Annotated in this window: 50 protein-coding genes (2 of these 50 running past the window's edge); 26 read left to right on the plus strand and 24 right to left on the minus strand. The window is 72.1% G+C overall.

Annotation, left to right across the window (positions count from 1 at the left end; all coding sequences use genetic code 11):
* The 3 genes from ACW9J6_RS11415 to mraY all read left to right on the plus strand — a co-directional run.
* A protein-coding gene (locus tag ACW9J6_RS11415; RefSeq protein WP_457116594.1) for a UDP-N-acetylmuramoyl-L-alanyl-D-glutamate--2,6-diaminopimelate ligase crosses the window boundary here: on the plus strand, positions 1–842 show its 3' portion. Its footprint begins 616 nt before the window's first position; 842 of the gene's 1,458 nt are visible here — the last part of the coding sequence; its start codon lies beyond the left edge, outside the window; the stop codon is at positions 840–842.
* A complete protein-coding gene (locus ACW9J6_RS11420; protein ID WP_457116595.1) occupies positions 839–2,302 on the plus strand; it encodes a UDP-N-acetylmuramoylalanyl-D-glutamyl-2,6-diaminopimelate--D-alanyl-D-alanine ligase in 1,464 nt (487 codons plus the stop codon). The genes ACW9J6_RS11415 and ACW9J6_RS11420 overlap by 4 nt, the downstream gene beginning before the upstream one ends.
* 86 nt (positions 2,303–2,388) lie before the next feature.
* Positions 2,389–3,474, plus strand: coding sequence for a phospho-N-acetylmuramoyl-pentapeptide-transferase (mraY, locus tag ACW9J6_RS11425; protein WP_457116596.1), 1,086 nt, complete (start codon positions 2,389–2,391; stop codon positions 3,472–3,474).
* A 240-nt stretch (positions 3,475–3,714) separates the two neighbouring features.
* On the opposite strand, the gene ACW9J6_RS11430 is transcribed toward mraY, so the two are convergent.
* From ACW9J6_RS11430 to hslV, 3 genes are all read right to left on the minus strand, one after another.
* On the minus strand, positions 3,715–4,836 hold the full coding sequence (locus ACW9J6_RS11430) for an aminotransferase class V-fold PLP-dependent enzyme (RefSeq protein ID WP_457116597.1): 1,122 nt from the start codon (positions 4,834–4,836) through the stop codon (positions 3,715–3,717).
* 14 nt (positions 4,837–4,850) lie between these two features.
* Complete coding sequence (hslU, locus tag ACW9J6_RS11435; protein ID WP_457116598.1) at positions 4,851–6,164, minus strand: ATP-dependent protease ATPase subunit HslU; 1,314 nt, start codon at positions 6,162–6,164, stop codon at positions 4,851–4,853.
* A gap of 66 nt (positions 6,165–6,230) precedes the next feature.
* Positions 6,231–6,761, minus strand: a complete 531-nt coding sequence (hslV, locus tag ACW9J6_RS11440; RefSeq protein WP_457116767.1) for an ATP-dependent protease subunit HslV — start codon at positions 6,759–6,761, stop codon at positions 6,231–6,233.
* A gap of 613 nt (positions 6,762–7,374) precedes the next feature.
* Between hslV and ACW9J6_RS11445 the strand changes: the two genes are divergently transcribed.
* The 6 genes from ACW9J6_RS11445 to ACW9J6_RS11470 all read left to right on the plus strand — a co-directional run bounded on the left by ACW9J6_RS11445 (position 7,375) and on the right by ACW9J6_RS11470 (position 14,531).
* On the plus strand, positions 7,375–8,034 hold the full coding sequence (locus ACW9J6_RS11445) for an exopolysaccharide biosynthesis protein (RefSeq protein ID WP_457116599.1): 660 nt from the start codon (positions 7,375–7,377) through the stop codon (positions 8,032–8,034).
* Positions 8,035–8,278: 244 nt separating this feature from the next.
* Positions 8,279–8,752, plus strand: coding sequence for a hypothetical protein (locus ACW9J6_RS11450; RefSeq protein WP_457116600.1), 474 nt, complete (start codon positions 8,279–8,281; stop codon positions 8,750–8,752).
* A gap of 127 nt (positions 8,753–8,879) precedes the next feature.
* Complete coding sequence (locus tag ACW9J6_RS11455; RefSeq protein WP_457116601.1) at positions 8,880–11,327, plus strand: heavy metal translocating P-type ATPase; 2,448 nt, start codon at positions 8,880–8,882, stop codon at positions 11,325–11,327.
* A 57-nt stretch (positions 11,328–11,384) separates the two neighbouring features.
* Entirely contained in the window at positions 11,385–12,263 is an 879-nt protein-coding gene (locus tag ACW9J6_RS11460; RefSeq protein WP_457116602.1) for a CorA family divalent cation transporter, read from the plus strand.
* A gap of 1 nt (position 12,264) precedes the next feature.
* On the plus strand, positions 12,265–14,121 hold the full coding sequence (locus ACW9J6_RS11465; protein WP_457116603.1) for a hypothetical protein: 1,857 nt from the start codon (positions 12,265–12,267) through the stop codon (positions 14,119–14,121).
* Positions 14,118–14,531 carry a hypothetical protein gene (locus tag ACW9J6_RS11470; RefSeq protein ID WP_457116604.1) on the plus strand — a complete coding sequence of 138 codons (414 nt, stop codon included), beginning with the start codon at positions 14,118–14,120 and terminating at the stop codon, positions 14,529–14,531. The genes ACW9J6_RS11465 and ACW9J6_RS11470 overlap by 4 nt, the downstream gene beginning before the upstream one ends.
* 152 nt (positions 14,532–14,683) lie before the next feature.
* Here the strand turns inward: ACW9J6_RS11470 and ACW9J6_RS11475 are convergent, their stop codons facing one another.
* Together ACW9J6_RS11475 and ACW9J6_RS11480 are read right to left on the minus strand one after the other, a co-directional pair.
* Positions 14,684–15,787, minus strand: coding sequence for an ATP-dependent DNA helicase (locus ACW9J6_RS11475; RefSeq protein ID WP_457116605.1), 1,104 nt, complete (start codon positions 15,785–15,787; stop codon positions 14,684–14,686).
* 9 nt (positions 15,788–15,796) lie between these two features.
* Positions 15,797–17,584, minus strand: coding sequence for a cation:proton antiporter domain-containing protein (locus tag ACW9J6_RS11480; protein ID WP_457116606.1), 1,788 nt, complete (start codon positions 17,582–17,584; stop codon positions 15,797–15,799).
* Positions 17,585–17,724: 140 nt separating this feature from the next.
* Between ACW9J6_RS11480 and ACW9J6_RS11485 the strand changes: the two genes are divergently transcribed.
* A complete protein-coding gene (locus tag ACW9J6_RS11485) occupies positions 17,725–18,831 on the plus strand; it encodes a glycosyltransferase family 61 protein (RefSeq protein WP_457116607.1) in 1,107 nt (368 codons plus the stop codon).
* Between the two features lie 61 nt (positions 18,832–18,892).
* On the opposite strand, the gene ACW9J6_RS11490 is transcribed toward ACW9J6_RS11485, so the two are convergent.
* Positions 18,893–20,182, minus strand: coding sequence for a cystathionine gamma-synthase family protein (locus ACW9J6_RS11490; protein WP_457116608.1), 1,290 nt, complete (start codon positions 20,180–20,182; stop codon positions 18,893–18,895).
* A 241-nt stretch (positions 20,183–20,423) separates the two neighbouring features.
* Here ACW9J6_RS11490 and ACW9J6_RS11495 point away from each other — a divergent pair, with 241 nt between their 5' ends.
* The 3 genes from ACW9J6_RS11495 (at position 20,424) to ACW9J6_RS11505 (ending at position 23,098) form a co-directional block, all read left to right on the plus strand.
* The gene (locus tag ACW9J6_RS11495; protein ID WP_457116609.1) at positions 20,424–21,632 is read left to right on the plus strand and encodes an ATPase; all 1,209 of its coding nucleotides are present in this window, start codon (positions 20,424–20,426) and stop codon (positions 21,630–21,632) included.
* Positions 21,629–22,285, plus strand: coding sequence for a hypothetical protein (locus tag ACW9J6_RS11500; RefSeq protein ID WP_457116610.1), 657 nt, complete (start codon positions 21,629–21,631; stop codon positions 22,283–22,285). Before ACW9J6_RS11495 ends, ACW9J6_RS11500 begins: the two co-directional genes overlap by 4 nt.
* Positions 22,286–22,624: 339 nt before the next feature.
* Positions 22,625–23,098 carry a serine hydrolase gene (locus tag ACW9J6_RS11505; protein WP_457116611.1) on the plus strand — a complete coding sequence of 158 codons (474 nt, stop codon included), beginning with the start codon at positions 22,625–22,627 and terminating at the stop codon, positions 23,096–23,098.
* A 19-nt stretch (positions 23,099–23,117) separates the two neighbouring features.
* Here ACW9J6_RS11505 and cysC read toward each other — a convergent pair whose 3' ends face one another.
* From cysC to ACW9J6_RS11550, 9 genes are all read right to left on the minus strand, one after another.
* Positions 23,118–23,666: an adenylyl-sulfate kinase gene (cysC, locus tag ACW9J6_RS11510; RefSeq protein ID WP_457116612.1), complete on the minus strand. Its 549-nt coding sequence runs from the start codon at positions 23,664–23,666 to the stop codon at positions 23,118–23,120.
* A gap of 248 nt (positions 23,667–23,914) precedes the next feature.
* The gene (locus ACW9J6_RS11515) at positions 23,915–25,837 is read right to left on the minus strand and encodes a response regulator (RefSeq protein WP_457116613.1); all 1,923 of its coding nucleotides are present in this window, start codon (positions 25,835–25,837) and stop codon (positions 23,915–23,917) included.
* Positions 25,834–27,564 carry a response regulator gene (locus tag ACW9J6_RS11520; protein ID WP_457116614.1) on the minus strand — a complete coding sequence of 577 codons (1,731 nt, stop codon included), beginning with the start codon at positions 27,562–27,564 and terminating at the stop codon, positions 25,834–25,836. The genes ACW9J6_RS11515 and ACW9J6_RS11520 overlap by 4 nt, the downstream gene beginning before the upstream one ends.
* Positions 27,561–28,628, minus strand: coding sequence for a chemotaxis-specific protein-glutamate methyltransferase CheB (gene cheB, locus ACW9J6_RS11525; RefSeq protein WP_457116615.1), 1,068 nt, complete (start codon positions 28,626–28,628; stop codon positions 27,561–27,563). The genes ACW9J6_RS11520 and cheB overlap by 4 nt, the downstream gene beginning before the upstream one ends.
* A 403-nt stretch (positions 28,629–29,031) precedes the next feature.
* Positions 29,032–31,329, minus strand: a complete 2,298-nt coding sequence (locus ACW9J6_RS11530) for a hybrid sensor histidine kinase/response regulator (RefSeq protein ID WP_457116616.1) — start codon at positions 31,327–31,329, stop codon at positions 29,032–29,034.
* A 39-nt stretch (positions 31,330–31,368) separates the two neighbouring features.
* Positions 31,369–33,045: a methyl-accepting chemotaxis protein gene (locus ACW9J6_RS11535; protein WP_457116768.1), complete on the minus strand. Its 1,677-nt coding sequence runs from the start codon at positions 33,043–33,045 to the stop codon at positions 31,369–31,371.
* A gap of 27 nt (positions 33,046–33,072) precedes the next feature.
* Positions 33,073–33,642 carry a chemotaxis protein CheW gene (locus tag ACW9J6_RS11540; protein WP_457116617.1) on the minus strand — a complete coding sequence of 190 codons (570 nt, stop codon included), beginning with the start codon at positions 33,640–33,642 and terminating at the stop codon, positions 33,073–33,075.
* Positions 33,639–35,039, minus strand: a complete 1,401-nt coding sequence (locus ACW9J6_RS11545) for a CheR family methyltransferase (protein WP_457116618.1) — start codon at positions 35,037–35,039, stop codon at positions 33,639–33,641. Before ACW9J6_RS11545 ends, ACW9J6_RS11540 begins: the two co-directional genes overlap by 4 nt.
* Entirely contained in the window at positions 35,027–35,518 is a 492-nt protein-coding gene (locus ACW9J6_RS11550; protein ID WP_457116619.1) for a chemotaxis protein CheW, read from the minus strand. Before ACW9J6_RS11550 ends, ACW9J6_RS11545 begins: the two co-directional genes overlap by 13 nt.
* Positions 35,519–35,871: 353 nt before the next feature.
* On the opposite strand from ACW9J6_RS11550, the gene ACW9J6_RS11555 reads away from it, so the two are divergent.
* From ACW9J6_RS11555 to ACW9J6_RS11570, 4 genes are read left to right on the plus strand one after another with little or no spacing between them, the layout of a single operon-like run.
* The gene (locus tag ACW9J6_RS11555; RefSeq protein WP_457116620.1) at positions 35,872–37,650 is read left to right on the plus strand and encodes an acetolactate synthase 3 large subunit; all 1,779 of its coding nucleotides are present in this window, start codon (positions 35,872–35,874) and stop codon (positions 37,648–37,650) included.
* Between the two features lie 17 nt (positions 37,651–37,667).
* A complete protein-coding gene (gene ilvN, locus ACW9J6_RS11560) occupies positions 37,668–38,210 on the plus strand; it encodes an acetolactate synthase small subunit (protein WP_457116621.1) in 543 nt (180 codons plus the stop codon).
* A 60-nt stretch (positions 38,211–38,270) separates the two neighbouring features.
* Positions 38,271–38,552 carry a BrnT family toxin gene (locus tag ACW9J6_RS11565; protein ID WP_457116622.1) on the plus strand — a complete coding sequence of 94 codons (282 nt, stop codon included), beginning with the start codon at positions 38,271–38,273 and terminating at the stop codon, positions 38,550–38,552.
* A complete protein-coding gene (locus tag ACW9J6_RS11570) occupies positions 38,534–38,926 on the plus strand; it encodes a helix-turn-helix domain-containing protein (protein WP_457116623.1) in 393 nt (130 codons plus the stop codon). The genes ACW9J6_RS11565 and ACW9J6_RS11570 overlap by 19 nt, the downstream gene beginning before the upstream one ends.
* On the opposite strand, the gene ACW9J6_RS11575 is transcribed toward ACW9J6_RS11570, so the two are convergent.
* Both ACW9J6_RS11575 and ACW9J6_RS11580 read right to left on the minus strand, forming a co-directional pair.
* Positions 38,898–40,610: an AMP-binding protein gene (locus ACW9J6_RS11575; protein ID WP_457116624.1), complete on the minus strand. Its 1,713-nt coding sequence runs from the start codon at positions 40,608–40,610 to the stop codon at positions 38,898–38,900. The genes ACW9J6_RS11570 and ACW9J6_RS11575 overlap by 29 nt on opposite strands.
* A 50-nt stretch (positions 40,611–40,660) precedes the next feature.
* Positions 40,661–41,428 (minus strand): SDR family oxidoreductase, encoded by a 768-nt coding sequence (locus tag ACW9J6_RS11580; protein WP_457116625.1) that lies wholly within the window; start codon positions 41,426–41,428, stop codon positions 40,661–40,663.
* Between the two features lie 217 nt (positions 41,429–41,645).
* Here ACW9J6_RS11580 and ACW9J6_RS11585 point away from each other — a divergent pair, with 217 nt between their 5' ends.
* From ACW9J6_RS11585 to ACW9J6_RS11610, 6 genes are all read left to right on the plus strand, one after another.
* A complete protein-coding gene (locus ACW9J6_RS11585; protein WP_457116626.1) occupies positions 41,646–42,848 on the plus strand; it encodes an acetyl-CoA C-acyltransferase in 1,203 nt (400 codons plus the stop codon).
* 242 nt (positions 42,849–43,090) lie between these two features.
* Positions 43,091–45,166, plus strand: coding sequence for a 3-hydroxyacyl-CoA dehydrogenase NAD-binding domain-containing protein (locus tag ACW9J6_RS11590; RefSeq protein ID WP_457116627.1), 2,076 nt, complete (start codon positions 43,091–43,093; stop codon positions 45,164–45,166).
* A gap of 273 nt (positions 45,167–45,439) precedes the next feature.
* Positions 45,440–46,648 carry a pimeloyl-CoA dehydrogenase large subunit gene (pimC, locus tag ACW9J6_RS11595; RefSeq protein ID WP_457116628.1) on the plus strand — a complete coding sequence of 403 codons (1,209 nt, stop codon included), beginning with the start codon at positions 45,440–45,442 and terminating at the stop codon, positions 46,646–46,648.
* A 287-nt stretch (positions 46,649–46,935) separates the two neighbouring features.
* Entirely contained in the window at positions 46,936–48,084 is a 1,149-nt protein-coding gene (locus ACW9J6_RS11600) for an acyl-CoA dehydrogenase family protein (RefSeq protein ID WP_457116629.1), read from the plus strand.
* Positions 48,085–48,152: 68 nt separating this feature from the next.
* Positions 48,153–49,250: a CobW family GTP-binding protein gene (locus tag ACW9J6_RS11605; protein ID WP_457116630.1), complete on the plus strand. Its 1,098-nt coding sequence runs from the start codon at positions 48,153–48,155 to the stop codon at positions 49,248–49,250.
* Positions 49,251–49,389: 139 nt separating this feature from the next.
* Complete coding sequence (locus ACW9J6_RS11610) at positions 49,390–50,343, plus strand: hypothetical protein (protein WP_457116631.1); 954 nt, start codon at positions 49,390–49,392, stop codon at positions 50,341–50,343.
* A gap of 55 nt (positions 50,344–50,398) precedes the next feature.
* Here the strand turns inward: ACW9J6_RS11610 and ACW9J6_RS11615 are convergent, their stop codons facing one another.
* From ACW9J6_RS11615 to ACW9J6_RS11625, 3 genes are read right to left on the minus strand one after another with little or no spacing between them, the layout of a single operon-like run.
* Positions 50,399–50,962 (minus strand): DUF4865 family protein, encoded by a 564-nt coding sequence (locus ACW9J6_RS11615; protein WP_457116632.1) that lies wholly within the window; start codon positions 50,960–50,962, stop codon positions 50,399–50,401.
* On the minus strand, positions 50,959–51,393 hold the full coding sequence (locus tag ACW9J6_RS11620) for a cupin domain-containing protein (protein WP_457116633.1): 435 nt from the start codon (positions 51,391–51,393) through the stop codon (positions 50,959–50,961). The genes ACW9J6_RS11615 and ACW9J6_RS11620 overlap by 4 nt, the downstream gene beginning before the upstream one ends.
* Complete coding sequence (locus ACW9J6_RS11625) at positions 51,390–51,950, minus strand: tautomerase family protein (protein ID WP_457116634.1); 561 nt, start codon at positions 51,948–51,950, stop codon at positions 51,390–51,392. Before ACW9J6_RS11625 ends, ACW9J6_RS11620 begins: the two co-directional genes overlap by 4 nt.
* On the opposite strand from ACW9J6_RS11625, the gene ACW9J6_RS11630 reads away from it, so the two are divergent.
* From ACW9J6_RS11630 to ACW9J6_RS11640, 3 genes are all read left to right on the plus strand, one after another.
* A complete protein-coding gene (locus ACW9J6_RS11630; protein WP_457116635.1) occupies positions 51,898–52,896 on the plus strand; it encodes a LysR substrate-binding domain-containing protein in 999 nt (332 codons plus the stop codon). The two genes, ACW9J6_RS11625 and ACW9J6_RS11630, sit on opposite strands and share 53 nt — an antisense overlap.
* A gap of 175 nt (positions 52,897–53,071) precedes the next feature.
* On the plus strand, positions 53,072–53,428 hold the full coding sequence (locus tag ACW9J6_RS11635) for a type II toxin-antitoxin system RelE/ParE family toxin (RefSeq protein WP_457116636.1): 357 nt from the start codon (positions 53,072–53,074) through the stop codon (positions 53,426–53,428).
* Positions 53,425–53,721, plus strand: a complete 297-nt coding sequence (locus ACW9J6_RS11640) for a helix-turn-helix domain-containing protein (protein WP_457116637.1) — start codon at positions 53,425–53,427, stop codon at positions 53,719–53,721. Before ACW9J6_RS11635 ends, ACW9J6_RS11640 begins: the two co-directional genes overlap by 4 nt.
* A gap of 111 nt (positions 53,722–53,832) precedes the next feature.
* On the opposite strand, the gene ACW9J6_RS11645 is transcribed toward ACW9J6_RS11640, so the two are convergent.
* From ACW9J6_RS11645 to ACW9J6_RS11660, 4 genes are all read right to left on the minus strand, one after another.
* Entirely contained in the window at positions 53,833–54,147 is a 315-nt protein-coding gene (locus tag ACW9J6_RS11645) for an HPr family phosphocarrier protein (RefSeq protein WP_457116638.1), read from the minus strand.
* 70 nt (positions 54,148–54,217) lie between these two features.
* Positions 54,218–54,619 carry a PTS sugar transporter subunit IIA gene (locus ACW9J6_RS11650; RefSeq protein ID WP_203158957.1) on the minus strand — a complete coding sequence of 134 codons (402 nt, stop codon included), beginning with the start codon at positions 54,617–54,619 and terminating at the stop codon, positions 54,218–54,220.
* An 89-nt stretch (positions 54,620–54,708) separates the two neighbouring features.
* Positions 54,709–55,170, minus strand: coding sequence for an HPr kinase/phosphorylase (locus tag ACW9J6_RS11655; RefSeq protein ID WP_457116769.1), 462 nt, complete (start codon positions 55,168–55,170; stop codon positions 54,709–54,711).
* On the minus strand, positions 55,167–55,917 hold the final stretch of the coding sequence (locus tag ACW9J6_RS11660; RefSeq protein ID WP_457116770.1) for a stimulus-sensing domain-containing protein. Its footprint extends 953 nt past the window's final position; the window shows 751 of its 1,704 coding nt (coding positions 954–1,704); its start codon lies off the right edge, out of view; it ends in the stop codon at positions 55,167–55,169. Before ACW9J6_RS11660 ends, ACW9J6_RS11655 begins: the two co-directional genes overlap by 4 nt.

The raw sequence follows: 55,917 nt of genomic DNA on the forward strand, positions 1-55,917 counted from the left end.
ACCTGACGATCGAGGCCTATCTCGCGGCCAAGCTGCGGCTGTTCGAGGCGCTGCTGCCCGATTCCGGGACGGCCGTCGTCAATGCGGACGGGCCGATGGCCGACCGCGCCATCGCGGCCATCCGCGCCCGCGGCCTGCTCCTGATGACGACGGGCCGGGCCGGCGACACCCTCCGGCTCGTCGCCGCCGAGACCCGCGGCTTCGCGCAGGGCCTGACCATCGCCGCGCAGGGCCGGGAGGTTCGGGTCGACCTGCCGCTCGTCGGCGGCTTCCAGGTGGAGAACGCCCTGGTGGCGGCGGCCCTCGTCCTCGCCATGCCGCTCGGAGCCGGGCGGCTCGACGCCGTCCTCGCCGCCCTCGCGGATCTGAAGGGCGTGCCGGGCCGGCTGGAGCGGGTCGCCACCCATAACGGCGCCCTCTGCGTCGTCGATTACGCCCACAAGCCGGAGGCGCTGGCGGGCGTCCTGCAGGCCCTGCGGCCCGTCACGACCGGGCGCCTCGTCTGCGTGATGGGCTGCGGCGGCGACCGCGACCGGGCCAAGCGCCCGATGATGGGCCGCATCGCGACCGAGGGCGCCGACCGGGTCATCGTCACGGACGACAATCCCCGCAGCGAGGACCCGGCCGCGATCCGGGCGGCGATCCTGGCCGCCGCCCCCGGCGCCGAGGAGATCGGCGATCGCGCCGCGGCGATCCGGGCCGCCGTTCACGGTCTCGCGCCGGGCGACGTTCTGGTCGTTGCGGGCAAGGGTCATGAAACCGGCCAGATCATCGGTGACCGCATCCTTCCGTTCTCGGACCGCGACGCGGTCCTGAGCGCGATCGAGGAGACGCGTGCATGACCGAGCCCCTCTGGACCCTGGACGCGGTCCTCGCCGCCACCGGCTGCCGCCTCGCGGACGGGGCGGGGAAGGGGGCGGCGCTCTCCGGCCTGTCGATCGACACGCGCACCCTCAAGGTCGGCGACCTGTTCTTCGCCATCCAGGGCGAGGCCCGCGACGGTCACGACTTCGTCCGCGACGCGCTCGCGCGCGGGGCGGGGGCGGCCGTGGTCTCGGCCGCGCGCGCGCCCGACCTCGCCGGGGCGGGGCCGCTCCTGGTCGCGCCCGCCGCGGAGGGTGATCCGGTGCTGGCCGCCATGCGGTCCCTCGCGGCGGCGGCCCGCGCCCGGACGCGCGCCCGCGTCCTCGCGGTGACGGGCTCGGTCGGCAAGACCGGCACCAAGGAGGCCCTGCGCCACGTGCTCGCCGCGCAGGGCGCCACCCACGCCTCGGTCGCCTCCTACAACAACCACTGGGGCGTGCCCCTCACCCTCGGCCGGATGCCGACGGCGAGCGCCTTCGGGGTGTTCGAGATCGGCATGAACCACGCGGGCGAGATCGCCCCGCTGACCCGGCTGGTGCGGCCCGAGGTGGCGATCGTCACCACGGTCGAGCCGGTCCATATCGAGCATTTCCGCGCCCTGTCGGGCATCGCCGACGCCAAGGGCGAGATCTTCTGCGGCCTGGAGCCCGGCGGCGTCGCGGTGATCAACCGCGACAACCCCCATTATGAGCGCCTCTGCGCCCACGCGCTCGCCTCGCGGGCGGGGCGGATCGTGAGCTTCGGCGAGCACCCGCAGGCCGATATCCGCGCCGAGCGCATCGTGATGCGGCCCGACCTCTCGATCGTCGACGCGCGGGTCATGGGGATCCCGGTCACCTACCAGCTCGGCACGGCCGGGCGGCACACGGCGCTGAACTCCCTGGCCGTGATGGCGGCGGTCCAGGCGCTCGGCGCCGACCTCGCGCTGGCGGCCCTGTCGCTGGCGCAGCTGCGCCCGCCGGTCGGGCGCGGGGAGCGCACGCTGCTGCGGCTGCGCGACGGGGAGGCGCTCCTCGTGGACGAGAGCTACAACGCCAACCCGGCCTCCGTGCGGGCGGCGCTCGCGACCCTCGCGGGGATCGCCGTCGAGGGAGGCGGCCGGCGCATCGCGGTGCTCGGCGACATGCTGGAGCTCGGGGCCGAGGCGCCGCGCCTGCACCGCGAGCTCGCGGCCTCGGTCGCCGAGCACGGCATCGACCTCGTCTTCGTGGCCGGGCCCCTGATGGCCGAGCTGTTCGACGCCCTGCCGCCCGGCGCGCGGGGCGTGGCGGCGCCGACCTCGGCGGATCTCCTGGAGGCGGTTCTCGCCGAGATCCGCCCCGGCGACGCCGTGATGATCAAGGGTTCGAACAGCACCCGCATGGGGCGCATTGTCGAGGCGCTCAAAGCCCGCTACGGCGGGGGCGTCGAGGGCCTCGCGGCCGCTCGTCCCACCTGAAGCCCGGGCGCCCACGCGGCCGGGACGCCCCCCATCGGCGCCGTCATCCTGGCCGGCGCTCACCTCACCATCGGGATGAGCCCGGGATGCTGTACCTGCTGTCCGAACTGACCGGCGTCTTCTCGCCGTTCAACGTCTTCCGCTACATCACCTTCCGGACGGGCGGCGCGCTGTTCACGGCGGGCTTCTTCGTGTTCTGGTTCGGCCCCTGGATCATCTCGCTGCTGCGGCTGCGCCAGGGCAAGGGCCAGCCGATCCGCGAGGACGGTCCCCAGACTCACCTGCTGACCAAGCGCGGCACGCCGACCATGGGCGGGCTGATGATCCTGGCCGGGCTCCTGGTCGCGGTCTTCCTGTGGGCGAATCCGCGCAACAGCTACGTCTGGATCACCGTCGTGGTGACGCTCGGCTTCGGGGCGATCGGCTTCTACGACGACTACCTGAAGGTGACGAAGCAGAGCCACAAGGGCTTCTCGGGCAAGTTCCGGCTCGGTCTCGAGGCGCTGATCGCCGTGGCGGCGTGCGTGGCGGTGGCCGAGTACTCGGCCCCGGGTCTCGCCTACCGGCTCGCCTTCCCGGTCTTCAAGGACGCGATCATCAATCTCGGGCTGTTCTGGGTCCTGTTCGCGAGCTTCGTGATCGTGGGCGCGGGCAACGCCGTCAACATCACGGACGGTCTCGACGGGCTGGCGATCGTGCCGGTGATGATCGCGGCGGGCACCTTCGGGATCATCGCCTACCTCGTCGGCAACGTCATCTACGCGTCCTACCTGCAGGTGAACTACGTGCCGGGCACGGGCGAACTCGCCGTGGTGTGCGGGGCCATGATCGGGGCGGGGCTTGGCTTCCTGTGGTTCAACGCGCCGCCCGCCCAGATCTTCATGGGCGACACCGGCTCGCTGGCGCTGGGCGGCCTCCTGGGTACGGTGGCGGTGGCGACGAAGCACGAGATCGTGCTGGCGATCGTCGGCGGCCTGTTCGTCCTGGAGATCGCCTCGGTGATCATCCAGGTCGCCTCCTTCAAGCTCACCGGCAAGCGCGTCTTCCGGATGGCGCCGATCCATCACCATTTCGAGCAGAAGGGCTGGAAGGAGCCGCAGGTGGTGATCCGGTTCTGGATCATCGCCGTGGTGCTGGCGCTGCTGGGATTGGCGACGCTGAAGCTGCGGTAGGAGCAGCGTCTCCCTCTTATCCTCGACGCTTCCACCCTTTTCCGGGCGCATGAAGCGTCAGCGGAATGCGACCCGGAAACCAGCGCAAGACTCCGCGAAGCGACCGTATTTTGCAACGTTGCTGGCATTCGGAGCCGCTTCGCGGCGATCCATCATCTCGTTTCCGGATCTCCTTCCGCTGACGCTCGAGTCGTCCGGAAAAGGGGTGGGACGGGGCAGATCGAGCGTTCGCCGGACCTCTCACCCCCGCCGCATGACGTCCCGCAGGGCGGCCAGGCACGCGGCGACATCGTCCTGCGTCGCCCACACGTGCGGGCTGATCCTCAGCCGTCCGAGCCGGGCGCTCACGAACACGGTCCGCTCGCGCAGGGCGCGCGCGACCTGCTCGGCCGCATCGCCGGGGAGCGGCAGCCCGAGGATGTGCGGGGCCCGGAGCGCCCGGGGCGCCACGGCGAGGCCGAGATCGGCCGCGCCCTCCGCCAGCCGGTCGGTGAGCACCCGGAGCGCGGCCGCACTCTCCGCCACACCCCAGCCCGCGACCAGTTCCATCCCGGTGGCGGCCATCGGCAGCGAGACCGGGTCGTTGCGCTCGCCGCGGTCGTACCGGCGCGCCCCGGCCGCGCCGCGATTGCCCTCGTTCTCCTCCAGGGGCTCCCCCGCCTGCCGGTGCGGCGCCGCGTACAGGAAGGCGGTGCCGTAGGGACCGAGTGCCCACTTGTAGGTCGGGAAGGCCAGGAAATCCGGACGCCACCGGGCGATGGCGATCGGAAGCGCCCCGGCGGCCTGCGTCGCGTCGATCACCAGGGCGGCGCCGGCGGCGTGGACTGCCGGGGCGATCCGGTCGAGGTCGATCAGGCTCCCGTCCGCCCAATGCAGCGGCGTCAGGGTCGCCAGACCGAGGGGAGGAGCGCCGGGGCGCGCGATGGAAGCGAGCAACGCCGCCGTCCAGTCGCCATCGGGCGGGCGCGGAACGGTTTCGACGACGAGCCCGCGCGCCGCGGCCAGCCGGTCGAAGGCGTAGCGGTGGGAGGGGAACTCGTCGGCAACCCGCAGCACCCGGCTGCCCGGAGCTGGCGCGAGGTTCCTCGCCGCGGTCGCCATGGCGTGGCTGACCGAACCGACGATGGCCACGTCGCCGGCCTCCGCGCCGATCAGGGCGCCGGCGGCCGCGCGGGTCCGCTCCGCCCAGTCCGCCGCCTGCTCGCGGGGATGCGACCAGGGGCTGACCTTGCACATGAGGCCCGCCTCGCCCGCGTCCCGCACGGCGCGGGGAAGGGGCGACCAGGCCGCCGCGTCGAGATACGCGATGTCCTGCGGGATCTCGAACAGGGCGCGCCGCGAGGGGAGGGCGGAGTCCGCCATGAGGGCGGTCCTTCCTACAGGATGAAGCGGCTCAGGTCGGCGTTCTGCGCCAAGCTCTCGACCCGTCCCCGCACGTAGGCGGCGTCGATCGTGACGCTCTCGCCCGAGCGGTCGGGCGCCGTGAAGGAGATCTCGTCGAGCACCCGCTCCAGCACCGTCTGGAGGCGGCGCGCGCCGATATTCTCGACCGAGGAGTTCACGTCCACCGCCACCCGGGCGAGCGCGTCCACGGCGTCGTCCGTGAAGGTCACGCTCACGCCCTCGGTCGCCATCAGGGCCACCGCCTGCTTGAGGAGGCTCGCCTCGGTCTCGGTGAGGATGCGCCGGAAATCGTCTACCGTCAGGGGCGCGAGCTCGACCCGGATCGGCAGCCGTCCCTGCAGCTCCGGCAGCAGGTCGGAGGGCTTCGAGACGTGGAAGGCGCCGCTCGCGATGAACAGGATGTGGTCGGTCTTCACCGGACCGTGCTTCGTCGCCACCGTGGTGCCCTCGATGAGCGGCAGCAGGTCGCGCTGCACGCCCTCGCGCGAGACGTCGGCGCCGCCGCGGCCCTCCCGGGCGCAGATCTTGTCGACCTCGTCCAGGAACACGATGCCGTTGTCCTGCACCTCGCGGATCGCCTCCTGGACGATGGAATCCTGGTCGAGGAGCTTGTCGGATTCCTCCGCCATCAGCGGCGCGTGGGCGTCCTTGACGGTGACCCGGCGGGGCTTGCCCTTCTGGCCGCCCAGCGCCTTGCCGAGCATGTCGCCGAGGTTGATCGCCCCCATGGCGGCGCCCGGCATGCCCGGGATCTCGAACATCGGCAGGCCCGCGGGCGCCCCCCCGGCGAGTTCGAGTTCGACCTCCTTGTCGTTGAGTTCGCCCGCCCGCAGGCGGCGGCGGAAACTGTCGCGGGTGGCCGGGCTCGCGGTCGGCCCGACGAGCGCGTCGAGGATACGCGCCTCGGCGGCGGCCTCCGCCTTGGCCTGGACCGAGTGGCGCTTCTCGTCGCGCTTGAGGCCGATCCCGACCTCCACCAGGTCGCGCACGATCTGCTCCACGTCGCGGCCGACATAGCCGACCTCGGTGAACTTGGTGGCCTCGACCTTCAGGAAGGGCGCGTTGGCGAGGCGCGCCAGCCGGCGCGAGATCTCGGTCTTGCCGCAGCCGGTCGGGCCGATCATCAGGATGTTCTTGGGCGCCACCTCCTCGCGCAGCGGGCCTTCGAGCTGCTGGCGCCGCCAGCGGTTGCGCAGCGCGATGGCGACCGCGCGCTTGGCGTCGGCCTGGCCCACGATGTAGCGGTCGAGTTCGGAGACGATCTCGCGGGGGGAGAAGGTGGTCATGGGTGTGTCCGGGAATGCGGCCGCCTGACGGCCGCGTGTCGTGTCGGGTGGTGACGGGCCGGCGGCTCAGGCCGCCTCCAGGGTCTCGATCACGAGGTTGCCGTTCGTGTAGACGCAGATCTCGGCGGCGATCGCCATGGAGCGACGGACGATCGCCTCGGCGTCGAGGTCCTGGTCCTCCAGGGCGCGGGCGGCCGCCAGCGCGTAGTTGCCGCCCGAGCCGATCGCCATGACGCCGCCCTCGGGCTCCAGGACGTCGCCGGAGCCGGAGAGCAGCAGCCCGACCTCGCGGTCGGCCACCAGCATCATCGCCTCCAGGCGGCGCAGGTAGCGGTCGGTGCGCCAGTCCTTGGTGAGTTCGACGCAGGCCCGGGTGAGCTGGCCCGGATACTGCTCCAGCTTGGCTTCGAGCCGCTCGAACAGCGTGAAGGCGTCGGCGGTGGCGCCCGCGAAGCCGCCGATCACCGCGCCCTTCGCGAGGCGGCGCACCTTGCGCGCGTTGCCCTTCACGATGGTCTGGCCGAGGCTGACCTGTCCGTCCCCGCCGATGACGACGCGCCCGCCCTTGCGCACCATCAGGATCGTCGTCGCGTGCATGCGGGGCACGCCCCCCGCCTCGTCGTTCGCCAAGGAAATCTCCCGCGCGGCTGCGTCGAAGCGTAGGTGGGGGTTCGGCGGGCGTTCGTCCACCGCGCCGCGCAGGCCGCCGGCGGCCGGATGATCTCGCGGACCGTCTTGCGCGGCCGTCCCTCGCGTCGCGCGATGCTGCGGACATCAATTCGTCCTCGGTCGATCGCGTGCCGCCCAGCTGCTCTTATCGTCTCTCCGACACCGCGTGATGGTCGACGCGCCCCTCGCGGGCGTCGCCCTCCGAGCAGAGGTTGCGCGAAACGGACGCGACTTCAAATTGTGAAACGATAGTTTTCAATCCATGGTTCGGGTCCGATCTCGAAACAGGGCGGGAGGAACGGCGAGATGACTCATGCGGCGGCGCGGCAACGATGTCATCGCAACGTCAGATAGGTTCTTCCGCTGCGGAACTACTGCATTCCCGAGGGGTTTGTAATAAGAACGTCACATTCGATGATGTAAGGACGGACTTGTCGAACCAGCGCGCGGTCTCGCCGTTCGCCGCCGCGGCTTCCGCCGGTTCGAGCCGATCCGGGGGTTGGCGGAGCGAAGCGATGGCGACCGCGCCACGGAGAGTCCGATGAGTGTCGCCCTAACCGTTCCAGGCATGCTGGCGAGGCCGGCGTCGGAGGCCGCGGTTCCTGGCAGCGACCTCACGAAGCTGTTCGAGGCGATCCTGCGCCGCGGCGATTCCGAGATGATCACCGTCCGGGAGCTGCTCGGCGGACTGGAGACGACAGCGTTCGGGATTCCGCTCGCGGCCCTGGCGGTCCCCGAGATCATCCCGATCCCGATTCCCGGCATCTCGCTCGTGATCTCGATCCCGACCGCGATCGTGGGCGCGCAGATGGTCGTTGCCCGTGACCGCATCTGGTTGCCCCCGTCGCTGCTCAACCGGCGGATTCCCGCAAAGCCCCTCAAGCGCGCCGTGCGGGCGATGCTCCCATTGCTCCGCCGGATCGACGGGATCACCCGGCCGCGCGGGGCGATGTTCTACAGCAAGACCGGCCAGCGCGTCGTCGGCGTGGCGGTCATCATCCTCGCGCTGCTCATCGCGCTGCCGATTCCCGGGACGAACGCGCCGCTGTCCCTCACCGTCCTGATCCTGGCGATCGGCCTGATCCGCCGGGACGGGTTGCTGATCGCTGCCGGTCTGGCGCTGACCGCCGTGTCGACGGCCCTGATGGCCGGCGCCGCCCTCGTGCTGACGGAGTGGCTCTTCGGCGCGCTTGCGGCCTGACCAGCCGGCCGAGGCCGCGGCGGCCGGGACCTGGGGCGTGCGTCACGCGGCATGTTCGAAGACCGACGCCAGGCGCGGCCTCCGGTTCCGCGGCGAGCCGTTCGGAGAGCATTTTCCGACGAAGCGGACACCGGTTCGTCGCAGACATTGCGGTGAGATCGACAACTTAAAACAGGGTTCGGTTGCAACTTGAACGAACCCTGTTCGAGCGTGTAACTGTCCAAGTGGAAGGACTTCAGAGACCATGAGCGCCACGACCGCCAACGCCGAAGACCCGTTCGCGATCCTGAGCGAGACGCTCGAGACGGCCGCGACGGCGCTGGACGTGCCGACCGCCCATGCCCGCGAATCGGCCCATCGCGCCGCCGACACGACCAAGCGGGTGGTGGGATCGGGCGTCTACTCGGTGAGCTACGCGCTCGCCTACGGTGCCGTGTTCGCGGCGACCTACGTCCACGACCTCATGCCGGGCGGTAGCGCGATCCAGCGGGGCTTCGCCGACGGGGCCCACGACGCGCTCACGGCCCGCTCCCTGCGCACGACGCTGAAGAAGGAGGCCGCCGCGGCGCCGGAGGCCCAGGCCGGTGACCCAGGGGCCGGGACGGCGCCGACGCAGGCCGCGCACGAGGCGCACCGTGCTTCCCTTCGCGACGCGGAGGGTGGCGAGGCGCGGCAGAAGGTCGACGCCATGGCGAGCCGGTTCGACGCCGAGCACTAGAGCGTCCTCCGACCGAGCGGTTGCCGGTTCGCCGCGATCAATGTCGCGAAGACGAAGAAATTGAGCAGGGATCGACGGCAACGCGATCGGCTCCTGCTCTCGTGCTCCAACGACGCGGATCCGGACGATGTCTTCCCTCGGCGCGAGTGGCGCCTCCAGGCTGATGCGGCCGGCCGGCCCCTCGGTGCGAATCCCCGGGCCGGATCGGTTCGTCGTCGGGAGCTCCGACTGGTTCGCGTCGCCCGCCCGCGTCGCCGAGTTTCTCCAGGTCACGCTGGCCTGCCCGGAGGCCGTGTCCGTCACGATCGACCGGGACGGGCGGGAGGCCGAGGTCCGGCACCGGCCGGGCGGCCGCGCCGCGATCGTCGCGGCCTATCGCGACCGGCCGGCCCAGCTCCCCGAGATCGACGTCGATCTCGGGGATCCCGTGGCCGGCGCGCGGCGCCAGCGCTCCTTCTTCCGGTACGGGCGTTTGGTGAGCGACTGGGTGCGCCAGGCGGAAACGCCCGGCCTCCTGCGGCTCCGGCATCCCGGACTGCGCGGCCGGCCGAATGTCTGGGACGCGATCGCCGCGGTTCTCGACGGCCTGCTCGGAATCCTCGCCTACCGCATCGACGGCATCGGCGGGAGCTTGACCGTCCGGTTCGATCCGACGCTCATCCACCCCCAGCAGGTCGTCCACGGCCTTCACCGGGCGGTCCGGGGCCGGGAGGGGAACGCCGTCCGCCCCCTGCTGCACCGGGTCGACCTCCCGGTGGCGGCCGCCTCGCTGGTGCTCTCGGGCGTGGCGACCTTCGCGGCGCCCGCCCTGCTTCCGGTCGGCACGGGCGTGATGCTCGCCACCGCGGTGCCGAGCTATCGGCGGGCCGCGCAGGTCGTGGTGCGGGAACGCCGCCTGGGCGTCGACGTCCTCGACGGCATCATCTTCACGACCTGCCTGTTCACCGGCGAGATCTTCGCCGGCGCGATGACGGCCTTCTTCCTCAGCGTCGGACGCACGCTCCTGCGCAGCACCCAGGCCCAATCGGAGCGGCTGCTCGTCGACGCGTTCGGCCGGCAGCCGAGCATCGTGCGGCTCGAGCGCGCGGACGGATCGACCGCCGAGGTCCCGATCGAGGCGGTGCAGGCCGGGGACACGATCGTCGTCGAGACCGGTGAGGCGGTGCCGGTAGACGGCATCGTGCAGTCCGGCGAAGGCATGCTGGACCAGCAGGCCCTCACCGGCGAGGCGGCCCCGGTCGAGCGCGGCGCCGAGGACCCGGTGCTCGCCGCGACGCTCCTGGTCGCGGGCCAGATCCGCGTCCGCGTCGAGCGCGCCGGACAGGAGACGACCGCGGGGAAGATCGCCGACATTCTCCGCCGGACCGTGTCCCACAAGCTCGAACTGCAATCCCGGGGCGAGGCGCTGGCCGATTCGATCGTCGTGCCGGCCCTCGGGCTCTCGGCGCTGGCCGGAGGCCTGCTCGGTCCGAGCGCGGCGCTCGCGGTGATCAATTCGGATCTGGGGACCGGCATCCGGATGGCCGCCCCGCTCGCTGTCGTCACCTCGCTGTCCGCCTGCATCCGCTCCGGCATCCTGGTGAAGGAGGGGCGCGCCCTGGAGGCGCTGCCGCGGGTGGACACGGTCGTGTTCGACAAGACCGGCACGCTCACCCGGTCGGTGCCGGAGGTCGGGGAGGTGGTGGCCTGCGGCGCTCAGGATCCCGCCGACCTGCTGCGCCTGGCGGCGGCGGCGGAGCAGAACTTCTCCCACCCGATCGCCCGCGCGATCGTCGAGCATTACCGCGCGGCGGGCGGCGGCCCCCTGCCGCTCCTCGACGCCTCGCAATACGCGCTCGGCTTCGGCCTGAGCGTGGCGATCGAGGGGCGACGCGTCAGGCTCGGCAGCCGCCGGTACATGGACCGCGAGGGGCTCGCCTTCCCGGACGCGTTCGACCGCGCCCTGGCCCCGCGGCGCGAGGCGGGCCATACGCTGATCTACATGGGCGTCGACGACGCGCCCGCCGGCGTCATCGACCTGCGTCCCTCGCAGCGGCCCGAGGCGGCCGACACGATGCAGCGCCTGCGCGCCGGCGGAGTCGAGGAGCTGATCATCCTGTCGGGCGACCACGACCGCCCGACCCGGACCCTCGCCGGCCAGCTCGGGATGGATCGCTACTTCGCGGAGGTTCTCCCCGAGGACAAGGCGTCGGTGATCGCCGGCCTGCAGAAGGAGGGGCGGCGGGTCTGCTTCGTCGGCGACGGCATCAACGACGCCCTGGCGCTCCGTCAGGCAGACGTGTCCGTCTCCCTGAGCGGCGCCGCGAGCATCGCGACCGACACGGCGCAGGTCGTGTTCCTCGAAGGCAACCTGCGCCGGATGGGCGAGCTGTTCGCCATCGCGCGCGACCTGCACGGCAACGTCGACCTGAGCTGGAAGCTCATCCGCGGCGCCAACGGCGTCTGCGTCGCCGGCGTGTTCCTGGCCGGGTTCAACATCTGGCACTCCGTCTTCTTCAACAACGCGTCCGCCCTCGGCGCCCTGGGGAACTCCCTGCGCCCGCTTCGGAGCCGGCGGGCGCGGCAAGGCCGCTGAATTGTCTTCGGTGACGGCCCGCGCGGGCCGTCCCTCTCGACGGAGGAACGACGCGCCGTGATCCTGACCTTCGCCCGCGGCGAGACCTGCCTGAACCCCCTCGACCGCGTCCCGGTGGAGGAGCGGCACGCGCGGCTCGTGAACGCCCTCTGGGTGGACCTCCTGTCGCCGACGCCCGAGGAATGCGCCCTCGTCACCGCGGCCCTGCGCGTGGAGTTGTTCAGCGCCGAGGAGCTCCAGGAGATCGAGGAGTCGAGCCGCATCTTCGTCGAGGAGGACGATCTCAACCTCATCTGCTGGCTGCCGTCCTTCGAGGCCGACGTCCCGGTCAACCTGCCGGTCGGCCTGATCGTGGATCACGAGCGGCTGATCAGCATGCGGCTCGGCGATTTCCACGCCTTCCGGACCTACACGGAGCCCCGGCGCCGCAGCGGGTTGCCGCGGGTCTCGACCTCGGCCGACATGCTGGTCGACCTCCTCGACACGATCATCGGGCAGCTCGCGAGCACGCTGCGCCTGGTCGAACAGGACCTCAACGCGCTGACGACCGAGATCTTCGCCGACGGCGACACGGGCCGCGCGCGGATCGGTCGGGCAACCGGCCTGCGCCGGCGGACGAGCTTCCGGGATCTCAAGTCGATCGTGCAGCGTCTCGGCAGGCGCAACGCGCTCGTCGCCAACCTGCGCGAATCGGCGGTCACGCTGTCGACGATCATCCCGTTCATCATCTCGAACGGGAAGTTTTGGGCCGGCCAAGATACGATCGCCAAGCTCCAGAGCATCGAGACCGATATCGCCTCCCTGCGCGACTACAACGGCCAGCTCGCGGCGGAGATCTCCTTCCTGCTCGACTCGACCATGGGTCTGATCACCATCGACGAGAACCAGAGCATGAAGTTCCTCGGCGTCGCCGCCCTGATCGTGGCCTTCATCTGACATGCCCAGCCTGATCGCGCACCGGCCCTCCCTCTCCGCGACCGCCGCGGCCGCCCCCGGCCTCACGGTGCGGCTCGCGGGGCTGAGCGTCATCCTGTCCGGACCGGTGACGGGCCGGCTCGGACGGGAGCCGGCTCTGTCGGATTTCCTGCATCGCTGCATGCGGCTCGACCGGTTGGAGTTCCTGCGCTTCGACCTCGGCGCGGCGACGATCGAGATGCGGTTCGGGGCGCCCGGTGCGGCGGGGGATCGGCTCCGCGCGCTCGCCCGCATCATGCGCGACGTGGGCACGCGGGAGGGGTTCGGCAGCTCGGCTTTCGTCCGCCACGTCTCCGAGCGGGTCTGGGAGGAGCCGGTCACCCTCTGGCGCTCCGGGCGGCTCCTGTCGACGTGGCGCCTGCGGTCCCTCGGCGGGGATCGGGTGCGGCTGTCCCACGCGGTGCTGCGGGACCCGGCGGCGCTCGCCATCGTCGCCGGTTTCCTCGATCGCAGGGGCGTGGTGACCGCGATCGACGGGGCCTCCGTCGCTCGCGGCTTCCTCGACATCCGCTGCGACCCGGCCGACCCGCAGAGCCTCCCGCGCCTCGTCGTGGAGGCGGAATCGGTGGAGGCGGTCCTGCGCCGCCGGTCGCCGGCCCCGCTCACGAATCCCGAAGGCGGGGCGCTCCTGCTCAACCTCAACCTCGCCGCCGCGATCGGGGCGGCGCTGGTCCCGCCGCTGCTCCCGGTGAGCGCCGCGACGCTGATCGCGGCGTCCTGGCCGGCCGCGCGGCAGGCGTGGCGCCAGCTCCGGCAGCGCCGGTCCGACGTGACGAGCGTGCTGACGGTGCTCTCGGTGCTGGCGCTCGTGAACGGCGACCACCTGCCCGCCGCCCTGATGCTGTGGCTCTTCCGGGCCTGGGACCTCCTCACGCGCCGCACCCTCCAGCGCGCCGAGGCGCAGGTCTTCGAGCGCCTCGCGCAGGCGGCCGGCGCCGAGCGGCGGATGCTGCGCGGCGCCGCCGACGCGGCGGCGAGGATCTTCGCCGAGGCGCCGCGCTCGCGGGCGGCCACGGCCTTCGCGGACTCGACGACGCCCCTCATGCTGTGCGTCGGCGCGTCGGCCCTGTTCAGCGGGGGGACGCCGCTCGCCCAGGCGGTGCTGCGGCCGGATTTCTTCAGCTCCGTCCTCGTGCATCGCCGCGTCGCCGCGGCCGAGATCGCCCTGCGGCTCGCCGCGCGGGGGATCGTCGTTCGCGATTTCAGGGCGCTCCTGGAGATCCGGGAGGCCGACGAGATCCTGCTCGACGACGGCGTCCGCTGGGATGGAGCGGGGCTCGCGCCGGGGGAATTCGGCCGCAGGATGGCCGAACTCGGGATCCGCGAGACGGTCCTGTTCCGGCCGGGTACCCAAGACGGCCCGGACGCTCTCGCGGTTGAGCTCGGCGCGACGCGCCACTTCGTCCGCAGCGCGGTCCACACGCCGGCCAGCTACCTCACGCAGCAGCGTTTCCTCGGTCACCGGGTCATCCACCTGCGGCCGGTGCATGGTGCGGATCCGCACGCCCAGTCCGACGTCCCGATCGCGGTCGGCGCGGCGTTCCTCGCCGAGACCGACGCGCCGATCGCCTTGTCCGAGCCGAGCCTGGAGCAGGTCTGCGAGATCATCGCCCTCGTCCGCTCGACGGAGGGGGAGGAGGTGTCGGTCAAGTCGGCGACGATCGCGCTCAACACGGTCCTGATCGTCGGCGCCGTCTATGCCGGGCTCTCGACGCTCGGGGTTGTTCTCGCCGGGAGCGCGGCAACGGCGTGCCTCTGGGTGGGACTCGAAGGGCGCAGGGCCCGGACGGCGCGGCGCCTCGCCGGGGGGGCGACGTGAGCCGAGAGCTCCTGTGCCGCTTGCCCGTGTCCTGGCCGCCGGGCTGCGACCGGCGCGCGCTCATCGATGCCAAGCTCGGCGACCACCTGGCCCTGTGGAGCGAGCGTCTGGCCCGGTTCCTCGTTCCGGGGCGCCCCGAGGCGACGTGGCGGTCCGATCGCGTCCTGGAGGTTCGCGCCGCCGCCGTCACGCTGTGGGCCGTCCTGACCGAGACGGAGGTGACGGTGTTCTGGGAGGCCCCGGCGGCGATCCGGCTGCTCATCGGCCAGAGCCGGCGCAAGGCCATGATCGAGTGTCTGGTCCAGGACTTGAACGGTCTGAGCACCGGCCGGCCCGCTCCCGCGGGAGCCGTTTCCACCGATGCGAGGACCGGTTCGGCCCCGACCACGCGCAGGCCCGCGGGACCGTGAGCGCGCGTCGGCCGCGATGAGGCGGGAAACCCGCACCCGGCCCCCGACCTGCGCGACGCGCGCGGGCGAGATCACGCGGCCACCCCGATGGCCGAGCGCCGGACGCCACCGCGCGGCTCCGCTCGCGTCTGGTCCCTTCGTCGGGCCACGCCCTACACCACCACGGTGATCGCCTGCGCGGCCCGGGTCAGCCCGGTATAGAGCCAGCGCCGCGCGTGCTCGCGGAAGGCGAAGGATTCGTCGAACAGCACCACCCGGTCCCATTGCGACCCCTGGGCCTTGTGCACGGTGAGCGCGTAGCCGTAGGTGAACTCGTCGCTCTCGCGCCGCAGGATCGCCGGGATCGGCTCGTCGCTGCCCTCGATCACCGCCCGGAGCACCCGGATGTCCTGCGGCCGGCGGCGCAGGGCCGGGTCGTCCTCCGGCACCACGTCGAGGCGCACGAGGTCGGGGCGGGGCGCGGCGCGCAAGGCCTGCACGGTCCAGGTCGAGCCGTTGAGGAGCCCCTTGGTGCGGTCGTTGCGCAGGCAGACCAGCTTCTCGCCCACCGCCGGCATCGGGTCGGTCTGGCCCATCAATTCGCGGATGCGGCCGTTGTAGAGCCGCCGGGTGCGGTTGAGCCCGACCAGCACCTGGTCGGCGGCGAGCACGGCCTCCGGGGTGATGCCGCGCCGGTTCACCACCGCGCTCGCCCCGTAGCGGCCGGTCTCCAGCCGCCCGCCCTTTCGCACCGCCATGGCGAGGCGGATGATCGGGTCGTCGGCGGCCTGGCGGTGGATCTCGGTCAGCATCACGTCGGGCTCGGCCTCGGTGAAGAAGCCGCCGCCCTTCACCGGCGGCAGCTGCGCCGGGTCGCCCAGCACCAGGACCGGCTTGCCGAAGGACAGGAGGTCGTTGCCGAGGTCGCCGTCCACCATCGAGCACTCGTCGATGACGATGAGCGCGGTCTTCGAGACCGGCCCGGTCCGGTTGAGGGTGAAGGCCGGGCCGCCCTCCTTGTCCTCGCGGGCGCGGTAGATGAGGCTGTGGATCGTCGCGGCGTCGTGGCAGCCGCGCTGGCGCATCACCGAGGCGGCCTTGCCCGTGTAGGCGGCGAACAGCACCCCGCCCTCCACGTCCTCGGCGACGCGGCGCGCCAGCGTGGTCTTGCCGGTGCCGGCGAAGCCGAACAGGCGGAAGACCTGCGGCTCCCCGGCCTTGAGCCAGGCCGAGACCGCCTGCAGGGCCGCCTCCTGCTGGGGAGAGAAGCGCGTCATCGCGGCCCGTCAGCGCGCCTTGCCGACCGTGCGCCGGGCCTGAAATTCCGGGGCCGGCGCCTCCTTGCGGCGCAGGAGGGCGCGGAACTCGTCGCGGCGCTCGTGGATCGAGGCGATGACGAGGCCCATCGGCACCCCGACATCGACCAGCACCGCCTCCGACAATTGCAGCGAGGCCTCGATCGTCTCCGGCACCGCGTCGTCGACGCCCATCTCGTAGAGCGCGGTGGCATGCCGGGCGTCCCGGGCGCGGGCCACGATGGTGAGATCCGGGCGCTCGGTGCGGGCCGCCGCCACCACCGCCTCGATGGAGCGCGGCGCGTCGAGGGTCACCACGAGGGCGCGGGCGGTCGCGATGCCGCAGCGGCGCAGCATCTCCGGATTGGCCGAATCGCCGAAGAAGACCGGATTGCCGAGGCGGCGCTGCTCGGTGACGCGGGCCGCGTCCATGTCGAGGGCGAGGTAGGGCACCTTGTGGCGGGCCAGCATCTCCCCGACGAGCCGCCCGACCCGGCCGTAGCCCGCCACGATCACCCGCCCCTGCTGTGTCTCGGGCGGCGGCTCGGCGGCCGCGGAGGCGAGCGCCCGGCCGGCGAAGCGCCCGCCCAGCCGCCGGGCGAGCGACGCCAGGAGCGGGATCATCACCATGGTCACCGTGGTGACGATCAGCGCCGCCTGTCCCAGCCCCTCGGGAACGAGCCCGGCGCCGAGCGCGCTGCCGATCAGCACGAAGGCGAACTCGCCCCCCGCCGACAGGAGCAGCGCCGTCTCGACCGCCACGGCGCGGGAGAGGCGCAGGGACCGCGCCACCGCCAGGATCACCGCCGCCTTGAGCAGGATCAACGCCAGCGACAGCCCGAGGATCGCGACGGGCGCGTGCAGGAGCTCGGCCGGATCGAGGTTCATGCCGACCGAGACGAAGAACACCCCCAGCAGCAGGCCCTTGAACGGGTCGATGGTCGCCTCGATGGCGCGGCGGTACTCGGTCTCGGCCAGCAGCAGCCCGGCCACGAAGGCGCCGAGCGTGGTCGAGAGCCCGCTCGCCGCCGCGACCAGGGCCGTCGCCACGATGACCAGGAGGCAGGCCGCCATGAACAATTCGGGGCTGCGGGTGCGGGCGACGAGCTGGAACAGCGGCCGCAGGCCGAGGCGCCCGACCCCGACGATCAGCGCGATCGCCACCGCGGCCTGGCCGAGCGCCAGGGCGAGGCCCGAGAGCGCGTCGCCGTCCTTGCGGCCGAGCACCGCGATGGCGAAGAGCACGGGCGCCACCGCGAGGTCCTGGAACAGCAGCACCGCGAAGCTCGCCCGGCCCGGCGGCGTGTTGAGCCGCTTCTGCTCGGCAAGGACCGGCAGCACGATGGCGGTCGAGGAGAGCGCGAGCGCGAGCCCGACCAGGGCCGCAGCGGTGGGCGGGATGCCCAGCGCCAGCAGCAGGCCGCCGAGCACGAGGCTCGACACCCCGACCTGCAGCGAGCCGAGACCGAAGACCAGCCGCCGCAGGATCCGCAGGCGCTCCCAGGACAGTTCCACCCCGATCATGAACATCAGGAAGATCACGCCGAGCTCCGCGAGGTGGGAGAACTCGGCGCGGTTGCCGATCGTCACGTTCGCGAGCCAGGGGGCGCTCGGGGTGAGGCGCCCCAGCCCCGAGGGGCCGAGCAGCACGCCCGCGCCAATGAAGCCGAGCACCGGGCTGATGCGCAGGCGGTGGAACACCGGAACCACCAGGCCCGCCGTGACCAGGAACAGGATGGCTTCCTTGTAGGAGGAGCCGGCGACGACTGGATCGGTCATCGGGGCGGCGAATCTCGCGCGAAGGGTTGCGGGGGTGGCCCATCTTGGGGAGGCGGGCCGCTGGGGCAAGCGGAAACGGACGGTGGGGCAACGATTCGAGCGGTTCGCGCCGGCCCCGAAACTGTGCGAATGACGCGGGGATGACGGGTTTCACGGGACACAGGCTGCGGCGCTGCCGCGACCTTTGGGGGACATGCACCCTGCACGAGGCGCTGCCGGCCGTGCGGGTCCTGGAGGACGTGCTCTATCGTCCGGCCGGCGGGACGGCGCCGCACGGCCTGTTCGCGGCGGGACGGCGGATCGACGCCGCGGGGGAGGCCCCGCCCGACGGGCCCTCCGACGTCGAGGCGGCGCCCGAGGGCACCTACCTGTTCGTCCCGGCGCTGGCGCCTCATTACGGTCACTTCATCACCGACACGCTCGCGCATCTCTGGCCGCTCGTCGGCTGGCAGGGCGAGCGGCCGCGCCTCGTCACCCTGGCGCCGTCGGCGCCCGCGGGGGCCGATTACGTCGGCGTGATCCTGGAACGCCTCGGCTTCGGGCCGGGCGAGGTGCTGCATTTCGACCGGCCCGTGCGGCTGCCCCGCCTCGTGCTGCCGGATCCCGCCTTCCGGGAGCGGGCCTTCGTGCACGGCATCTACGGGGCGCTCTGCCGGGAGGTCGGGCGTCCCTTCTGGGGCGACGCGCAGGCCGAGCGGCCCGTCTACCTGACGAAGACGCGCCTGCCCTCTGGCATCGCCCGCATCGCCAACGAGGCGGGGATCGTCGAGGAACTCGATCGGCGCGGGGTCGAGATCGTCGCGCCCGAGACCCTGCCCTTCGTCGAGCAGGTCCGGCTCCTGTCGACCCGGCGGATCGTGCTCGGCTCGACCGGCTCGGCCTTCCACACCACCGTCTTCGCCTGCCCGGGCCGGCGCGTGCTCGGCCTCAACTGGACCTGGAAGCTCCACGCCAATTTCGCGCTGCTCGACGCGGTCACCGGCACGGCGGGACGCTACTACTTCCCGCTCGGGACCCGCTACGGGACGGCCGAGGCCTTCCATTTCGGCTGGCAGGTGCGGGACCCGCGCGCGGTCGCGGCCGAACTCCTGGCGCGCGCGGAGGCGTTCGACCGCCTCGACGAGATCGATGCCGCCGACGAGGCCGCGGACAGGACTCTGATCGGGCGGGCGCGGGCGATGATGGAGGAGCTGCGCTGGCAGCTCTCTCGCGGCCTGCGGGCGGCGGCGGGCCGGCCGGGGTCGTAGCGACCCGGCCGATGCCAGACCCCTTCGGGACGAGGCGCGCGCGTCGTCCGACGGTGCGACGCTAATCCAGCGTCGCCAGCGCCGCCTCCAGGTCCGCGATCAGGTCGTCCGGATGCTCGATGCCGATCGAGACCCGGATCGTGGCATCGGTGACGCCGAGCCGGTCGCGCACGGCCTTGGGCACGCCCGAATGGGTGGTCGAGGCCGGGTGGCTCGCGAGCGATTCGGTGCCGCCGAGGCTCACCGCCAGCTTGAACAGCTGGAGCGCGTTCAGCACCCGGAAGGCCTCCGCCTCGCCTCCCGCGACGTCGAACGAGAAGGTCGAGCCGGGGGCCGCGCATTGCCTGTCGTAGACCGCCGCCGCGGGCGAGCCCGGCGGCAGATCGGCGAGGTGGTGGAGGCGCGTCACCCGCGGGTGCGCCCGCAGCATGGCCGCCACCGCCTCGCCGTTGCGGTTGGCCGCGCTCATGCGCAGCGACAGCGTTTCCAACGAGCGCCCCAGCATCCAGCAGGAATGCGGGTCGAGCTGCGTGCCGATGGCCGAGCGCAGGAGCCGCACCGGCCGCATCCGCGCCGTCGATCCGAGCGCCGCTCCGGCGATCAGGTCGGAATGGCCGCCCACGTACTTGGTGAGCGAGTAGACCGAGATGTCGGCCCCATGGCGCAAGGGGTGCTGGAAGAGCGGGCCGAGCAGGGTGTTGTCGCAGATCACGACCGGTGGCTCCCCGCCCTGGGCGGCTCCGATCTCGTCCGCGACCGTCCGCACCAGCGCGAGGTCGACGAGGGTGTTGAGGGGATTGGAGGGCGTCTCGACCATCACCACGCTGACGCGGCCCGCCGCCCGCGCCGCCGCGGCGGCCTCCCGCACCGAGGCCGGGTCGGTGCCGTTCTGGAACCCGAAGGCCGCGATCCCGAAGCCCGACAGCGTCTTGGCGATCAGCGTCTCGGTGCCGCCGTAGAGGGGCTGGGAATGCAGGATCGCGTCGCCCGGCCGCGCGGAGGCGAGGATCGTGGTGGCGATCGCCGCCATGCCCGACGAGAACAGGAGCGCGCTCTCCGCCTCCTCGAACACCGCGAGGCGGTCCTCCACGATCTCGCTGTTGGGGTGGTTGAAGCGCGAGTAGACGAGGCCGGCCGCCTCGCCCTTGGGCGGCTCGCGCCGTCCCGACACGTAGTCGAAGAAGGCCTTGCCGTGCTCGGCCGACGTGAAGACGAAGGTCGAGGTCAGGAACACCGGTGGCTTCACCGCGCCCTCCGACAGGGCCGGGTCGTAGCCGTAGCCGAGCATCAGCGTCTCGGGGTGGAGGCGGCGATTGCCGAGGCGGTCCTTGTGGTAGCGGTCGTCCGACATGCGGGGCCCTCGCTGGATCTCACCGGCATCGGCGCGGCGAGCGCCGATTCCCGCCGGCATCATACGGCAGGGAGACCGTTCCGCCGCGTCGCGGCGCGAAACCGGTGCGCAACGGCACATTGCGACCGAAGAGCGCGCGTACCGGAGGTCGCGCACGGCCAAATTTCGGCGCATTAGCATTGCAGGCTTGGGTTGAGATACCGTTGACGCGGCCGCCCCGGCGCCCGCGCGAGGACGCTCGATGCTGCTGAGAACGCCCCCGGACCGGATCGTCGCGCGCGAGCGGCGGGCCTGGAGCGACGAGACGGCCGCCTGGAAGCAGAGGCGTGCGGTCGAGAAGGGCTACCGCATCCGCTGGGGCTACGTGGGCATCGCCTACCTGGTCGAGGCGCTGGTGATCTGCACCTCGCTCGCGGGCGCGTGGTTCTTCGCCGAGACCTACGCCGACCGCAGCGACCAGAGCTTCTGGTTCATGCTGCTCGCGCCGATCGTCTACGCGGCGATCGAGCTCTGCCGCGTGCCGCTCGGCATCCTGATCCGCGTCCAGCGCGACGGGCTGATCAAGGGCCTGGCGGTGATCGGCATCCTCATGGCGGCGGGCGTGACCACGAAGTCGGTGTCCCAGCTCGGCGAGATGATGTTCCATCCCCGCCTCGCCGAGGCCTCGAAGACGCGCTCCGTGCTGAGCGAGGCGCAGGCGGACCGCGCCAGCCTCGACACGCGGATCGCCCAGGCCGATGCCCGTGTCGCCCAGTACACGGCCGAGGCGCAGGCCCTGGAGAAGCGGGCGAGCGAGAACGCCGCCCAGCTCGCCGGCCTCCCGGGCCAGCGCTGCGAGCGGCTCTCGGGCACCAACAGCCGCGGCAAGCACTACAACTACCTGCGCTGCGTCACCGACCCGCGCACCGCCACGATCGCCGGCAGCCTGAAGAGCGCGGGCGACGAGCGGGCGGTCAATGCCCGCAACCTCGCGGAGGCCCGCACGGCCCGCGCCGCGCTGGACCGCGGCGCGGCGGACCGGCGCGTGACCGAGGCCGAGGTGGCCTACCGGGACGCGGTGCGGCGCTCGCAGCTCCACTCCTTCACGGCGATGGTCTACGGCATCGACCCGATCGAGGTCTCCGACCAGCAGGTCCACGCCTTCCTGCGGATCTTCGTCTTCGCGCCCGCGGTCTGCGCGGCCTTCGCCTCCACGCTGCTCGCCCTCTGCGCCGTGCAGGTGCGGCGGACCTACCAGGACGAGGACGATCTCGGCGCCGGGCTCAACGAGGAGGCGGTGCCGCTCCTCCTCAACCAGCTCGCCGAGAGCGCGGGCCAGATCAACGACGCCCAGCGCGCGGTGCGCGAGGCGATCGCCTCGGGCGCGGCGATCCCCCTCGACCAGCGCCGGCCGCAGGGGATGCCGGGCCCGACCCGGGATGACGACCGCATCGAGAGGCCGAGATCGTGACCTATCTGGCGCCCGGCAGCCCCGAGAACGTCGTCCTCGCTCAGCACGTGAACGGCCGCCTGCGCGCGGAGGCCCGGGCCCTGGCGGCGCGGGCCTTCCTGTTCCGGGCGCTCGGCCTCGGCGCCTTCGCGGCGCTGGCCGGCCTCGGGGCGGGCGCGGCCTTCTACGGCTACGCCAGCATGCACGAGGTGCAGGGCGCCGCCGACAAGCTCGCGGCGGCCCTGACCACGGCGCTCGGCGACGTGACGCTCAAGACGAAGGGCGAGGTCACGCTCACCGACAACACCCTGAAGATCGAGGGCGGCCTGCCGGCGCGGGAAGCCAAGCCCGACGTCGCCGCGATGACGTCCAACCAGGGGAAGTCCGAGGTCTCGTCCGGTGCCGCGATCCGCACCAGCTACACGGTGTTCAAGACCGTGCCCTATCTCGACGGCTCGATCGTCACCGGCTGGAACTTCAAGGCGGGCGACGCGAGCAAGCCCGAGAAGCAGTACTGCTACGTGACCCGGCCCCAGACCTACGGCGACGGCACCACCTCGAATCAGACGACCGTGGCGCTCGACGGCCAGGTGCTGCCGCAGCCGGCCAGCTCGGAGGTCAATTTCGCGCTGGTGGCGAAGAACTGCGTCTGGTTCGATCCCGCGAAGATGTGAATCGCACGCGCTCGCAGGGCATCGCCGTCGCTGGAGGATTTCGGGCAAACCGTTCCGAGGATCATGGCGCCGGGAACCCCTCTCCGAGTGGGCTGGGTTCCGCTCTCGAATGGTCGCCGAGCCTCTGGCCTGGGATCGTAAATTCGAGATGGTCAACGGCCCCGTCGATCTCGGGCCTGCCCGAAATCGAATCGGCGCGTCAGCACCCTGGGTTTTTGGCAGGAGGTGACGCAGCACGAGGAGCCACCGACGGGTATGGGCTGCGTCTCGGCCCCATTCCGGCCGAAAAGAGAGGGTCATCACTCCCGTGTCTTGACGCGGGGGGGGCGGGTGCGCGGGATGATGGCCGCCATGTGGTGCCTCCTGCTCCTCGGGATAGCGTGGGCCAATCCCTTGGGACCGTGCAGGGATGTCCCACCGGAGGCACTCCTGAAACCCGTCGTTCAGGCCGTCGACGCCTATGGCCGCCGCCAGCGGCCGACCGCCCTCATGGTTGTCCACGACGATCGCGTCGTCGCGCGCTGGGGCGATGTCTCATCGAGGGCCAACGTCCGATCGGTTCGCAAAAGCCTCCTCAGCGCGCTGATCGGCATCGCGGTGTCCGAGGGACGCCTGACCCTCGATCACACCATCGCCGGTCTGGGCATCGACGACCGTCCTGGCCCTCTCATGGCGGCGGAGAAGCGGGCGACGGTCGCCGATCTTCTGGCGGCCCGATCGGAGTTCTTCCTGCAGGCGGACACCCCGCCGGCCGAGGCGGCCCATCGGGAAGCCGCCGAGTTCCTGGCACGGCGCCTGTCGGGCGCGCCCTGAGAGCCGCGGGGCATGGCCCTCAGCCGAGCAGCGCCAGGATCCTCTCCACCGCCTCGTCGGGGCTGAGGCGCTCGGTCTCGACCCGCAGGTCCGGGGCGCTCGGCGCCTCGTACGGGGAGTCGATCCCGGTGAGGCGGGGGATCTCGCCCGCCCGTGCCCGCCGGTAGAGGCCCTTCGGGTCGCGCTTCTCGCAGGTCGCCAGGGAGGCCTCGACGTGGATCTCGTGGAAGGGCAGGCCGCGGGCGAGGCGCCGCGCCTCCGCCCGTTCCCGCCGGAAGGGCGAGATCAGCGCCACGATCACGATGAGCCCCGCGTCGGCCATCAGGAAGGCCACCTCGGCGGTCCGGCGCATGTTCTCCACGCGGTCCGCGTCCGAGAAGCCGAGGTCGCGGTTGAGCCCCGTCCGCAGCACGTCCCCGTCGAGGATCGCGCTCGGCCGCCCCGCGGCCGAGAGGCGGTCCCGCAGTCGCACCGCGAGCGTGGACTTTCCCGCTCCCGACAATCCGGTCAGCCACAGGATGGCGCCTGGTCGAGGATCCGGATCGTTCTGCGCCGCATCGGATATCATCTGGGCGCGTCGCGAGAGGGGGAGGATGGCTGAACGGTGCATCACTGATGGTTCGTTGGCAACGATACAGCTAGGCGCTTCCCCGGAGTGGGTCAACAGCTCAGCTGTTTCCCTTCTGCATCGGATTGTCCGGAAACGCGGTGTCGAGCCGTGGCTTCATCCGACCGGTCCTGCGTGAGGACCCCAGGGCAGCCGACTGTCATCCCTGTCGAGGGGCACTGAAATCAACTATTTTAATAGACGGTAAGCTAGGATCGATCAGTCGCCGCGGTCAAGAGCGTCGCCACCCGCGCCCCGAGTTCCGTCGAGGGGAAGGGCTTCTCCAGCACCGCGTAGGCGTGCGGGATATGGGCCGCCTCCGCGTGGCCGGTGACGATGAGGAAGGGCATCTCCGGCCAGCGGTCGCGCACCGCCTCGGCGAGGTCGAGCCCGGTCATGCCGGGCATCGCGAGGTCGGCGACGACGAGGTCGAAGGGCTCGGCCTCCAGTTCCGCGAGCGCCGCCTCGGCCCCCGGCACCTCGACGGCGTCGTGGCCGAAGCCGCTGAGGAACGAGGCCGTCACGTGCCGCACCTGCGGGTCGTCGTCGACCACCAGGATGCGGGCGCGCCGCCGCAGGGGCACCGCGCCGGTCCCGCCGGCCTCCGGGGTCTCGACCGGCTCGTGGGAGCGCGGCAGGTAGAGGTCGACCCGCGTGCCCCGCCCGACCGCGCTGTCGATGCGGATGGTGCCGCCCGATTGCTGAAGCAGGCTGAACACCATGGCGAGGCCCAGGCCCGTGCCCTGCCCCTGCGCCTTGGTGGTGAAGAAGGGCTCGAACACCCGGCTGAGGATCTCCGGCGGGATGCCGGTGCCGGTGTCGGTGATCGAGACCACCGCGTAATCCCCGTCCGGCAGGTCCGGATCGGGGCTCTCGCGCACCGACACGTTGCGGCTGGCGAGGGTCACGACACCGCCATCCGGCATCGCGTCGCGGCCGTTGATGCAGAGATTGAGGATCGCGAGTTCGAGCTGCTCGGGATCCACCCGCGCCGGCCAGAGGTCGGGCGCGAGATCGTGGTCGACCTGCACGAAGCCGCCGAGACTGCGGCCGAGGAGGTCGTCCATGCCGCGGATCACGCCGTTGAGGTCGACCACGCGGGCCTGCAACTCGCGCTGGCGGCTGAAGCTCAGCAGGCGCTTCGTCAGCGCGGCGCCGCGCTGCGCGGCCTGCGAGGCGTTCGTCATCAGCCGGGTGAGGCGCGCGTCGCCCGACACTTTCGGCAGGGCGAGTTCCAGGCTGCCCATGATCGCGGTGAGCAGGTTGTTGAAGTCGTGGGCCACGCCGCCCGCGAGCGTGCCGAGCGCCTGCATCTTGTCGGCCTGCCGCAGGCGGGCCTCCAGCTGCTTCTGCTCGGTGATGTCCCGCTCGATCGTCGCGAGATGCGCGAGAGTGCCCGACGCGTCGCGGATCGGCACCCGCACCACCTGGGTCCAGGTCGGGGCGGCGGCGGGGCCGCCGGTAACGGTGGTCTCGGTGGGCTGCGGGCCCGCCGCCGCCTCGCGGTCCGCCGCCTCGACCTCGGCGGCGATCGCCGGCTCGAGGAAGTCGCGCTCGGGCCGGCCGAGGCAGGAGGCCACGTCGGTGCCCAGGCGCGCCGCCTTTGCGGCGTTGAGGCGCACGAAGCGGCCCGCCGCGTCCTTGAACGCGATGGCGTCGCCCGCGTGATCGAGGAGCCCCCGCAGGAGGGCGCGTTCGGTGGCGAGGTCGCGGCCGAGCCGGTGGCGCTCGTAGGCGGCCCGCACCGCACTGCGCAGCAGGGCCGGGTCCCAGGGCTTCGTCACGTAGCCGGTGATGCCGCCGCTGTTGAGGGCCGAGGTCACCGCCGAGAGGTCCGCGTAGCCGGTGAGCAGAATCGCCTGCGCGTCGCTGATCGCGCGCGCGCGCGCCAGCAGGGCGTCGCCGGTCATGCCCGGCATCCGCTGGTCGGAGACGATCACGGCGACGTCCGGCTCGGCGGCGAGCAGCGCGAGCGCGTCGGACGGCCGGCTCGCCGTCAGGATCCGGTACTCGTCCTCGAGCAGGTCTTCGAGCGCGACGAGGATGTCCGGTTCGTCATCGACCGCGAGGATCGTGCCCCGCGCGGCATCCCTGTCCATGCCCCACCGCTGGTTCGCTTCGTCCGCGGTCATGTGGTCCGCCGCGGAATGCTGATCACGAAGCACGCGCCGCCACCGGGCGCCGTTTCGACCGAGATGGTGCCGCTATGCGCCTGGACAACGCTGTACGCAATGGCGAGGCCCAATCCGGTGCCGGAGCCGACCGGCTTCGTGGTGAAGAAGGGCTCGAAGATCCGCTCCCGCAGCGCCTCGGGCACGCCCGGGCCGGTGTCGCTGATCCGGATGACGTCGAACCCGTCCTCGCTCCCCGTCGCGACGGTGATGCGGCCCTCCCCGGGTATCGCGTCCGCGGCGTTGCCGATGACGTTCATCACCACCTGGTTGAGCAGGGCGGGCGTGCAGCGGATCTCGGGCTCGCCCGCGAAGCGGCGCTCGACCGTGATGCGCGTGCCCAGCTTGTGCTGGAGGAGAGCCAGCACCGTGTCGATCGCGTCCGGCACGTTGACGCTCTGCATCTCGCCCTCGTCGAGGCGCGAGAACTTCCGGAGGTTGACGACGAGATCCTGGATCCGCCCGAGGCCGAGCCGCATCGACCCGACCCGGTCGCGGGCCTTGGCGAGGGCGCGCCGCGCCGGCTCCGGCAGTGCCTCGACGTGCCCCGCCACCTCGCCGATCAGCCGCTCGACGGTGCCCTGGTGGGCGAGGATGAAGGCCAGCGGATTGTTGATCTCGTGGGCGATGCCGGCGACCAATTCGCCGAGGGAGGCCATCTTGGCCGCCTGGACCAGCTTGGCCTGGGCGTCCTTCAACTGGCGGTTGGCGTCCGCGAGGTCGCGGTTGGCCTGTTCCAAAGCACCGGCGAGGGCGGCCCGCGCCTCGGCCGCCGCGGCCTCGGCCTGGGCGCGCTCCACCGCGCGCTCGTGCTGGCGCAGCTCGTCGGCGACGCGGCGGTTGTCCTCGTCCAGGAGCTTGCGGCGCACCAGGGTGCGGACGCGGATCGCCAGCACCTCTCCCTCGGCGCCCTTGGGCACTACGTCGTCGACGCCCGCCGCGAAGGCGCGGACCAGCAGGTCCTTGCCGGCCGCCGCGGCGCTGCCGATCCCGACGAGGTAGAAGCCGTGCGCCCCGGCCGGCTCCCCCCGCAGCGCGGCGATCCGCCGGCACAGCTCGATCGCGTCGTAGGAGGCGGACAGGAGGTCGACCGTCACGCAGTCGAAGGCGGCGTCGGGCACGGCGAGCGCCGCGAGCGCCTCCTCGGCGCCCCCGGCCGCGACCACCGCGTGACCCTCCTGGCCGAACAGCCCCGCCAGGTAGGTCCGGTAGGTCGCGCTCGGGTCGACGACGAGGATCCGGGCCCGCCGGAACGCCCCGTGCGCCGTGTCCTGGGGACCCGCCGCGCCGCGCTCGCGCAGCAGCGCCCGGATGCGCAGGACGAGGAGGTCCCGGTCGGCGGATTTCGGCACGTAGGCGTCGGCGCCGCTCTCCAGCCCCTGGCGCTCCAGGTCGCGTCCCTGCGCCTCGGTGAGCATGAGCACCGGCGTGGCGCGGGTGCGCAGCGACAGGCGCATCTGGCGGGTCAGTTCGTCGCCGTTGATGCCCGGCAGGTGATAGTCGGCGACGACGAGGTCGGGCAGGCCCTGGTTCAGCGCGTCGAGGGCGGCCTCCGCGGTCGCGCAGCGCGTCACCGAGAAGCCGCTTCCTTCGAGGAGCAGCCGCAATTGCAGGGCCTGGGTCTCCGAATCCTCCACCAGGAGGATGCGGGCCGGGGCCGGGGGGGTGATCGGGGCGGGAGCGCTCATCGCGACGGCCCCGGCTGCAGCGCCCGCATCAGGCGCGGGGCAACGAGGTCGAGGGGCAGGACCGCGGACGCGGCCTGCAGGCGCACGGCGGCGGCCGGCATGCCGTAGACGACGGCGGAACTCTCGTGCTCGGCGATGGTGAGGGCGCCCGCCCGGCGCATGTCGAGGAGGCCCGCCGCCCCGTCCTCGCCCATGCCGGTGAGCAGGATGCCGAGCGCCCGGGGGCCGGCGTGGCGGGCGAGCGACCGGAACAGGGCGGTCGCGGAGGGACGCTGGCCGCCGACCGGCGGGTCGTCCGAGAGGGCGAGCAGCCCTCCGGGCCCGAGTTCGAGGTGGCGGTCGCCGGGCGCGACGTAGACGTGGCCGGGCAGCGGCCGCGCGCCCTCCTGCGCCAGGAGGACGGTGAGCGGGACGACGCCGTTCAGCCAGGTGGCGAAGCCGTCCATGAAAGCCGCGCCCATGTGCTGGACGACGAGGATCGGGGCCGGGAAATCGGCCGGCAGGGCGCCGAGGAGCCGCGCGAAGGCGGGCGGCCCGCCCGTGGAGGCGGCGACGGCGACGAGGTTCGGCGGGGTGCCGGCGGTCTCGGCCCGGATCGCGGGATCGGGCAGGGGAGGGCGCTCGCGCTCGGCGCCGATGGGCCGGCGGCGGATCACCGGCACCTCGCTCATGATGCGCAGCTGCGTGCAGATCTCGTCCGCCACCGCCGCGTAGGCCCGGTGCCCGGTGCCGACCGGCTTCTCGACGACGCTGAGCGCTCCGGCGCGCAGGGCGTTCATGGAGATCTTGAGCGAGGAATCCTCGATCGCGTCGGCGATGACCACGATCGGGGTCGGCCGCTCGGCCATGATCCGCCGGGTCGTCTCCAGCCCGTCGATTCCGGGCAGGCGGATGTCCATCGAGATCACGTCCGGCTGGACGCGGTGGATCTCACGCAGCGCCTCCTCCCCGGAGGTGACGGCGGCCACCAGGGCGAGGCGCGGGTCGCGGCTGACGATGTGGGCGAGGAGCTGGCGCACGACCAGGGAATCCTCGACCAGCATCACGCGCACGGGAGCGGTCATGGCGCCCTCCGGAGGGGCGCGCGGGCTTCCGTCGCGAAGGCTTGCCGGTTCACACTTCGGGTCGCGCGCATGCCCTCTCCCCGCGTGCGGGGAGAGGGTCGAGCCCCCCGCGGCGAAGCCGTGCCAGGGGGCGAGACGAGGCGGCGCACCGATCGCGAAGCGATCGGCCCGACGGTGAGGGGGCGCTCCCGGAGGAGCCACGTCCGGAAGCGCCCCCTCACCCTCGCCCTTCGGGCTTGCTGCGCCCCCGACAAGGGGGACGCAGCCCTCTCCCCGCACGCGGGGAGAGGAGAAACCCGCGCCTCATCCGGAAACACGCGAACGAGTATGCCCGCAGAGGCGGGAGGGTTGTGCCGCGCGCCGAGGCGGAACCGGATCGGGAGGGCGAGGTGGGCGGGAGCGGTCACAGGAGCTGGCCGATCGTGTCGAGGAGTTCGCGCTGATCGAATTTCTGCTTGGTGATGTAGGCGTCGGCGCCGAGATCGAGGCCGCGGCGGATATCCGCGGGGTCGCCGCGGGAGGTCATCAGGATCACCGGCAGGCGCGTCAAGGTCGGGTCCGCCTTGATCGCCTGGAGGAGCCCGAAGCCGTCGAGGCGCGGCATCTCCACATCCGCCACCACGAGGTCGACCTCGTGGTGGTCGCGCCGGAGGCGATCGAGCCCGTCCTGGCCGTCCACGCAGACGAAGACGCGGTAGCCCTGCGCCTCCAGGATGCTCTTCTCCAGGGTGCGCGTTGTGATGGAATCATCGACGACCAGGATCGTATGCCGCCGGGGCGCGGACGGGGCCGACGGGGGCTCCGCGAGGGCGGGCGCGGCGCGGCCCGCCGTCTCTGCGGCCCGGGCGACGAGGGCGGCGGGGTCGAGGACCAGGGCGGGGGTCTCGCCGCTCAGCAGCACGGTGCCGGCGAACAGGCCCGTTTCTCCCCCGATCGGCGGCGGGGGGCCGACGAGGCTCGCGCGCACGTCGAGAAGGCGGTCCACGGCCGCGAAGCAGTGATCGGTGCCGCTGCGCAGGAGCACCCCGCGCACGTGGCCGTCCTCGGCGGGCAGGGGAGCGGGGGCGCCGAGCAGCCCGGCGAGGGGCACCACCGGCACCACCGCGTCGCGGCCGTCGATCCGCAGCCGGGCCGAGGGCACGCCGCCGGCCGGCGCGATCCCGGCGACGGGCAGGCGCAGGAGCCGCGCCGCGGCGCCGCTCGGGAGCGCGTAGACCTGTCCGCCCGCCTCGACGAGGAGGAGCGGCCGGCGGGCGGCCGAGAGCGGCACCACGATCACGATCTCGGCCCCGTGGGGCGAGGCCCGGCGCAGGCGCGCCCGCCCGCGCAACCGCGCCGCCGCCTCGGCGACGACCGAGAGCCCGACCCCGCGTCCCGACAGGCGGTCGACCCGCGCCGCGGTGGAGAAGCCCGGCGCGAAGACGAGGGCGAGCGCCTCGCGGGTCGTGAGTCGCGCGTCGGGGGCGATCAGGCCCTGGCGCCGGGCGGTCTCGACGATCCGGGCGACGTCCGGCCCGCGCCCGTCGTCGCGCACGCTGAGCACGAGGTCTCCACCCCGCACCGCGAGCGACAGCGTGACGGAGAGCGCCTCGGGCTTGCCCTGGGCGCGCCGCTCCTCCGCCGGTTCCGCCCCGTGGCTGACCGCGTTGCGCAGGAGGTGCAGGACCGGATCCTTGAGTTCCTGGAGCAGGCTGCGGTCGATCGGGACGTCGAGGCCCTGGAGCGTGACCTCGACGGGCAGTCCGGCTTCGCGGGCGATCTCCCGCACCATGCGGCCGTAGCCGCCGAACACCGTCTCGGCCGGCACCAGGAGCAGCCGGTCGGCGCGCTCGCGCAGGCGCCGCGCCGCCGCCTCGACGCCGCCGGCCGCGCGGTGCTGGTCGCGGGTGAGGGAGGAGACGCCGCGGATCATCTCGCGCGCCTCGCCGTCGAGCCGGCGCACGAGAGCGAGGGTCGCGTCGAGCAGGGCCGCCGCGGGATCGCCCGCCTCGCGCAGGCGCCGGGCCAGGGTGGCGACCTCGCCGGAGCGCTCGCGCAGAGCGTCGGCGCTGCGGCGCAGGGCGCGGCCGCTCGCGTCCAGGGCCCCGAGGCGGCCCGCGACCTCGTCGTGGCCCTGGAGCGCGAGCGAGAGGCCGTGCACGGCCCGCGACAGGTCCTCGACATCCTCGCCCGGGATGCGCAGGACCGCGGCGGAGGGCTCCTGCGCCGGCGCCTGATCCTGCACGGCCGCAGGGGCAGGTGATGGGGCAGGCGACGGGGCAGGCGACGGGGCAGGCGATGCGGCGGGCGAGGGGGAAGGCTTCGGGACCGGACGCGGCTGAGCCCGCTCGGCCCCCAGCGCCCGGTCCAGGGCCGCGGCGGCGTCCTCGGGCAGCGGCGGGTCGGGCGTCTCGGCGAGCCCCGCCGCCATGCCCTCGATCCGGTCGAGGGCCAGGGTGACGGCCGCGAGCGTCCCCGCGTCGAGGGGATGGGCGCCCTCCACGATGCGGTCGAACAGGGTCTCGAGCCGGTGCGCGATGTCCTCGATCGCCGGGAGGTCGACGGCCCGCGCCGCGCCCTTGAGGCTGTGGGCGCGCCGGAAGACGTCGTTCCAGTCCGGGCTGCGCCCCTCCCGCGCGGCCGTGAGCGCGGCGCGGATCGCCCCGAGATGCTCCCGGTGCTCGGCCTCGAAGGCCGCGAGCAGCATGGCGCGGATGTCCATCGGCCCCTCCCTCTCAGGCCGCCGGCATGCGCGGCGCGCTCACAGCCGGTACCGCCCGGCGAGGGTGGTGAGGGCCTGGGCGAGCTCGCTCAGGTTCGCCGCCGCGGTCTCGACCTGACGGGTGCCGGCGGCGGTCTGCTGGCTCGCCTGCCGGATGTTTTGCAGCGCGCCCATCACCTGCTCGATCCCGAGCTGCTGCTGGTTCGTCGAGGCCACGATCTGCTGGAAGGTCTGCACGCTCTCCTGCACCCGCGCGGTGATCTCCTCGATCGTCGCGTGGGTGGTGTCGGAGCGCGCCTTGCCGAGCGCCACCCGCTTGACCGCCTCCTCGGTCAGCATCACCGACGCGTTGATCCCGCGCTGGATCTCGCCGAGCAGCGCGCGCACCTGCCCGGTCGCCTCCTTGGCCTGGTCGGCGAGCCCCTTCATCTCGGCGGCCACCACCGCGAAGCTGCGCCCCGCCTCCCCCGCTGCCGCCGCCTCGATCGCGGCGTTGAGCGCGAGCAGATGCGTGCGCTCCGAGACGTCGTTCACGGTGGCGATGATCTCGCCGATGGCCTGGGTCTTCTCGCTTAAGGACACGATGTTGCCGGCCACCGCCTCGCTCTGCTCGCGGATCGCGTCCATGGCGTGGGCCGTCTCGTCGACGGCGCGCAGGCCCGCCTGCGAGGTCTGGGCGGTGGCCTGGGCGGTGGCGATCACCTCCTGCGCCCGCTTGCCGATCTGGCTGCCCGCATGGGTGATCTCGTCGACGGTGGCGGCGGTCTCCTGGACGGCGGCGAACTGCTCCTCGACGCTCGCCGCCTGCTGCTGGGCGGAGGCGCGGATCTCGGCGGCGGCGGCGTTCAGGTCGGCCGTGGCGGCGCGGTTCTGGCTCGCGAGCTGGCGCAGGCCCTCGACCATCTGGTTGAGCACCGCGCCGAGGCGGCCGAACTCGTCGCGCCCGTCCTGCGCGATGCGGCCGGTCAGGTCGCCCGCGCCCACCTGTCCCACGAAGGCCATCACGGCATCGAGGGGCCGCGCCACCGAGCGGCGGATCAGCGCCGTGATCGCGAGCGCCATCGCCACGCAGGTGGCGAGGGCCGCGATGGTGGAGATCCGGCTCTCCTCGTAGACCGTCCCGACTCGGCGCTGGCCGGCCGCGATCGCCGCGTCGAGGGCGTCGCGCGCCGACATCATCGTGCGGGTGAAGCTCTCCAGGGCTTGGTCCAGGGCGGCCTCGCTCGCCTGGACGGAGGCGAGGTCGTTGCTCTCGAGGGCCTGGAACTGCCGCTCGGTCGCCGTGCGGATCGCGCGCAGCTCGACGCCCGCCGCGGTGAGGATCTCTCCGATGCGCTGCCAGGCGGCAGCGCGGTCCGACGAGAGGGACTGGGCGCCGTACTGCCCGGTGCTGGTGATCGCCGCGGCCAGCGCCGTCTCGGTGGCCGAGGCGGCGCGGCGCCAGGCGATCGCGGGCTCCTCCTTCGCCGGAACCTCCCGGCCGAGGGCGCGCAGGTAGTAGCGGGTGGTCGCCTCGTCCCGCAGGTCGCTCATCCGGCGCTGTGCGTCGCGGATCCCTTCGAGCTGGTGCATCACCGTGAGATCGCGGCCGACGATGAGGTCCGTGGACCGGCGCACGTCGCCGATCTGGCCCAGCGCGTAGATGCCGAGCGCCACGATCACCACGATCACCGCGGTGAAGCCGAGAAGGATGCGGTTCCCGATCGAGATCGACACGCTGGCGCTGGCTCCGGGCACGAGGGATCAGCTCCGCGGCGCGAGGCCGAGGAACGGCTGCAGCAGGGCGGCGAGGTCGAGGAGCGCGAACCCCTCCGCGTCGCGGGCGTCGGCCCGGGCATGGCCCGCGAGCCCCCGCCCCCCGGGGGTCGGGTTCTCGTCGAGGAGCGCCTCCACCACGGCGAGCGCCCGCTCGACCCGCAGGCCGAGGCGCGGCGTCTCGCGACGCAGCACCACGAGATGGGCCGGCCCGTCGGCGGGCGCCGGCGGCAGGCCGAGCGACGCCGCGAGATCGAGGACGCTCAAGGGCGAGCCGCCCCGGCCGGAGAGCCCGATCAGGGCGGTGGGCGCCCCCGGCACCGGCGTGCAGGGCCGGAACGGCGCCACCGCGGCCACCGCGTCGAGGGGGATCCCGATCCGCTCCGCGCCCACCCGACAGAGCAGGACGCGGCGGCGGGCGCGCGTCTCGGCCGGCGCCCGGCCGCGGGCCGCGAGGGCCTGGCTGCGCGCGTCGAGGATCGCTTCGGCGCGGGCGGCGCCGAGCGCCGATTCGGCGTCCGGCCGCGTGGGCCCGACCAGGCCGGATGGCGGGCTCATCGGGCGCCCCCGGCCTCGAGGAGCGGCCGGGCCGCGTCGGCGAGACGCGCGGCGGTGAGACCGTCGCCCTCGGGCAGGTCCGCCTCCGGCGGCAGGGCGGCGGCGAGCGCGAGGGCGTTGCGCAGGGCCCGAAGGCCCGGCGCCTCGTGTCCCCGCGCGATCAGGGTGAGGCCGAGATGGTAATGCGCCATAACGAAGCCCTTATCGAGGTAGATCGCTCCGCGAAAGGCGCGCTCGGCCTCGTCCGGCCGCGCCCGTGCGCGGGCGACGAGCCCCTCGTAGAAGCGCAGCCTCGCATCGGTCGGATCCTCCCGAAGGGCCTCCCGGCAGGCGCGCCAGGCGGCCTCGAGATCGCCCGCATCCGCGAGCGCGCGGACGGCGGCGAGCGCGTCCGCGCCGACGTGGGGTGGGGCGGGCAAGGCCGACGGGCGGACGGGCGGGGAGACCGGGCGCCGCGGCACCGGCCGGGCGGGCCGGCGCGCGGGCTGGAACGCGGCGGGCTCGGGGTCGGGCGGCGCGGGAGCCGGTTCGTCTTCCGCCTGCTCGGGCCGGCGATAGGCCGCCGTCCCGGGCAGGCTCACCGGCGCCAGGAACTCCGCGAAGGCCGGGTTCGGCTCGGCATGGCCGAGCAGCAGCCAGCCCCCCGGGCGCAGCCGCGCCGCGAGCGCCCGCACCACGGCCGTCACCGTGTCCGGGTGGAAGTAGATCAGGACGTTCCGGCACAGGATGAGGTCGTAGTCGGTGAGCGCGAGCGAGGCGGTGCCGTCGATGAGGTGGAGCAGGTTCTGCGGCTCGAACCGCGCGAGGCCCCGGAATTCCGGTCGCAGCGCGAAGAGGTTGGGGCGGGACGTGGCGCGGAAGTAGCGCGCCCGCTCGGCGGCGGGCAGGGTGCGCATCGCCCAGGCGCCGTACTCGGCCCGGCGCGCCACCGCCAGGACGTCCCGGTTGATGTCGGTGCCGGTGAGCGCGATCCGCCACGCCGGCAGGGCGTCGCCCAGGATCTCGTGCAGCAGGATCGCGATCGAGTAGGTCTCTGGGCCGGTGGAGCAGCCGGCGCTCCAGATCCGCAGCCTTTTCTCGTCCCGCCGCGCGGCGATGCGTTCGGGCAGGATGGTGTTGCGCAGGGCCGCGAACTGCTCCGCGTAGCGGAAGAAGAAGGTCTCCCCGATGGTGATCTCGGCCTCGAGGGCGGCCCATTCCTCCTCGGACTCGTTGAGCCGGGCGAGGTAGGCGCCCGCGTCCGGCGCCGCGGCGGCCCGCAGCCGTCCCCGGAGCCGGTCCCAGAGCAGGTCGTCCTTGTCGGCGTAGTAGTGGTGGCCGGTGCGGGCGACGACCGCCGCCTTCAGGGCGGCGAAGGCCGGGTCCCGCGTCGGGGCGGGTGGCGTCACTCGGCCCATGCGGCGAGCCGCTCCTGGGCGAGCCGGGTCTGGACGTCGAGCCGCGCGCGCTCCTCCGCGAGCAGAATCCGCGGAACGGCGAGTTCGTGCAGCAGCCGCTCCCCGATCCGCACCTCGCCGGCGACGCAGCCGTTGAGCGCCGTGCCCTCCGCGACCGGTGACACGGCATCCGCCGGCACCGCGACGAGGTCCGCGACGCGGTCGACGAGGAGCGCGAGCGGCGCCTCTCCTCCGACGAGCAGGAGGTGGCGGTAGAGCATCGGCCGGCCCTCCGCCTCGGCGGCGAGGCCGAACAGCCGCGCGACGTCGAGCACCGGCACGGCCCGCCCGCCGAGGTCGAAGAAGCCCGCCAGCGCCGCCGGCACGCCGGGCGGGCGCCACAGGCGCGGCAGCGGCAGGATCTCGCGCACGGCCTCGCGCCGCACCGCGCAGGGCGTGCCCGCCACATCCACCACCAGGAAGGCCGCGGCCCCCGCCATCACCCATTGCCCCCCAGACACCCGCGCTGCGGCCCAGATAGGGGAGGGCGGAGGGATTCCCAATGGCGGGGCCGGGCCGCCCCCCGAAGGTCCATAACAGCCTCTCGGCACGGCGGTCCGGAAATCCGGTTGACCGCCCGGGGCGCGGCGCGTAGGGTCCCCGCCACTTTTCGAGGGACGGGTCGACGCACGATGCGCGCGGTTCTTATTGTAAGGTGGGCGCCACGGACGGGGCGGGCTTGAGACAGCCCGTATAGCCCGGCGGTGGCGCATGCAGGGTCCTTCGGGGCCCTTTTTTATTGCCCGAACGGATCGCACGACACGACACGAGACGCGAGAACAGGAGACGACACATGGGTGCGGGCGAGGTCATGACGGGCGCCGAGATGGTGATCCGGGCGCTGCAGGATCAGGGCGTCGACACGCTGTTCGGCTATCCGGGCGGCGCGGTGCTGCCGATCTACGACGCGCTCTTCCACCAGGACAGCGTCAAGCACATCCTCGTGCGCCACGAGCAGGGGGCGGTGCACGCCGCCGAGGGCTACGCGCGCTCCTCCGGCAAGGTCGGCTGCGTGCTCGTGACCTCCGGCCCCGGCGCCACCAACATCGTCACCGGCCTGACCGACGCGCTCCTCGACTCGATCCCGCTCGTCTGCGTCACGGGCCAGGTGCCCACGCACCTGATCGGCTCCGACGCGTTCCAGGAATGCGACACCGTCGGCATCACCCGCAGCTGCACGAAGCACAACTACCTCGTGAAGTCGATCGACGACCTGCCGCGCATCCTGCATGAGGCGTTCTACGTCGCCTCGCACGGCCGGCCCGGCCCGGTCGTCATCGACCTGCCGAAGGACGTCCAGTTCGCGAGCGGCCTCTATCGCCGGCCGGCCGACAACGGCCACAAGACCTACCGGCCGCAGGTCCAGGGCGATCCCGCGAAGATCAAGGCGGCGGTGGCGCTGATGGCGCAGGCGCGGCGCCCGGTCTTCTACACCGGCGGCGGCGTGATCAATGCCGGCCCGGAGGCCGCGCGGCTGCTGCGCGAACTGGTCCGCGCCACCGGATTCCCGATCACCTCGACGCTGATGGGGCTCGGCGCCTATCCGGGTTCGGACCCGCAGTTCCTCGGCATGCTCGGCATGCACGGGACCTACGAGGCGAACCTCGCGATGCACGAATGCGACGTGATGGTCTGCATCGGCGCGCGCTTCGACGACCGCATCACCGGCCGCCTCGACGCCTTCTCGCCCTTCTCGAAGAAGATCCACGTCGACATCGACGCCTCCTCGATCAACAAGAACGTCAAGGCCGATCTCGGCATCCTGGGCGATTGCGGCGCGGTGCTCGCCGACATGCTCAAGGCGTGGCGGGCGGTGACGCCCGAGCCCGACAAGGCGCGCCTGACCGAGTGGCTGTCGAAGATCAATGGCTGGAAGGCGCGCGAGTGCCTCGGCTACTGGCCCTCCGCGACGACGATCAAGCCGCAATACGCGGTCCAGCGCCTCTACGAGGCGACCAAGCACCGCGAGACCTACGTCACCACGGAGGTCGGCCAGCACCAGATGTGGGCGGCGCAGTACTACAAGTTCGAGGAGCCGAACCGCTGGATGACCTCGGGCGGGCTCGGCACGATGGGCTACGGCCTGCCGGCGGCGATCGGCGCGCAGCTCGCCCACCCGGGCGCCCTGGTGGTCGACATCGCGGGCGAAGCCTCGATCCTGATGAACATGCAGGAGATGTCGACCGCCGTGCAGTACCGCCTGCCGGTCAAGATCTTCATCCTGAACAACGAGTACATGGGCATGGTGCGGCAGTGGCAAGAGCTGCTGCACGGCTCGCGCTACTCCGAGAGCTACTCGTCGAGCCTGCCGGACTTCGTGAAGCTCGCCGAGGCCTACGGGGCCAAGGGCATCCGCTGCGAGAAGCCCAGCGATCTCGACGCGGCGATCCAGGAGATGCTGGACTACGACGGTCCGGTGATCTTCGACTGCATCGTCGACAAGACCGAGAACTGCTTCCCGATGATCCCGTCCGGCAAGGCGCACAACGAGATGCTGCTGTCGGACTATCTCGGCGAGACGGGGGCGGATCTCGGCTCGGTGATCAGTGAAGAAGGCAAGGTGCTGGTCTGAGGCCGCGGGGAAGAGCGATGAACGCCATGAACACCCACTACCCCGAGCCGGTCCGGATCGAGCCGGTCGCCCGCCACACCCTGGCGGTGATCGTCGACAACGAGCCGGGCGTGCTCGCCCGGATCGCTGGCCTGTTCTCGGGCCGCGGCTACAACATCGAGAGCCTGACCGTCTCGGAGACCGAGCACAGCCAGCACCTCTCGCGCATCACCATCGTGACGACCGGCACCAACGCGGTGATCGACCAGATCAAGGCGCAGCTCGACCGGCTGGTGCCGGTGCACCGGGTGGTCGACCTGACGCTGCAGGGCGACTCGCTCGAGCGCGAAATGTGCCTCCTGAAGGTGGTGGGGAAGGGCGAGCACCGGGTCGAGGCGATGCGCCTCGCCTCCGCCTTCGGCGCCCGCATCCTCGACGCGACGCTGAACTCCTTCGTGTTCGAACTCACGGGCGCGACGGACGAGGTCGAGCGCTTCATCCGGCTGATGTCGGAGATCGGCCTCGTGGAGATCTCGCGCACCGGCGTCGCCGCGATGGGCCGCGGCGCCGAGCCGATGTAGCGGCGACCACGCGAGGCGTCTTGACCTAGCGGCAGAAATGCGAGGTCTCTACCGTGCCGCATGGACTTCGACTGGAACCCGCTGAAGGAAGCCGAGGTCCGTGCCCGACGCGGCCACGGCTTCTCGGCTCCGGTGCGGATTTTCCTGGATCGTACGGTCGAGTGGGAGGACGATCGGGAGGATTATGGAGAGATCCGGATGATCGCGGTCGGCCGCGCGGAGGGGCGCTTCTGGACCGTGGTGTATACTGACCGAGAGGACGCCGATGGTCCGTTTCGCTGGATCATCACGGCCTGGCCCTCGGACAGGCGGGAGCGAGAGCGATGGCACGCAGGAGCCTGAGCGATATCCGGTCCGCCGCGTCCGACCTGGACCCCGCGCGGCTCGATGCCTTGAGCGAGGACGAGATCGCGCGGCAGAAGGCGGAGGAGGGGTTCGAGCGTGGTCCGGACGGGGCCGCGCAGGCCGTGCTTCCGCCTGCCGAGATCCGCGGCCGGCTCGGCATGACGCAGCAGGCCTTCGCCCGCGCCCTGCGCATCCCGGTCGCGACGCTTCGCAAGTGGGAGGACGGCCGGGCGCTGCCCGATCCCGCCGCCCGCTCGCTGCTGAATGCCGTTGCGAGGGCACCGGACGCGGTGCTGACCGCACTCGGACCGAGCCCCGCTCCCCGCCGCCCGGACCACCCGGTCAGAACAGCGTCCGCAACGCGCTCTTGAGGATCTTGCCGCTCGGGTTGCGGGGCAGGATATCCTCCTGCAGCAGGATGCGCACCGGCACCTTGAAGGCGGCGAGCCGCGCGCCCACGAAGGCGCGCAGCTCCTCCTCCGAGACGGTCTCTCCCCGGGCGAGCGACACCACCGCCCCGGGCTCCTCGCCCAGCGTCGGGTGGGGGATCGCCACCACGGCCGCGTCGATCACGGCCGGGTGCTCGTGCAGGGCGTTCTCCACCTCGCAGCAATAGATGTTCTCGCCGCCGCGGATCAGCATGTCCCGGGCGCGGTCGACGATGGTGATGAAGCCCTCCGCGTCCATCCGGGCGAGGTCGCCCGTCGAGAGCCAGCCGTCCCGGAAGGCGGACGCCGTCGCCTCCGGGCTGTTCCAGTAGCCGGCAACCACGTTCGGCCCCTTCACGCGCAGCTCGCCGACCTCGCCGGGCGGCAGCTCGCGGCCGTCGGGGTCGCAAATCCGCGCCTCGCAGACCGGCAGGGGCGGGCCGCAGCTGTCGGGACGGTGGAGGTAGTCCTCGCCCATGTGGTGGGTGAAGGTGGCGGCGGTCTCGGTCATGCCCCACCCCGTCGCCGGCTGGGCGTTCGGGAAGGCCGCGCGCAGTCGCCGCACCAACTCGGCGGGGGCGGGCGCACCGCCGTAGGTGATCGTCTCCAGGGAGGAGAGGTCGTGCGTCCCGGCGGCCCGTCCGTCGAGGAGCTGCCAGGCGATGGTGGGCACGCCGCCCGCGCTGGTGCAGCGCTCGCGCGCGATCAGGTCGAGGGCGCGCGCCAGATCCCAGCGCCGCATCAGGACGAGGCGGCCGCCGCGCTGAAGGTTCGTGACGAGGGTGGCGAAGCAGCCGGTGACGTGGAAGAACGGCACGGAGACCAGCGCCACCTTCTGGGGCGCGGCCGGGTCCGGCACCGGGATCGGCTCGCCCCGCCGTAGCGCCGCGCGCGCCGCCGAGTAGGGATGGGCCAGGATCGCGCAGGCGCCGTTGCGGTGGGTGCCCATCGCGCCCTTCGGGCGGCCGGTCGTGCCCGACGTGTAGAACAGGGTCGCGAGGTCGTCCGGCGCCAGGGGAACGTCCGGCACCTCGCCCGCGGGCAAAGCGGGCCAGGCGGCCACCGGGCCGATGATCGCGTCGAGGCTCTCGGCATCCGCCGCCGTGCTGCGGGCGAGGAGGATACGCCCCAGGGCCGGGCACGCGTCGCGATGGGGCGCGACGCGCTCGAAACGCTCGGCATCGAGGATGGCCACCGTCGCCCCGGAATCCACCAGCGCGTAGGCGAGTTCGGGACCGGTCCACCACGCGTTGAGCGGCGCCGCCACGCCCCCGGCGAGCACGGTCGCGAAGAAGGCGACCGGCCATTCCGGGAGGTTGCGCATGGCGATGGCGACCCGGTCGCCCGGTCGCAACCCGCCGCGGACGAGGTCGCGGCTCAGCGCCAGGACCGCCCGGGAAAAAGCCTCGAAGCTCGCGCGGTCGTCCTCGTAGACCAGGAAGGTCTTGTCGCCGTGCTGGCGCCCGGCGAGGAAGATCTCGCGCAGGGTCGGCGGCGCGTTGGTCCAGATCCGGGTCGGCACGCCCCGGATCACCGCCTCGCCGATCGCGAAGGGCGAGCCCGGCGCCGTGAGGCGCGCCGTCGCCTCGGCGAAGGAGAGTGCGGGCCAGGCGGGGGAATCGGTCATCGGCATCTCGTCGGCGGTGGCGGGGACGGGCGGGGGAGCCGGCCGGACCGTCACGTGATGGTCTGGCCGCCGTCGACCACGATGCTCTGCCCGGTCATGAAGGCGCCGGCCGGGCTCGCCAGGAACACGGCCGCCCCGGCGATCTCGTCGGGCTGGCCGATCCGGCCCAGCGGCGTGCGGGCCGTGTAGGCGGCGCGGCTCTGGGGGTCCTCCCACAGGGCGCGGGCGAAATCGGTCTGGATCAGGCCCGGGGCGATGCAGTTGACCCGCACGTTGTGCGGCCCGAGCTCCACCGCGAGGTTGCGGGCGAGCTGGAAATCGGCGGCCTTCGAGATGTTGTAGGCGCCGATCACGCCCGAGCCCTTCAGCCCGCCCACCGACGACACGATGATGATCGCCCCGTCCCGCCGCGCGATCATGCCGGGCGACGCGAAGCCGATCAGCCAGTGGTTCGCCACCACGTTGTTGTCGAGGATCTTGCGGAACTGCTCGTCGGCGATCCCGCTCATCGGCCCGTAATAGGGGTTCGAGGCGGCGTTGCAGACCAGCACGTCGATGCGGCCGAACCGCTCCTCCGTGGTGCGGGCGAGGCGCTCCAGGTCGGCTTTCGCCGAGATGTTGGCCGGCACCACGATCGCCCGCTCGGCCCCGTGCCGGGCGTTGATGGACTCCGCCACCGCGCGGCAGGCCTCCTCCTTGCGCGAGGAGACCACGACCTGCGCGCCGTGCTCGGCCAGCCGTTCGGCGATGGCGCGGCCGATCCCGCGCGAGGAGCCGGTCACGACGGCGACGCGACCGGTGAGATCGAACAGCGACACGGGCGCCCCTCCCACGAAACCTCTTGCGTTTTGCCCGGACCTTAGCTCTCTATGGCGATTAAGCAAGCCGTGTTTTCGAAAACGTGGCGGCGGGGAGGGGCTTCCCAGGTGTCTGGGCCGGTTTTTGGGCCTTGCGGCACCATACCCATTCCCCGATAACGGCGAAGGCGCTGGCCCGACCGCCTCTGCGGAAGCCGGTGCGAGGAGGAGACTGGAGATGCGGGAAGCCGTCATCGTCGCGACCGCGCGCACGCCCATCGGCAAGGCCTACCGGGGGGCCTTCAACGACACGCAGGCCCAGGCGCTCGGCGGCCACGCCATCGCCGAGGCCGTGCGCCGGGCCGGCATCGACCCGGCAGAGGTGGGCGACGTGGTGATCGGGGCGGCGCTCCAGCAGGGCTCGACCGGCTCGAATATCGGCCGGCAGGCAGCCTTGCGGGCGGGATTACCCGCGAGCGTCGCCGGCATGAGCCTCGACCGGCAATGCGCCTCCGGCCTGATGGCGATCGCTACGGCCGCCAAGGAGATCGTGGCGGACGGGCTCGATATCGCGGTCGGCGGCGGCCTCGAATCGATCTCGCTCGTGCAGAACGACAAGTTGAACCGCTTTCGTGGCGCCGATCCCTGGCTCGTGGAGCACGTGCCGGCCGTCTACATGACGATGATCGAGACGGCCGAGACGGTGGCCGAGCGGTACGGGATCAGCCGGGAGGCGCAGGACGCCTACGCGCTGAGCTCCCAGAAGCGGACCGCGGAGGCGCAAGGCGCCGGCCGCTTCGCGGAGGAGATCGCGCCGATCACCACCCGGATGCTGGTCACCGACAAGGCGACGGGCGAGACCTCCGCGCGGGAGATCACCTTGGCGCAGGATGAGGGCAACCGGCCCCAGACCCGGCTGGAGGACCTTGCGGCGCTGAAGCCGGTGTTCAAGGACGGGCAGCGGGTGAAGGAGGGGCGCTTCGTCACCGCCGGCAATGCGAGCCAGCTCTCCGATGGGGCCTCGGCCTGCGTGCTGATGGAGGCGCGGGAGGCCGAGCGCCGCGGGCTGCAGCCGCTGGGCGCCTACCGGGGCATGGCGGTGGCGGGCTGCGACCCCGACGAGATGGGCATCGGCCCGGTCTTCGCCGTGCCCAAGCTCCTCAAGCAGCACGGGCTCACGGTCGAGGACATCGACCTGTGGGAGCTGAACGAGGCCTTCGCCTGCCAGGTGCTCTACTGCCGCGACAAGCTCGGCATTCCGGACGAGCGGCTCAACGTCGATGGCGGCGCGATCAGCATCGGGCATCCCTACGGGATGTCGGGCGCGCGCATGACCGGCCACATCCTGCTGGAAGGCCGCCGCCGCGGCGCCAAGTACGGCGTGGTGACGATGTGCGTCGGCGGCGGCATGGGCGCGGCGGGTCTGTTCGAGATCTACTGAGACAGGTTGGAAGGCGGCGCAGGGAACCCCTCTCCCGTGCGGGAGAGGGGCAGGGGTGAGGGTCCCGGACCGTGCCGCAAACGAGCTGAACGGTGGTGCTGGCAGCGGGACGCTTCAAGCTTCTTGCTGAACCACCTGGACCCTCACCCCTACCCCTCTCCCGCACGTGAGAGGGGATCCCGCGGACTTACAGTTGCGATGCGCCCCACGGCAGTCATGGGACAGGTGTCCGGAGGACAGTGATGACCGAAACCACCCCCGTTTCCGAGAGCCGCGAGGGCGCGGTCGCGGTCCTGACCCTGCAATCGGGGCCGGTGAACGCCCTCGGATCGGCCTTGCGCGAGGGGATCCGGGCGGCGCTGGAGCGCGCCGAGGGTGATCCCGCCGTCAAGGCGATCGTGCTGATCGGCGGCGGGCGGATGTTCTCGGCCGGCGCCGACATCACCGAGTTCGGCAAGCCCCAGAGCGGCATCCCGCTGCCCGACCTCCTCAACCGGATCGAGGCCTCGACCAAGCCGGTGATCGCGGCGATCCACGGCAATGCGCTGGGCGGCGGGCTCGAGACCGCGCTCGCCTGCCACTACCGGGTGGCGGTGCCCTCCGCGAAGGTCGGCCTGCCGGAGGTGAAGCTCGGCATCCTGCCGGGCGCGGGCGGGACGCAGCGCCTGCCGCGCATCGTCGGCCCGCGCAAGGCCCTCGACGTGATCGTCGGCGGTTCGCCGATCGGCGCCAAGGCCGCTTCCGGCATGGGACTGATCGACGACCTCGCCCCCGAGGACGGTCTGCGCGCCCACGCGGTCGCCTTCGCGGAGCGCGTCGTCGCCGAGGGACGGCCCCTCACCAAGATCCGCGACCGCGACGATCGCCTGGCCGAGGGCCGCGACGATCCGGGCCTGTTCGACGCCTTCCGGAAGGAGAACGCCCGCAAGCTGCGCGGCTTCGAGGCGCCGGAGGCCTGCATCGCCTGCATCGAGGCCGCCTGCCGGCTGCCCTTCGACCAGGGCCTCGCCTTCGAGCGCGAGCAGTTCCTGAAGCTCGTGACGGGCGCCCAGTCGGCGGCGCAGCGCTACGTCTTCTTCGCCGAGCGCCAGACCGCCAAGATCCCGGACGTCCCGGAGGACACGCCCGCCCGGCCGATCGCCAAGGTCGGGGTGATCGGGGCCGGCACCATGGGCGGCGGCATCTCGATGAACTTCCTCAACGCCGGCATCCCGGTGACCATCGTCGAGGCGAAGCGCGAGGCTCTCGACCGCGGCCTCAAGACCATCCGCACCAACTACGAGAACACCGCCAAGAAGGGCCGCCTGCGGCCGGAGGACGTCGAGACCCGGATGGGTCTGCTGACGGATTCCCTCGATCTCGAGGCCCTCAAGGACTGCGACCTCATCATCGAGGCCGTGTTCGAGGACATGGGCATCAAGAAGGAGATTTTTTCCAAGCTCGACCGCATCGCGAAGCCCGGCGCGATCCTGGCCTCGAACACCTCCTATCTCGACATCGACGAGATCGCCGCGGTCACCGGCCGCCCCGGCGACGTGATCGGCATGCACTTCTTCTCGCCCGCCAACGTGATGCGGCTCCTGGAGGTGGTGCGCGGAGAGAAGACGCAGAAGGACGTGATCGCCACCGCCATGCAGGTCGGCCGCAAGGTCGGCAAGATCGCGGTGCTGGTCGGCGTCTGCCACGGCTTCGTCGGCAACCGCATGCTGGCCGAGCGCCAGCGCGAGGCGAACCGCCTGATGCTGGAGGGCGTGAAGCCCTGGGACGTCGACCGGGTCATCGTCGATTTCGGCCTGCCGATGGGGCCCTTCGCGATGAGCGACCTCGCGGGCCTCGACATCGGCTGGAGCCGGGAGACCAACAAGTCGGAGAGCGTGCGCGACCTCCTCTGCGAGATCGACCGGCGCGGCCAGAAGACCGGCGCGGGCTTCTACGACTACGATTCCAAGCGCAACGCCTCACCCTCGCCGGTCACCGAGGAGATCATCGCCAAGGTGGCCGAGCGCCAGGGGGTCCGGCAGAAGCCCGCCTCCGACCAGGAGATCCTGGAGCGCTGCCTCTACCCGATGGTCAACGAGGGCGCGAAGATCCTGGAGGAGGGCAAGGCGATCCGCGCCTCCGACATCGATATCGTGTGGATCAACGGCTACGGCTGGCCCGTCTATCGCGGCGGCCCGATGTTCTGGGCCGACAGCATCGGCTTGCCGAAGGTGCTGGAGCGGCTGCGCGCCTACGAGGCGGAGTACGGCGAGGCGTTCAAGCCGTCGGCCCTGCTGGAACGGCTCGCGGCGGAGGGGAAGAGGTTCCGGGACCTGTGAGGGATCTGATGGCCTAACAGTCCCAGGACGTGTCGCGGGGAACCCCTCTCCCGTGCGGGAGAGGGGCAGGGGTGAGGGTCCCGGACCGGACAGCAAGCTGGCTGAACGTTGGTGCTGGCAGCGGGACGGCTCAGCCTTCTTGCTGAACCCTGAGGTCCCTCACCCCTACCCCTCTCCCGCACGGGAGAGGGGATCCCGCGGGTCAGGAACAAGCGTGGGCCGCGCCTGGCATCGGAGCGCCGCCTTGAGGACAACCACGAACGGGAGGCACCCATGGACCTTCGTTTCACCCCCGAGGAGCGCGCCTTCCGCCAGGAGGTCCGCGGCTTCTTCGAGGCCAACCTGCCGGCCGAGATCCGGCAGAAGCTGATCGACGGGCACCACCCGTCGAAGCAGGACATCGTCACCTGGCAGCGCATCCTCAACGCCAAGGGCTGGGCGGTGCCGAACTGGCCGGTCGAGTGGGGCGGCACCGGCTGGGATCCGGTGCGCCAGTACATCTTCCTCGACGAATTGCAGAGCTTCCCGGCGCCCTCGCCGCTGCAGTTCGGCGTCTACATGGTCGGGCCGGTGATCGCGCAGTTCGGCTCGGAGGAGCAGAAGAAGCACTTCCTGCCCCGCATCGCCAACCTCGACGATTGGTGGTGCCAGGGCTTCTCGGAGCCCGGCGCCGGCTCCGACCTCGCCTCGCTGAAGACCAAGGCGGTGCTCGACGGCGACCATTACGTGGTGAACGGCCAGAAGACCTGGACCACGCTGGCCCAGCACGCGGACTGGATCTTCTGCCTCGTGCGCACGGACTCGACCGCCAAGAAGCAGGAGGGCATCACCTTCCTGCTCATCGACATGAAGACGCCCGGCATCACGGTGCGGCCGATCCAGACCCTCGACGGCGGCCACGAGGTCAACGAGGTGTTCTTCGACGACGTGCGGGTACCGGTGGCGAACCGCGTCGGTCAAGAGAACAAGGGCTGGGACTACGCCAAGTTTCTCCTCGGCAACGAGCGCACCAACATCGCGCGGGTCGGCGTGTCGAAGCAGCGGATCCGCCGCCTGAAGGAGTTGGCGGCGATCGAGCGGGTCGGCGACGCGCCCCTCATCGAGAACCCGCGCTTCCGCGAGAAGCTCGCTGCCCTGGAGATCGAGCTGAAGGCGCTGGAGATGACCCAGCTGCGCGTGGTCGCGGCCGAGCGCACCCGCGAGAAGGGCAAGCCCGATCCCGCCTCCTCGATCCTCAAGATCAAGGGCTCTGAGATCCAGCAGGCCACGACGGAACTGCTCCTCGACGTGGTGGGTCCCTACGCGCTCCCCTACCTGCCGGAGGACGACGAGGCCGAGCACGGCAGCAACGAGCCGCCGATCGGCCCCGACTGGGCCGGGCCGGCCGCGCCGACTTACTTCAACTGGCGCAAGATCTCGATCTACGGCGGCTCGAACGAGATCCAGAAGAACATCATCGCCAAGGCGATCCTGGGGTTGTGAGAGTGGCGGGGGGGCGGACGCTCCCGCGTGACTGCGCCAAATCCAACTTCGTTACGAACGCTCACGGCCCCGGATGAAGCGCGATCCCCTCTCCCGAGTGGGAGAGGGGCCAGGGGTGAGGGTGGCTCGGCTTCAGCAAGTAAGCTGAACCGTCGAGCTGCCAGCGGCACGGTCCCGTGTTCCTGCGGAAACGTCCGGCCCTCACCCCTACCCCTCTCCCACCCGGGAGAGGGGATCCCGCGCCATGTCCGGAGAGGTCGCTCATACCGAGTTCAGGGAAGGGACCGATGGATTTCGACCTCAGCGAGGAGCAGAGCCTCCTCAAGGACAGCGTCGAGCGGCTGCTCGCGGACCGCTACGACTTCGAGGCGCGCAAGCGCCACGGCCGCCACCCGGAGGGCTTCTCGCCCGAGATGTGGCGGGCCTACGCGGAACAGGGCCTGCTCGCCGTGCCCTTCGCCGAGGAGGAGGGCGGCATCGGCGGCGGGCCGGTCGAGACCATGATCGTCATGGAGGCTTTCGGCGGCGCGCTCGCCCTCGAACCCTACCTCGCCACCGTGGTGCTGGCGGGCGGGCTGCTGCGCCACGCCGCCTCCGCGGAGCAGCGGGCCGAGTGGCTTTCCGCGCTCATCGGCGGTGAGGCCCGCTACGCCGTCGCCCACCACGAGCGGCAGGCCCGCTACGACCTCCACGACGTCGGCGTCACCGCCCGCCGCGACGGCTCCGGCTACGTCCTGGAGGGGGACAAGTCCCTGGTGCTGCACGGCGACAGCGCCGACCGGCTGATCGTCTCGGCCCGCACCGTCGGGTCCCGCCGCGACCGCGGCGGCATCGGCCTGTTCGTCGTCGACGCCAACGCCGAGGGCGTCTCGCGCCGCGGCTACCCGACCCAGGACGGGCAGCGCGCCGCCGAGGTGTCGCTCTCCTCCGTGCGGGTCGGGCCGGAGGCGGTGCTGGGCGACCCCGAGGGCGCGCTCCCGGCGATCGAGCGGGTGACCCAGGAGGCGATCGCCGCGCTCTGCGCCGAGGCGGTCGGCGCCATGGACCGCATGCACCGGCTCACCGTCGAGTACCTGAAGACCCGCAAGCAGTTCGGCACCCCGATCGGCGCCTTCCAGGTGCTGCAGCACCGGGCGGCCGACATGTTCATCGCCCTGGAACAGGCCCGCTCGATGGCCTTCCTCGCCACCATGATGGCCGGCGAGGAGGACGCGACCGAGCGCGCCCGCTCGATCTCCGGTGCCAAGGTGCAGATCGGCCGCTCCGGGCGCATCGTCGGCCAGGGCGCGGTGCAGCTCCACGGCGGCGTCGGCGTCACCATGGAGTACAGCGTCGGCCACTACTTCAAGCGCGTGACGATGATCGACGCCCTGTTCGGCGATGCCGACCACCACCTCGCGCGGGTGGCGCAGATGGGCGGGCTGATCGCCGCCTGAGCGGGGGTTGGAATCCGGGGCCTCGTGCGGGAGAAGGGCGGATTACCGCGCGAGCCAAGGCCCATCCCATGCCCGAGACGCCCCGCCGGCCGGCCCCGATTCCGCTCACCATCCTCACCGGGTTCCTCGGGGCCGGCAAGACGACGCTGCTCAACCGCCTGCTGAGGGATCCGGCCCTCGCCGACACGGTGGTGATCGTCAACGAGTTCGGCGAGGTCGGGCTCGACCACCTGCTGATCGAGACCGTCGACGAGGACATGATCCTGCTCGGCGCGGGCTGCCTGTGCTGCACCGTGCGGGGCGACCTCGTCGCCACCCTCGAGGACCTGCTGCGCAAGCGCGACAACGGCCGGATCGCGCCCTTCCGGCGCGTGGTGATCGAGACGACGGGCCTCGCCGACCCGGCGCCGATCCTGCACGCGGTGCTCTACCACCCCTACCTGTCGCTGCGCTTCGCCCTCCAGGCGGTGGTCACCGTCGTCGACGCGGTGAACGGCATGGCCACCCTCGACGCCCACGCGGAGGCGGTGCGGCAGGCCGCCGTCGCCGACCGGATCGTGCTGACGAAGGCCGACCTCCCGGGCGCCCGCGCGGCGGACCTGCGGGAGCGGCTGGCCCGGCTGAACCCGGCGGCCGCGCCGCTCGGCCCCGATGCCCCGGCCGAGGCGCTGCTGGGCGGGTTGTTCACGCCGGAGGGCAAGATCGCGGACGTCGCCGCCTGGCTCGGCGCCGAAGCGGTGGCGGCGGCCGAGACGCATGACCACCACGGCCACCACCACCACGACGTCAACCGGCACGACGCCGCGATCCGGGCCTTCAGCCTCGTCAGCCCCGAGCCGGTCAAGCGCGCGGCCTTCGAGATGTTCCTCGACCTGCTGCGCTCGGGCCAGGGCGCGAAGCTCCTGCGCCTGAAGGGGCTCGTCGGCCTCGCGGAGGATCCCGGGCGTCCGGTGGTGGTGCACGGGGTGCAGCACGTGGTCCACGCGCCCGCCACCCTCGACGCGTGGCCGGGGCCGGACCGGACCTCTCGCCTCGTCCTGATCCTGCGGGATGGCGACCCGGCCTTCGTGCGCCGCCTGTGGGACGCCTTCCTGGGCCGTCCCGTCCTCGATTCGCCCGACGCCGCGGCCCTGGCCGCCAATCCGCTCGCCATTCCGGGAGGCTGATCCGCCGGGAGGCTGATCCGCCGGGAGGCTGATCCGCCGGGAGGCTGATGCGGCGGGGGGCACGGTTCTTGAGAGATGAACGGGCGCGACTGCGCGGCCGTTCCGATCCGAGACGGCCGCGCTCCAACAGGGGACGGGCATGAGGATTCCAGCCTTCACGGTGATCGAGGGCGGGCTCCGGGAGGAGGGGCGCTGGAGCGCGGAGCTGCGCCATCCCGCCAGCCTGCGCGACCCGGAGATCGCGGCGTGGCAGGCGCTCCTGCCCCGGGCCGTGTCGCCGGGCGTCTGGGCCGATCCCGATTACGTCCTGACCGTGGCCCAGCACCTCGCCGAGGGCCGCCGGCTCGCCCTGCTCCTCGTCTGGCAGGAGCGGGACGGCGCGCCCCGCCTGCAGGGCGTGCTGCCGCTGCACCTGCCCAGCGGCCTGCGCCCGGGACGGGCGGCGCGCCTGTGGGAGTTGCCCCTGGCCGAGGGGCCGGCGCCGGTCGTCGCCGCGCAGGAGGCCGCCCGGGTGCTGCGCACGGCCCTGGACCACCTCGCGCGGGCGGGCCTGCGCCTGGAGACCCTCCGTCTGCCGGGACTGCCGCCGGACGGGCCGCTCGTCGCGGCCCTGCGCGAGGCCGCGGCGGAGACCGGGCGCGGACTCGCGCTCCACCCGCAGGAGCCCGTGGCGGCGTCCCTCCTCGCGCCGCTGCCCCGTGAGTGCACCTCCCTCGAGCGGGTGCGCTCCCCCCACACGATCCGGGATGCCGTCGAGAGCTTCCTGGTCCTGGAGGGGAACCGGTCGGGGCCGAACCTGCTGTCCGATCCGGCCGCGGCGGCCGCCCTGCGGGTCATCATGCGCCGCTTCGCCAAGCGCCGCGCCTGCGGCGTCGACCTCGTGCGCCGGGACGGGACCGTGGTGGCGGCGGCGCTCCGCCTCGGCCCGGCGGGCCAGGACCAGATCTGGCGCGAGGCGGGCCACCGGCTGAGCGGGTCGGGGGACGAGGGTTCGGGCGTGACGCTGGCCGAGGCGGTGGTGGCGGTGGCGCCGGTGCGGCGCGCGGCCGGGCTGCGGCGCGGTGGTCTGATCGGGTGGCGGCGCTCCGCGTGAGGATCCGACGACGGGCTGCTCGCGTCCTCGGTGAGCCCTGTCGGCTCGTGCGTCGTCACGACAGCGCGGGCAGCGAGACGTGCCCCACGGTGTAGCCTTGGGCTCCCTCATCACGCCTGGGCGGTGTCCGCCAGAGGTGGAAGGTGATCTGCCTCCAGCCCGTCGGATCGAACCCTGCGACGGCCGCCAGGGCACCGGTCCCGACCGCGGCCTGGGCCGCGGCGATCGCGGCGTCTCGCCGCGAGGCCAAGTCGGAATGGGGCGCGATCGGCGTCACCCGCCGGCTGGCGAACCGCGCCTCACCCAGATCTGCGCCGAGTTCGGCGTGCCAGACCATCCAGGTCTGAACCGCCGGCCAGCCGAAATCCCGCGTCAGCCCGGCGAAGCCGGGGCCGGACAGGAACGCGTCGAGGCCCTTCGGCTCATCCCAGAGATAGAACGGTGCGTAGAGGTTCTCGTCGCTGCCGAGCCCGGCATCGGTCTTGCGGACAGACAGGTAAGCCTTGAACCGCAAGCCCGGAAATCCGTCCAGCAGCTTTCCCTTGTCCCGGATGCGGCGCTCAATGATCTCCATGTCGTAATCTGCCGGCAGGATGAAGCTGTACTGCATCGCGATCATGACTGACTGTCCTTGATGTCGACCGCCTCCATCCAGTGAACGGCGGTTCCGTCCTTCACCGGCTGGACGCTGAGATAGCCGAAGGGCGCGGAGGGTGAGGCGCCGTGCCAGTGCCGCTCGCCGGGCGCGAACCAGACGCTGTCCCCCGCGCGAAGTTCGACGACGGCGTCGCCGTCCCGCTGCGCGAGGCCCACGCCGTCGAGCGCGAAGAGGAGCTGGCCGCGGGGATGGCTGTGCCAATGCGTCACCACCCCGGGTCCGAGGAAGGCCCGCATCGCCGTCATCTCACCCTCCGTCCGGCTCGACAGCAGCATCTGGACCAGGAAGTCTCCGCGGGCGACTCCGCTCGGGGCGGAGACGATGCCGCTGCCGGCTCGCCGCACGGTCATGACCGAGGGCGTGGCGGCCTCCATCGCGAAGGGATCGCTCATCGGCCGGTCCCGTCGCGCGGGGCCGCTGCGGACAGACCCCGCGCGAACGACCCGTCGTCGAGGGCCGCGTCGACGATCGTGACCATCACGTCCTCCGGGTGCAGGCCAGGGGCCGCGGCGAGGGTCTCGACCCGACGCTTGAAGAAGCCGGCCTTGGTCTGCGCCGAGCGCGGCCAGCCGGCGACGACGTGGAAGACGATGAGGTCATCCGATCGCGGTCCGCCGCCATGGGCGCGATCGACGATCAGCTCGCCGCGCGCGTGTTGATGGAAGGCGGCGAAGCGATCCCCTTCGGCCACCTCGAAGGACTCGATCGGTGCGCGATCGAGGCTGTCGGCGACGGCAGTCAGGTCGGCCGGAGGCTTGCCGGCCATGAGGGAGATCCGGGGGACGGGCATCGGTTGCGAACCTTCGGAGCGGTTGACGGACCGAGCATGGATCGCCAGCATCGTCCCGAAAATCGGATTATTCGGGATGGACACTCCTGCTTTTCGGGATTGAGCGATGCGCCTGACGAATCTCGACATGGACGCTCTGCGCAGCTTCGTCACCGGCATGGATGCCGGCTCGTTCGCCCGCGCCGCGGACCGGCTCGGCCGGTCGACCTCCGCGGTCAGCGCGCATCTCAGGAAGCTGGACGAGCAGACCGGCACGGCATTGCTGCGCCGGTCGGGCCGCGGACTGGCCCTCACGGAGGAGGGCGAGACGCTCCTCGCCTACGCCCGGCGGCTGCTCAGCCTGAACGACGAGGCCCTCGGCGCCGTGCGGGGTGTCGATCTGGAGGGTTGGATCCGGCTGGGCCTGCAGGAGGATTTCGGGGAGACAATGCTGCCGCAGGTGCTGGGCCGGTTCGCCCGCGCGCATCCGAAAGTCAGGATCGAGGGTCGGATCGCCCGCAACACCGAACTGACGGCCCGGATCGCGTCCGGGCAGCTCGATCTGGCGCTCGCGTGGGATGACGGCACGGCGACGCCGGCGGAGCGGATCGCCTCATTGCCACTCTGCTGGCTCAATGCCGCGGAGGACGAGCCCCTGTGGCGCCCGGGCCGGGGCGAGCCGTTGCCGCTCGTGACCCTCGAAGCGCCGTGTCTGCTGCGCAAGATCGCCTGCGACCGGCTGGAGCAGCACGGGATCGCGTGGCGGATCGCCTTCGTCAGCCCGAGCCTCGGGGGGCTGTGGGCGGCGACCGCAGCCGGACTCGGTATCGCGCTCCGCACGCGGGTGGGCAGCCCGTCCTCCGTCCGCGTCATCGATCCTGCCGCGTCGGGCCTGCCGACGCTGCCGTCGCTCGGGCTGATGCTCCGCGGGGCGGACGGGAGGGCCGATCCCGTGAGCGACCACTTGGCCGCCATCATCCGGCAGGCCGTGCAGGAGCAGTTGTCGGGGGAATGGCTGCGCGGCCCAACCGGTGACCGCGGAGCGGAGGCTGCATCGAGAGGGATGGCCTCCGCCGGTCATCGGACCGACAGCGGGCCGGCGAAGCGGATATCCGATATGGCCTGATGCGGGTGCGACCGACGAGCCGGTGTGCTCAACATCAGAAGCGGCCGGTCCTGCCGGAAGATCCCAACACGATCGCAGCTCGCCGGTCGGGCCCGGAGCGAGGCTTGAGCGGGGCGTTGGTTCCTTGGATGGTTCTTTCGCTTGCGTCACTGATCCATTGGCGTCGTATTCCGGTGTGACCAAGGTGCTCCCCATCACGGTGGTCGAGACGCCGGAGTTCCTGTCGACCAGTCGCAAGCTGATGAGCGACGAGGAATGCGTCCTGCTTGTGAGCTATCTCGCCTACAATCCCCTTGCGGGCAATCTTGTCCAGGGCACGGGCGGTATCCGCAAGCTGCGCTGGGGCCTCGAAGGACGCGGCAAGCGCGGTGGTGCGCGGGTCATCTCCTATGGCCACGACCCAGAAATGCCGCTCTTCGCCTTGACCGCTTATGCCAAAAACGAGCGTGCTGACTTGAGCCAGCAAGATCGTAACGATTTCCGACAGCTGACGACTCTGTTGGTTGATCGTTTCAAGAGGACAAAATCATGAGCGCTGTGGCCGACAGCATCCGTCGAGGGCTCGAGCAAGCGTTAACTTATGGGGAGGGCGCGGCCGACGATCGCGACTATCGCGTTCGGGTCCCCGAGCGGATCGATGTCAAGGCGATCCGTGCCAAGCTGAACTTGACGCCGGAGGAGTTTGCTGGCCGATTCGGCTTTTCCGTCAACACGCTGAGGCACTGGGAACAGGGGTCGCGGCAACCGGAAGGGCCGACGCGCGCCTATCTGCTGGTGATCGACCGGGCTCCAGAGGCCGTGCTGGACGCATTGCGAACGGGCTGAGACACAGTGAACTCGGCGATTCCGGTCGATCGACGTCCGCGCCTCCTGCTCGTGATCGAGCGCGAACCCGAGGCGGTGGACCGGGCGCTGCGCGCCGCCTGAGCCGCGCCGCTACTCGTCCTCGCCGAAGCGGTTGGCGAGGAGCGCCGCGATGTACTCCATGCAGGCGTCCTGGTCGGGGCCGAGCGCCGTGACGTGGATGCTCGTCCCCTGCGCGGCGCCCAGGGTCAGCAGGCCCATGATCGAGCGCCCGCCCACCGTCTCGCCCCCCCGGGTGACGGTCACCTCGGATTGAAACCGCTCGACCGCCTGCACGAACTTGGCCGAGGCCCGGGCGTGCAGGCCGCGGCGGTTGATGATCGGCAGGCTGCGCGCCACCGCCCCCTCGGGCACCGGCGGTGCCTCCGCCGCATCGTCGTCGTTCATCGGGAATCGGATCCTGCTGGAGCCGGTTGAGGAGGCGGGTCGCGCCCTCCGGCTCTCGTCCGGGAGGAGGTTACTTCCCGGCGAGGACCCGGGACGCCACGTTGATGTATTTGCGGCCCGCCTCCTGCGCGTGCAGGACCGCGTCGCCGAGACTCTCCTCGTCGCGGACGCTGGCGAGCTTGATCAGCATGGGAAGGTTGATCCCGGCGACCACCTCGACGGAGCCGCCGTTCATGCACGAGAGGGCGAGGTTCGAGGGCGTGCCGCCGAACATGTCGGTCAGGACCACGACGCCGTCACCGGTATTCACCCGGCAAACGGCCGACATGATGTCCTTGCGCCGGACCTCCATGTCGTCCTCGGGGCCGATCGTGATGGTCTCGAGCTGCTCCTGCGGACCCACGACATGCTCCAGCGCGGCCTTGAACTCCGTCGCGAGCAAACCGTGGGTGACGAGCACCATTCCAATCATCGACACGAGTTCCGACGCCCCTTTCAGAGCCGAGCCGCCATTTTGTGCAGCGCAAGGGCGAGCGCAAGAGCAATGCGGCGAAAACCGCATCAGCCCGTCATCATGATGCCATGGGGGCGGCGCCAGCGCCACAACACCCTGTTCGTCCGGTCGGGGTCCCGGGGAAGAATCATGCGAGGGACTGCAACCCCCAGGAGAGAAACCGTCTCCGCACCCGCCTCGGGCATCCGCTCCACCGACTCGGCGAGGTCCACGACGAGGCGCAGCACCGCCGAAGGCATCGTGTTTCCAACGTGTTGCAGGCCCGCGCCGCGGATCTCCAGGAGGCCCGCGAGCGCCGCGTGCGGCCGGGCCACGAGGCGGCCCCCGCGCGGCTCCACGATCACCCTGTCGTCGCCCACCAGCCCCGCGAAGAGCCCGTACATAGGGCCGGCCAGCAGGATGTCCCGCGCCAGGGTCGTTTTGCCGCTCCCGGCCGGGCCGCGAATCAGTAGCCCGTCCTCGCCCAGCACCACGCAGGTGGCGTGGAGCGTGGCGCGGGCGGGGATCAGCGGTGGAGTCCCGGGATGCGCACGACGAAGCGGGCGCCGAGCACGCCCGGCTCGCCGTCCTCGCCGGGGGTGCCGGGCCGGTTCTCGGCCCGAATCGTCCCGCGATGCGCCTGGACGATCTGCCGGGAGATCGAGAGGCCGAGTCCCGAATTCTGCCCGAACCCCTGCTCCGGCCGGTCGGTGTAGAAGCGCTCGAAGATCCGCTCCAGGGCGTGGGGCGGGATGCCCGGCCCGTCATCCTCGACTACGAGCTCCACGGTGTTGCGCAGCCGGCGCAGGGTCACCCGCACGGTCGCGCCCTTGGGCGAGAAGGAGCGGGCATTGTCGAGGAGGTTGTTCACCACCTGGCCGAGCCGGCTGTCGTGCCCGATGATCGCGAAGGGATCCTCGATGCCGGGGGGCGGCGGCTCCACCGTGAAGGTGATGGCGACGTCCCGCGGCCGCCGCCGCTCGTTGGCCACGGAGGTGACGGTGGTGAGGAGCTTCCTCAGATCCACCCGCGCCGCCTCGGCCCGCGCCAGCTCCGCGTCGAGGCGCGAGGCGTCCGCGATGTCGCTGATCAGGCGGTCGAGGCGCTTCACGTCGTGCTGGATGATCTGCATCAGCCGCCCGCGGGACTCGTCGGTCTTGGCGAGCGGCAGCGTCTCGACGGCGCTGCGCAGGGAGGTGAGGGGGTTCTTCAGCTCGTGCGAGACGTCCGCCGCGAAGTTCTCGATCGCGTCGAGGCGCCGGTAGAGGGCCTGGGTC

This window comes from Methylobacterium sp. JK268, from assembly GCF_054052225.1.

Bases quoted from the DNA above. Each gene is read 5' to 3' on its own strand.
- ACW9J6_RS11515 (WP_457116613.1), bottom strand. From the start codon at position 25,837: ATGACCGCGGACGAAGCGAACCAGCGGTGGGGCATGGACAGGGATGCC.
- ilvN (WP_457116621.1), top strand. From the start codon at position 37,668: ATGAACGCCATGAACACCCACTACCCCGAGCCGGTCCGGATCGAGCCG.
- hslU (WP_457116598.1), bottom strand. From the start codon at position 6,164: ATGACCACCTTCTCCCCCCGCGAGATCGTCTCCGAACTCGACCGCTAC.
- ACW9J6_RS11555 (WP_457116620.1), top strand. From the start codon at position 35,872: ATGGGTGCGGGCGAGGTCATGACGGGCGCCGAGATGGTGATCCGGGCG.
- ACW9J6_RS11645 (WP_457116638.1), bottom strand. From the start codon at position 54,147: ATGAACGACGACGATGCGGCGGAGGCACCGCCGGTGCCCGAGGGGGCG.
- ACW9J6_RS11530 (WP_457116616.1), bottom strand. From the start codon at position 31,329: ATGGACATCCGCGCCATGCTGCTCGCGGCCTTCGAGGCCGAGCACCGG.
- ACW9J6_RS11590 (WP_457116627.1), top strand. From the start codon at position 43,091: ATGACCGAAACCACCCCCGTTTCCGAGAGCCGCGAGGGCGCGGTCGCG.
- ACW9J6_RS11640 (WP_457116637.1), top strand. From the start codon at position 53,425: ATGAGCGCTGTGGCCGACAGCATCCGTCGAGGGCTCGAGCAAGCGTTA.
- ACW9J6_RS11650 (WP_203158957.1), bottom strand. From the start codon at position 54,619: ATGATTGGAATGGTGCTCGTCACCCACGGTTTGCTCGCGACGGAGTTC.
- ACW9J6_RS11565 (WP_457116622.1), top strand. From the start codon at position 38,271: ATGGACTTCGACTGGAACCCGCTGAAGGAAGCCGAGGTCCGTGCCCGA.
- ACW9J6_RS11520 (WP_457116614.1), bottom strand. From the start codon at position 27,564: ATGAGCGCTCCCGCCCCGATCACCCCCCCGGCCCCGGCCCGCATCCTC.
- ACW9J6_RS11610 (WP_457116631.1), top strand. From the start codon at position 49,390: ATGAGGATTCCAGCCTTCACGGTGATCGAGGGCGGGCTCCGGGAGGAG.
- ACW9J6_RS11445 (WP_457116599.1), top strand. From the start codon at position 7,375: ATGAGTGTCGCCCTAACCGTTCCAGGCATGCTGGCGAGGCCGGCGTCG.
- ACW9J6_RS11465 (WP_457116603.1), top strand. From the start codon at position 12,265: ATGCCCAGCCTGATCGCGCACCGGCCCTCCCTCTCCGCGACCGCCGCG.
- ACW9J6_RS11600 (WP_457116629.1), top strand. From the start codon at position 46,936: ATGGATTTCGACCTCAGCGAGGAGCAGAGCCTCCTCAAGGACAGCGTC.
- ACW9J6_RS11615 (WP_457116632.1), bottom strand. From the start codon at position 50,962: ATGATCGCGATGCAGTACAGCTTCATCCTGCCGGCAGATTACGACATG.
- ACW9J6_RS11475 (WP_457116605.1), bottom strand. From the start codon at position 15,787: ATGACGCGCTTCTCTCCCCAGCAGGAGGCGGCCCTGCAGGCGGTCTCG.
- pimC (WP_457116628.1), top strand. From the start codon at position 45,440: ATGGACCTTCGTTTCACCCCCGAGGAGCGCGCCTTCCGCCAGGAGGTC.
- ACW9J6_RS11505 (WP_457116611.1), top strand. From the start codon at position 22,625: ATGATGGCCGCCATGTGGTGCCTCCTGCTCCTCGGGATAGCGTGGGCC.
- ACW9J6_RS11420 (WP_457116595.1), top strand. From the start codon at position 839: ATGACCGAGCCCCTCTGGACCCTGGACGCGGTCCTCGCCGCCACCGGC.
- ACW9J6_RS11495 (WP_457116609.1), top strand. From the start codon at position 20,424: ATGCTGCTGAGAACGCCCCCGGACCGGATCGTCGCGCGCGAGCGGCGG.
- ACW9J6_RS11480 (WP_457116606.1), bottom strand. From the start codon at position 17,584: ATGACCGATCCAGTCGTCGCCGGCTCCTCCTACAAGGAAGCCATCCTG.
- hslV (WP_457116767.1), bottom strand. From the start codon at position 6,761: ATGCACGCGACGACGATCCTGATGGTGCGCAAGGGCGGGCGCGTCGTC.
- mraY (WP_457116596.1), top strand. From the start codon at position 2,389: ATGCTGTACCTGCTGTCCGAACTGACCGGCGTCTTCTCGCCGTTCAAC.
- ACW9J6_RS11540 (WP_457116617.1), bottom strand. From the start codon at position 33,642: ATGAGCCCGCCATCCGGCCTGGTCGGGCCCACGCGGCCGGACGCCGAA.
- ACW9J6_RS11620 (WP_457116633.1), bottom strand. From the start codon at position 51,393: ATGAGCGATCCCTTCGCGATGGAGGCCGCCACGCCCTCGGTCATGACC.
- ACW9J6_RS11545 (WP_457116618.1), bottom strand. From the start codon at position 35,039: ATGGGCCGAGTGACGCCACCCGCCCCGACGCGGGACCCGGCCTTCGCC.
- ACW9J6_RS11575 (WP_457116624.1), bottom strand. From the start codon at position 40,610: ATGACCGATTCCCCCGCCTGGCCCGCACTCTCCTTCGCCGAGGCGACG.
- ACW9J6_RS11455 (WP_457116601.1), top strand. From the start codon at position 8,880: ATGTCTTCCCTCGGCGCGAGTGGCGCCTCCAGGCTGATGCGGCCGGCC.
- ACW9J6_RS11625 (WP_457116634.1), bottom strand. From the start codon at position 51,950: ATGCCGGTGACGAAGCTGCGCAGAGCGTCCATGTCGAGATTCGTCAGG.
- ACW9J6_RS11585 (WP_457116626.1), top strand. From the start codon at position 41,646: ATGCGGGAAGCCGTCATCGTCGCGACCGCGCGCACGCCCATCGGCAAG.
- ACW9J6_RS11605 (WP_457116630.1), top strand. From the start codon at position 48,153: ATGCCCGAGACGCCCCGCCGGCCGGCCCCGATTCCGCTCACCATCCTC.
- ACW9J6_RS11450 (WP_457116600.1), top strand. From the start codon at position 8,279: ATGAGCGCCACGACCGCCAACGCCGAAGACCCGTTCGCGATCCTGAGC.
- ACW9J6_RS11430 (WP_457116597.1), bottom strand. From the start codon at position 4,836: ATGGCGGACTCCGCCCTCCCCTCGCGGCGCGCCCTGTTCGAGATCCCG.
- ACW9J6_RS11490 (WP_457116608.1), bottom strand. From the start codon at position 20,182: ATGTCGGACGACCGCTACCACAAGGACCGCCTCGGCAATCGCCGCCTC.
- ACW9J6_RS11550 (WP_457116619.1), bottom strand. From the start codon at position 35,518: ATGGCGGGGGCCGCGGCCTTCCTGGTGGTGGATGTGGCGGGCACGCCC.
- ACW9J6_RS11485 (WP_457116607.1), top strand. From the start codon at position 17,725: ATGACGGGTTTCACGGGACACAGGCTGCGGCGCTGCCGCGACCTTTGG.
- cysC (WP_457116612.1), bottom strand. From the start codon at position 23,666: ATGATATCCGATGCGGCGCAGAACGATCCGGATCCTCGACCAGGCGCC.
- ACW9J6_RS11570 (WP_457116623.1), top strand. From the start codon at position 38,534: ATGGCACGCAGGAGCCTGAGCGATATCCGGTCCGCCGCGTCCGACCTG.
- cheB (WP_457116615.1), bottom strand. From the start codon at position 28,628: ATGACCGCTCCCGTGCGCGTGATGCTGGTCGAGGATTCCCTGGTCGTG.
- ACW9J6_RS11630 (WP_457116635.1), top strand. From the start codon at position 51,898: ATGCGCCTGACGAATCTCGACATGGACGCTCTGCGCAGCTTCGTCACC.